This window comes from Chlorobiota bacterium (assembly GCA_016710285.1).
Classification (GTDB): Bacteria; Bacteroidota; Ignavibacteria; order OLB7; family OLB7; genus OLB7.
In genome coordinates this window covers 2943873-3001543 of record JADJXR010000001.1, presented here as the reverse complement: position 1 = coordinate 3001543, position 57671 = coordinate 2943873, and the positions used below count along the sequence as shown (strand labels likewise).

At 58.0% G+C, this 57671-nt stretch carries 41 protein-coding genes and 1 tRNA gene (2 of these 42 cut by a window edge); 18 read left to right on the top strand and 24 right to left on the bottom strand.

Annotated features, from left to right (window positions below; genetic code table 11):
* From IPM61_10955 to IPM61_10940, 4 genes are all read left to right on the top strand, one after another.
* A protein-coding gene (locus IPM61_10955; protein MBK8911834.1) for a T9SS type A sorting domain-containing protein crosses the window boundary here: on the top strand, nt 1-1213 show its 3' portion. 242 nt of this gene lie to the left of the window's left edge; the window shows 1213 of its 1455 coding nt (coding positions 243-1455); its start codon lies beyond the left edge, outside the window; its stop codon occupies nt 1211-1213.
* Between the two features lie 58 nt (nt 1214-1271).
* On the top strand, nt 1272-2009 hold the full coding sequence (locus IPM61_10950) for a DUF1573 domain-containing protein (GenBank protein MBK8911833.1): 738 nt from the start codon (nt 1272-1274) through the stop codon (nt 2007-2009).
* Nucleotides 2010-2416: 407 nt separating this feature from the next.
* Nucleotides 2417-2489 (top strand) — tRNA-Ile (locus IPM61_10945).
* A gap of 962 nt (nt 2490-3451) precedes the next feature.
* Nucleotides 3452-6229 (top strand): class I SAM-dependent DNA methyltransferase, encoded by a 2778-nt coding sequence (locus tag IPM61_10940; protein ID MBK8911832.1) that lies wholly within the window; start codon nt 3452-3454, stop codon nt 6227-6229.
* A gap of 59 nt (nt 6230-6288) precedes the next feature.
* Here the strand turns inward: IPM61_10940 and IPM61_10935 are convergent, their stop codons facing one another.
* From IPM61_10935 to IPM61_10915, 5 genes are all read right to left on the bottom strand, one after another.
* Nucleotides 6289-6717 (bottom strand): SRPBCC domain-containing protein, encoded by a 429-nt coding sequence (locus IPM61_10935; GenBank protein MBK8911831.1) that lies wholly within the window; start codon nt 6715-6717, stop codon nt 6289-6291.
* A 189-nt stretch (nt 6718-6906) separates the two neighbouring features.
* Nucleotides 6907-7284 (bottom strand): hypothetical protein, encoded by a 378-nt coding sequence (locus tag IPM61_10930; protein MBK8911830.1) that lies wholly within the window; start codon nt 7282-7284, stop codon nt 6907-6909.
* 431 nt (nt 7285-7715) lie between these two features.
* On the bottom strand, nt 7716-8204 hold the full coding sequence (locus IPM61_10925; protein ID MBK8911829.1) for a Uma2 family endonuclease: 489 nt from the start codon (nt 8202-8204) through the stop codon (nt 7716-7718).
* Between the two features lie 43 nt (nt 8205-8247).
* Nucleotides 8248-8811: a Uma2 family endonuclease gene (locus IPM61_10920; GenBank protein ID MBK8911828.1), complete on the bottom strand. Its 564-nt coding sequence runs from the start codon at nt 8809-8811 to the stop codon at nt 8248-8250.
* 126 nt (nt 8812-8937) lie between these two features.
* Nucleotides 8938-10770 (bottom strand): CTP synthase, encoded by a 1833-nt coding sequence (locus tag IPM61_10915; protein MBK8911827.1) that lies wholly within the window; start codon nt 10768-10770, stop codon nt 8938-8940.
* Nucleotides 10771-11207: 437 nt separating this feature from the next.
* Here IPM61_10915 and sbcD point away from each other — a divergent pair, with 437 nt between their 5' ends.
* Nucleotides 11208-12443, top strand: a complete 1236-nt coding sequence (sbcD, locus tag IPM61_10910) for an exonuclease subunit SbcD (GenBank protein ID MBK8911826.1) — start codon at nt 11208-11210, stop codon at nt 12441-12443.
* Between the two features lie 83 nt (nt 12444-12526).
* Here the strand turns inward: sbcD and IPM61_10905 are convergent, their stop codons facing one another.
* Nucleotides 12527-14950, bottom strand: a complete 2424-nt coding sequence (locus IPM61_10905) for a transketolase (protein MBK8911825.1) — start codon at nt 14948-14950, stop codon at nt 12527-12529.
* 780 nt (nt 14951-15730) lie between these two features.
* Here IPM61_10905 and IPM61_10900 point away from each other — a divergent pair.
* Nucleotides 15731-18001 (top strand): carbohydrate binding family 9 domain-containing protein, encoded by a 2271-nt coding sequence (locus IPM61_10900; GenBank protein MBK8911824.1) that lies wholly within the window; start codon nt 15731-15733, stop codon nt 17999-18001.
* A gap of 381 nt (nt 18002-18382) precedes the next feature.
* Here the strand turns inward: IPM61_10900 and IPM61_10895 are convergent, their stop codons facing one another.
* Together IPM61_10895 and IPM61_10890 are read right to left on the bottom strand one after the other, a co-directional pair.
* Nucleotides 18383-19663 (bottom strand): T9SS type A sorting domain-containing protein, encoded by a 1281-nt coding sequence (locus tag IPM61_10895; GenBank protein MBK8911823.1) that lies wholly within the window; start codon nt 19661-19663, stop codon nt 18383-18385.
* A gap of 182 nt (nt 19664-19845) precedes the next feature.
* Complete coding sequence (locus tag IPM61_10890) at nt 19846-20454, bottom strand: RNA polymerase sigma factor (GenBank protein MBK8911822.1); 609 nt, start codon at nt 20452-20454, stop codon at nt 19846-19848.
* Between the two features lie 439 nt (nt 20455-20893).
* Between IPM61_10890 and IPM61_10885 the strand changes: the two genes are divergently transcribed.
* Complete coding sequence (locus tag IPM61_10885) at nt 20894-21883, top strand: M20/M25/M40 family metallo-hydrolase (protein MBK8911821.1); 990 nt, start codon at nt 20894-20896, stop codon at nt 21881-21883.
* A gap of 61 nt (nt 21884-21944) precedes the next feature.
* On the opposite strand, the gene IPM61_10880 is transcribed toward IPM61_10885, so the two are convergent.
* Nucleotides 21945-22799 (bottom strand): diaminopimelate epimerase, encoded by an 855-nt coding sequence (locus IPM61_10880; GenBank protein MBK8911820.1) that lies wholly within the window; start codon nt 22797-22799, stop codon nt 21945-21947.
* Nucleotides 22800-22968: 169 nt separating this feature from the next.
* Between IPM61_10880 and IPM61_10875 the strand changes: the two genes are divergently transcribed.
* On the top strand, nt 22969-23754 hold the full coding sequence (locus IPM61_10875; protein MBK8911819.1) for a hypothetical protein: 786 nt from the start codon (nt 22969-22971) through the stop codon (nt 23752-23754).
* A gap of 60 nt (nt 23755-23814) precedes the next feature.
* Here IPM61_10875 and IPM61_10870 read toward each other — a convergent pair whose 3' ends face one another.
* Together IPM61_10870 and IPM61_10865 are read right to left on the bottom strand one after the other, a co-directional pair.
* Entirely contained in the window at nt 23815-24537 is a 723-nt protein-coding gene (locus IPM61_10870; protein ID MBK8911818.1) for a carboxypeptidase regulatory-like domain-containing protein, read from the bottom strand.
* An 81-nt stretch (nt 24538-24618) separates the two neighbouring features.
* Complete coding sequence (locus IPM61_10865; protein ID MBK8911817.1) at nt 24619-25527, bottom strand: DUF4835 family protein; 909 nt, start codon at nt 25525-25527, stop codon at nt 24619-24621.
* A 155-nt stretch (nt 25528-25682) separates the two neighbouring features.
* Between IPM61_10865 and IPM61_10860 the strand changes: the two genes are divergently transcribed.
* From IPM61_10860 to IPM61_10845, 4 genes are all read left to right on the top strand, one after another.
* A complete protein-coding gene (locus IPM61_10860) occupies nt 25683-26528 on the top strand; it encodes a hypothetical protein (GenBank protein MBK8911816.1) in 846 nt (281 codons plus the stop codon).
* Nucleotides 26522-28720 (top strand): hypothetical protein, encoded by a 2199-nt coding sequence (locus IPM61_10855; protein MBK8911815.1) that lies wholly within the window; start codon nt 26522-26524, stop codon nt 28718-28720. Before IPM61_10860 ends, IPM61_10855 begins: the two co-directional genes overlap by 7 nt.
* A gap of 358 nt (nt 28721-29078) precedes the next feature.
* A complete protein-coding gene (locus tag IPM61_10850; protein ID MBK8911814.1) occupies nt 29079-29732 on the top strand; it encodes an outer membrane lipoprotein carrier protein LolA in 654 nt (217 codons plus the stop codon).
* A 207-nt stretch (nt 29733-29939) separates the two neighbouring features.
* Nucleotides 29940-30947 (top strand): YihY/virulence factor BrkB family protein, encoded by a 1008-nt coding sequence (locus IPM61_10845; GenBank protein ID MBK8911813.1) that lies wholly within the window; start codon nt 29940-29942, stop codon nt 30945-30947.
* 59 nt (nt 30948-31006) lie between these two features.
* On the opposite strand, the gene IPM61_10840 is transcribed toward IPM61_10845, so the two are convergent.
* The 3 genes from IPM61_10840 to IPM61_10830 form a co-directional block, all read right to left on the bottom strand.
* Complete coding sequence (locus tag IPM61_10840; GenBank protein MBK8911812.1) at nt 31007-31858, bottom strand: 3-hydroxybutyryl-CoA dehydrogenase; 852 nt, start codon at nt 31856-31858, stop codon at nt 31007-31009.
* A gap of 178 nt (nt 31859-32036) precedes the next feature.
* Nucleotides 32037-33119: a Stp1/IreP family PP2C-type Ser/Thr phosphatase gene (locus IPM61_10835; protein ID MBK8911811.1), complete on the bottom strand. Its 1083-nt coding sequence runs from the start codon at nt 33117-33119 to the stop codon at nt 32037-32039.
* Nucleotide 33120: 1 nt separating this feature from the next.
* Nucleotides 33121-34779, bottom strand: coding sequence for a serine/threonine protein kinase (locus tag IPM61_10830; GenBank protein MBK8911810.1), 1659 nt, complete (start codon nt 34777-34779; stop codon nt 33121-33123).
* 231 nt (nt 34780-35010) lie between these two features.
* Here IPM61_10830 and IPM61_10825 point away from each other — a divergent pair, with 231 nt between their 5' ends.
* Nucleotides 35011-35661 (top strand): O-methyltransferase, encoded by a 651-nt coding sequence (locus IPM61_10825; GenBank protein MBK8911809.1) that lies wholly within the window; start codon nt 35011-35013, stop codon nt 35659-35661.
* A gap of 87 nt (nt 35662-35748) precedes the next feature.
* On the opposite strand, the gene IPM61_10820 is transcribed toward IPM61_10825, so the two are convergent.
* From IPM61_10820 to gcvP, 3 genes are all read right to left on the bottom strand, one after another.
* The gene (locus IPM61_10820) at nt 35749-36561 is read right to left on the bottom strand and encodes a DUF3037 domain-containing protein (protein ID MBK8911808.1); all 813 of its coding nucleotides are present in this window, start codon (nt 36559-36561) and stop codon (nt 35749-35751) included.
* A complete protein-coding gene (locus IPM61_10815; protein ID MBK8911807.1) occupies nt 36558-37400 on the bottom strand; it encodes a hypothetical protein in 843 nt (280 codons plus the stop codon). Before IPM61_10815 ends, IPM61_10820 begins: the two co-directional genes overlap by 4 nt.
* Nucleotides 37401-37644: 244 nt before the next feature.
* On the bottom strand, nt 37645-40536 hold the full coding sequence (gene gcvP / locus IPM61_10810; protein ID MBK8911806.1) for an aminomethyl-transferring glycine dehydrogenase: 2892 nt from the start codon (nt 40534-40536) through the stop codon (nt 37645-37647).
* 249 nt (nt 40537-40785) lie between these two features.
* Here gcvP and IPM61_10805 point away from each other — a divergent pair, with 249 nt between their 5' ends.
* Entirely contained in the window at nt 40786-41589 is an 804-nt protein-coding gene (locus IPM61_10805; GenBank protein ID MBK8911805.1) for a hypothetical protein, read from the top strand.
* A gap of 175 nt (nt 41590-41764) precedes the next feature.
* The gene (locus IPM61_10800) at nt 41765-43963 is read left to right on the top strand and encodes an OmpA family protein (GenBank protein ID MBK8911804.1); all 2199 of its coding nucleotides are present in this window, start codon (nt 41765-41767) and stop codon (nt 43961-43963) included.
* A 113-nt stretch (nt 43964-44076) separates the two neighbouring features.
* On the opposite strand, the gene IPM61_10795 is transcribed toward IPM61_10800, so the two are convergent.
* The 7 genes from IPM61_10795 to acs all read right to left on the bottom strand — a co-directional run bounded on the left by IPM61_10795 (nt 44077) and on the right by acs (nt 51567).
* Nucleotides 44077-44715: a VTT domain-containing protein gene (locus tag IPM61_10795; GenBank protein MBK8911803.1), complete on the bottom strand. Its 639-nt coding sequence runs from the start codon at nt 44713-44715 to the stop codon at nt 44077-44079.
* A gap of 10 nt (nt 44716-44725) precedes the next feature.
* On the bottom strand, nt 44726-46027 hold the full coding sequence (locus tag IPM61_10790; GenBank protein ID MBK8911802.1) for an amidohydrolase family protein: 1302 nt from the start codon (nt 46025-46027) through the stop codon (nt 44726-44728).
* Nucleotides 46028-46248: 221 nt separating this feature from the next.
* Nucleotides 46249-46788 (bottom strand): GNAT family N-acetyltransferase, encoded by a 540-nt coding sequence (locus IPM61_10785; protein ID MBK8911801.1) that lies wholly within the window; start codon nt 46786-46788, stop codon nt 46249-46251.
* An 87-nt stretch (nt 46789-46875) separates the two neighbouring features.
* Nucleotides 46876-47754 carry a serine/threonine protein kinase gene (locus tag IPM61_10780; GenBank protein ID MBK8911800.1) on the bottom strand — a complete coding sequence of 293 codons (879 nt, stop codon included), beginning with the start codon at nt 47752-47754 and terminating at the stop codon, nt 46876-46878.
* A 9-nt stretch (nt 47755-47763) separates the two neighbouring features.
* Nucleotides 47764-48582 (bottom strand): aminoglycoside 3-N-acetyltransferase, encoded by an 819-nt coding sequence (aac(3), locus tag IPM61_10775; protein ID MBK8911799.1) that lies wholly within the window; start codon nt 48580-48582, stop codon nt 47764-47766.
* 77 nt (nt 48583-48659) lie between these two features.
* A complete protein-coding gene (locus tag IPM61_10770) occupies nt 48660-49139 on the bottom strand; it encodes a molybdopterin-dependent oxidoreductase (GenBank protein ID MBK8911798.1) in 480 nt (159 codons plus the stop codon).
* A gap of 400 nt (nt 49140-49539) precedes the next feature.
* On the bottom strand, nt 49540-51567 hold the full coding sequence (acs, locus tag IPM61_10765) for an acetate--CoA ligase (GenBank protein MBK8911797.1): 2028 nt from the start codon (nt 51565-51567) through the stop codon (nt 49540-49542).
* 634 nt (nt 51568-52201) lie between these two features.
* Here acs and IPM61_10760 point away from each other — a divergent pair.
* The 3 genes from IPM61_10760 to IPM61_10750 form a co-directional block, all read left to right on the top strand.
* The gene (locus IPM61_10760; protein MBK8911796.1) at nt 52202-53770 is read left to right on the top strand and encodes a DUF1800 domain-containing protein; all 1569 of its coding nucleotides are present in this window, start codon (nt 52202-52204) and stop codon (nt 53768-53770) included.
* Between the two features lie 123 nt (nt 53771-53893).
* The gene (locus IPM61_10755) at nt 53894-55483 is read left to right on the top strand and encodes a DUF1501 domain-containing protein (protein ID MBK8911795.1); all 1590 of its coding nucleotides are present in this window, start codon (nt 53894-53896) and stop codon (nt 55481-55483) included.
* A 48-nt stretch (nt 55484-55531) separates the two neighbouring features.
* Nucleotides 55532-57671 carry the beginning of a choice-of-anchor D domain-containing protein gene (locus IPM61_10750; GenBank protein ID MBK8911794.1) on the top strand. Its footprint extends 2783 nt past the window's final position, so 2140 of the gene's 4923 nt are visible here — the first part of the coding sequence; its start codon is at nt 55532-55534; its stop codon lies beyond the right edge, outside the window.

The window sequence follows — 57671 nt, the reverse complement described above, 5'->3', positions numbered from 1 at the left end:
AACAGCCCCAGCAACGCAAATGCTGCCTACTCCAAACAGCACGCAAAATAAAAACGAGGCTTCGGCCCCGGCGCAGCTTGAAATTCCGCCGAAGCATTTTTCCGTTGCCCAGCAGAATTTCCCCAGCAAGAATCGCCACGCAAACCAGCCGCCAGCAAAAAGCAGTGCACCAGAAATTGCTGGCGCAGCGCAGAATTCAATTTCTGAAACTCAGCCTTCGCAGGTCGGGGGAAATTCCGGCAACCTGAGTGCCAACGATGACAACCGCCAGCCGGTAAATCAGGACAGCATTCAAGGCGTTCAAAAAATACAGCTGACCCCGGAAGAGTTGCAGAAAATTGGAATTCTATTTGATGGCCACACGCTTACGATTCAAACCGAAGACAAGCAGGATAATCGGTTTGCGGTGAAGAGCGTTTCCATTGACAGCAACGATTATTATGAGAAGGGAACCACGATAAACAACGCACAATCGCTGCCGGTTGCCCCCATCATCGTGGCATCGCATTGGAACCAAGGGGTTAAGGCCTCCAAAGCCTTCCTGCGGTTCGTGGATAATTCTCCATTTTTTGAATCCTTATCCATGTCGAGAAAAGAATTGGAGCGCGAGGCCATGAAATTCAACAACCTTGATGGCCCCAATCTTGAGAAGCCGGTTCCAACAACAACGAACGGATACCCCAAGCTAAGCCGATTAATTCCGATTTACGTGCGGCTTGGAAGCGGAACCATTGAAGGGACAAATAAAAAATATGGAGCCGATGTTTACCTGTGGTATTATCCAACTCCAGAATTTGTTTTGGCACTCCCTTCCCGCTACCGCATTCCGTTGCAGCAGGAGCTTGACGCAATCACCGACGTGGTGGAATGCCAAATGCCGGTGGGCCAAGCCTGCGAGCGATTAACCGGCGAAAAAACGTTCTTCGATTTTTGCCGGAAAAGCAGCGGGGCCATTGCTGCGGTGCAAGCCTATCCCAACCCAGCTTCGGGAAGCATCAACTGCCGCTACCAGCTGACGAACCAGCGCGCAATCACAATCACGCTCCATGACCTTTCCGGGAAATTCCTTCGGGAACTTGTGCCAACGCAAAGCGTCACAGCGGGTGTTCACCAGGCGCAATTATCGCTGGTGGGACTCACCCCCGGCGCATATCTGATTGCCGTGAAAACCGACACCGGCGATCAAGCAGTTCAACGAATTATTGTTCAGTAATAACGCGATCAACAAACAAACGATCAATCAACCAACAACACACAAACCAAAAAACGAGATGAACACGAAAAAAACAATCCTTGCGTTTGCCATTGGCATATTCATGGCCGGGGCAGTTGCGGCGCAAGCGCAATCGGCGGGGAAATTGGAGGTTATTGGCGGCAATACCTTTGACTGGGGAAACGTGAAGCCAGCAACGCTGACAACCACGCTAAAAGTGAAAAACATTGGAAGCGGCCCGCTGACGATTAAAGAAGTGAAAAAAAGCTGCGGTTGCACCACGCCAACCGTTGCCAAAAATATCCTTGAGCCAGGGGAGACAACGGACATCGGAATTTCGGTGACGGCATCCACCTCCACCGGGCATATTCAAAAAAATATCACCATCATCACCGATGGCCCCGAAACTCCATCGGTGGCGGTGACGCTGAAGGCGAATATTTTGCGCGATGTCACGGTGTTCCCGTCGTGGGTGCAGGTGCTGAACGGGAAAATCGGGGACGCATCCACCTCCACCGTAAAAGTGACGAACAGCGGGACCGCGCCGCTGACGCTGCAGGCCCCCACCAACGCCAACGCCAACGCCGACATCAGCTTCGATCTATCGTCGGAACTGACGCTGAAGCCAGGCGAATCGCGTGATATTGCGGTGACGGTGAAGCCAACCGAAGTGGGGAATTTGCGCGGGGCAATCACCATTAAAACCAGCAGCATGGAGCAGCCGGAAATCCGCCTGGAACTTGCCGGCAACGCAGTGGCCGCCGATGCCGCACCAGCAAACAAGAATATGCGCTAACCCGCAACCGAAAACTCCCGTTTACCACCGCAATGGGGAAGCAAGCCAACGCTTGCTTCCCCATTCGTTTTGCTGGAGAATCACAAACCCATAAACCGTATCTCCACGTGCGGAACATCAATGCTCCATCTCCCCGGTAGCCGCCCCGACCTTCGTCGGGATTGATAAAAAATCTTTAGCCTTCGGCCCCCCCCACTTAAGGGTAGCCGAAGGTCTTTAGCCTTCGGCGCTCCTCACTTAAGGGTAGCCGAAGGTCTTTAGCCTTCGGCGCCCGCTTCATCCTCGCCTCCAAAATCAAGTTGCCCCAAGCTGGCGGCCACCACCACACCTTTTTGCAATCCAGTTTGCCGCGAAGGCCGATTCTGCTTGGGAAAGGGTGCTATATTTGCACCCCGATTCAGAACGGAGGGCCCTTAGCTCAACGGTTAGAGCAGTGGACTCATAATCCATTGGTTGGGGGTTCAAATCCCTCAGGGCCCACACTCACTTTCCGGCTTCGACCGCGTAGCGCGGCAACGATTGCCGAACGTCCCGATGAATAGCCGGGCTGGAAGTATCCAACAAAGGGGAAGCGAAGGCTTCCCCTTTTTGCTTTGCCTCCACAACCTTTGCCGGCTCCGTGCAACACGAGCCCTGAAGGAGCGACCTCCATCTGGGTGGATATTTTGTTGAGGGTCTGGATTTCCAATGCGTGCCGTCGGTGCAAGGTTGATGGATCAATGAGGCTGCCCCTTCAGGGCGGTGGGATTTTTTTGTGGTGGTGTGGATGTTGGGGGGGACGATTCCCAGGGCGCTGCCCTGGGCTATGATAGTCTGCCCCTTCAGGGCGACCCATACCAACCCAAGAACCCACCCTGGAAAAAGAACCAAACCCCGTGCAACACCAGCCCTGAAGGGGCGACCCATACCAGCCCAGGGCATCGCCCTGGGAAAAACCACACCACGCAACACCAGCCCTGAAGGGGCGACCTCCATCTGGGTGGATATTTTGTTGAGGGTCTGGATTTCCATGCCGTCGGTGCAAGGTTGATGGATCAATGAGGCTGCCCCTTCAGGGCGGTGGGATTTTTTTGTGGTGGTGTGGATGTTGGGGGGGCGATTCCCAGGGCGCTGCCCTGGGCTATGATAGTCTGCCCCTTCAGGGCGACCCATACCAACCCAGGAACCCACCCTGGAAAAAGAACCAAGCCACGTGCAACACCAGCCCTGAAAGGGCGACCCATACCAGCCCAGGGCATCGCCTTGGGAAAAACCACACCACGCAACACCAGCCCTGAAGGGGCGACCTCCATTTGGGTGGATATTTTGTTGAGGGTCTGGATTTCCAATGCGTGCCGTCGGTGCAAGGTTGATGGATCAATAGGGCTACCCCTTCCCTTTACCACGTCCCCTCCCTTCCATATCTTCGGCCAAAACCGAAACGCTCATCATATCTGGAATTCATGACTCCCCAAGAATTCGTTCATAAGTGGAAGAAAAGCACCCTCACCGAACGCTCCGCCTCGCAACCTCACTTTATTGACATTTGCCAGATGATCGGGCACCCGACACCGGCAGACGTTGACGCGCACGGCGAATCCTTCACTTTCGAGAAAGGAATCGGCAAGCAGATTGGCGGCAAAGGATTTGCCGATGTCTGGAAACGCGGCTTCTTCGGCTGGGAATACAAGGGGAAGCATAAGGATCTTGATGCCGCCTACAACCAGCTCCTTAACTACCGCGAAGCCCTGCAGAACCCGCCGTTGCTCGTTGTCTCCGATATGAATCGGATCGTTATTCACACCAACTTTACCAACACGGTAAAGCGGGTGATTGAACTTGGGCCTGACGACCTTCTTACACCCGACGGGATGCGAACGCTGCGGCGAATCTTCGAGGAACCCGAATCCTTCAAAGCTGAACAGACCACCGAAGCGGTCACGGCGGAAGCGGCAAAACAGTTTGCTGTCTTGTCGGATATGCTGCGCAAGGCCGGAAGCGATCCACACACCGCAGCACACTTCCTTATCCGGCTCCTGTTCTCCCTCTTCGCTGAAGACGTTGGCTTGCTTCCGAACGAGACGCTGAAACGGAGTATCGAAGCCACAAAGCGCAACCCAGAAGAGTTCGCCCGCTTGCTGGGGCAACTCTTTGGCATCATGGCAACCGGCGGGTTCTTCGGGCTGGAAAAAATCCCCCATTTCAACGGAGCCTTGTTCGACGACGATTCGGTGCTCCCCCTTGACCGCGACGCGCTGGACATTATCGAAACCGTTAGCCGGATGGATTGGGGAAGCGTCGAACCCTCCATCTTCGGAACACTGTTTGAACGGAGCCTTGACCCCGCCAAGCGTTCGCAGCTTGGGGCCCACTACACAAGCCGGGAAGATATTCTGCTGATTGTTGAGCCGGTCCTGATGCGCCCGCTGCGCCGCCGCTGGGAGGAGGTCCGCGCGCAAGCGGAAGAACTTCTGCGGCGGCGCGAGGAAGACGACACCGACCGAAAAAAACAGAACCGCCAACAGGAGCTAAGCCGGTTGCTGGTATCGTTTGCCGGAGAGATTGGAAAGGTCCAGGTATTGGACCCGGCTTGCGGAAGCGGGAACTTCCTCTACATGGCGTTGCGGAACCTGCTGGATTTGGAAAAGGAGGTGATTCAATACGCCGGCAGTGTGGGGGTGGGAACCTTCTTCCCCTCGGTGAACCCGGCACAGTTGCACGGGATAGAGATCAACCCCTACGCCTACGAACTGGCAAGCGTGACGATCTGGATAGGGTACATCCAATGGCTGCGGGATAATGGGTTCGGATTCCCCGCCGAGCCGATCCTGCGCCGACTGGACAGCATCGAAAACCGCGATGCAATCCTTGCCTTCGACGAAGAAGGAAAACCCTACGAACCAGAATGGCCCGCCGTTGACGTGATTATTGGAAATCCACCGTTTTTGGGAAGTAGAAAAATGCGGGAAGTTTTAGGGGACAGTTATTGCGATTCGCTCATAAAGACCTATTCGGGACGAATTGAAGGGCTGCCAGACCTCGTTTGTTATTGGTTTGAGAAAGCTCGACAACAAATTGCTGATAAGAAAACTAGTTGTGCCGGATTGATTGCAACGCAGGCAATTCGTGCCGGTTCAAACTTAAAGGTGTTGGAGCGCATAATTCAGACAGGGGGAATCTTTTTGGCTTGGAGTGATAACGCTTGGAGTGTTGACGGTGCAAACGTTAGAGTTTCAATAGTTGGTTTCGACGACGGTTCCGAACAGGTTTTACAGCTTGACGGAAACCTTGTGAAGAATATCACCCCGAATTTAAGATCAGGCTTGAATTTGGGGGATGCAGTGTCATTAAAAGAGAACTTGCAAAGAGCTTTTCAAGGAGTAGTTCCAAGAGGCCAGTTTGCCTTGTCGGCTGAAGATGCTGAACGAATGTTACTGGCTGTTGGAAATCCAAACGGCAGACCTAATTCTGATGTTATCAAACCCTTTATCAGTGGTGTTGATATTGTTAGGCGACCACGCAACGAATTTATCATTGACTTCGGAGTTCGTGCATTGGAAGAAGATGCAAGTATGTACGCTGCGCCATTTGAATACCTCCGTGAGCACGTGTATCCTATGAGGCAAACAACCAATCAGAAAGCCTCACGTGAGATATGGTGGATTCATTGGAATTCCCGGGATGCAATGCGCAAAGCTCTTTCCTCATTGTCTCGCTATATAGCTACGCCTCGGGTTGCAAAACATAGAATCTTTATTTGGGTGCCTACAACCGTTTTACCGGACACAAGGGTTTATGCAATTGCGCGGGAAGATGACTATTTCTTCGGAGTCCTGCATTCTTCCATTCATGAAAAATGGGCTTTGGTTATGGCTTCTCGTCATGGAGTGGGCAATGATCCAACATATAATGCTGGAAGTTGCTTCGAAACCTTCCCCTTCCCCTACCCTCCCGGCAGTGAGCCAACCGGCGACCCGTGCGTTCTGGCGATTGGGGAAGCGGCAAAGGAACTGGTGGAGAAGCGGGACCGGTGGCTGAACCCGGAAGGGGCAACGGAAGCGGAGTTGAAGAATCGCACGCTCACGAACCTCTACAACCAGCGGCCAACATGGCTGGACCTTGCCCACAAGAAGCTGGACAACGCCGTGTTCGATGCCTACGGCTGGCCGCGTGACCTTACCGAAGAACAAATCCTTGAACGCTTGCTTGCGCTGAACTTGGAGCGTGCGGGGGCGGCATAACGCCCTTGCCACGGGTTGGATTAATCCAGCAGGGTGAAACTCTCTCCCCCCCCCCGCAGCTATTGCTTTGGCTGTTCGGCGTGCTGTTTCAGTGCGGCGGCAAATTCCTGGAACACCGGCTGCAGGTCGGGGATGGAGCGGGTGATCAGCGGGGCCATCAATCCGGTGAACTCCTCGCGCATGGCGAACTCGGTGCTGCCGTTCGGTTGCTCGGTCAGGGTGTAGGTTCGCTCCCCTTTGAACAGGCCCAGCGGCATCCCCCCGGTCCAGACCATTTTTTTGTTTGGGACGAACTGCGTCACCCGCACCGGGAACGCCCGTTTCGGATTCACCTTCACGAACACACTCACCTTTTGGCCCACGGCAATCTCCCCAACAATCTTCTCCACGGTGGTGTTCCATCTGGTCCAGTTTGGGGCATCGGTCAGGATATTCCAGATCTTCTCCGCCGAGGCGGCAATGATGGTGCTGACGCTGAATGCTTTCATGGCTGAAGCTGTTGTTGGTTAGCATTGAGTACGAGCAGCGTGCGGGCGCACGGCTGTGTTCCTCCACAAAGAACGAAAAAAAATACGCCCCGACAGGTCGGGGCGGCTGTTGCGGTTTTGATCTTTTCCCGAAAACGACCCGAAGCGTTCCCCCATTCTTGGAGGGGAAGGGGCGGGCTGGGGTGTTTTTTAATCTTGCATCACATCCATTCCTGCCACGTGGTCGTTGTCGTCGAATTTAATCGCCAGATAGTTGGGACCCGGAAGCAGGCCGCGGCCTTCGCCAAGCGTGTACATCATCTGGTAGCCGTAGGAAGTGAAATAGCTTTCTGGTTCGGCTGCGCCAAGCAGCTGCAGCACTTGGCGTTGGGACCGCCCGTTGAGCAAGCCTTGGTCCAATAGATCATTCACCATTGCAAGGCGTTCGTTGTTGGTTTTATCGCCAGCAACTTCTTTCCAGACCTCGCTACTGAACGGTTTGTCGGGGACGGAGGGACGGAAGGCAAGAACCCCGGCCACTGCGGCGGCCAGAATAATTCCAGAGATGGCAAAAGCGCGCTTGTTCATGCTGAGTTAGGGATAGTGTTGGATAATCAGGAGGGCTTCAGTAAGCAGCCAATGCGGGCGAACATAACCGTAGCAGGGAAAAAAGCAAGTGCAAAAATGGAGTAGGGTGGAAAATATTTTGCGGAAAATATTTCTACGAACCCCCACGAACAGTCCCCCTCCTTGGAGGGGTGCCCGATAGGGCGGGGTGGGTTCGGGGAAACGATTCACGGCACGGCTCTTTGCGTTGGCCCCAAAAGTTTCTGATCCTGAAATTCCCAAATCAATGCTCGGTTCGGCGGCTCCCCCGATCCCCGATCCCCGTCCCCCCCCAATCTACTTCCCTGAAAAAATCGCTCCCATCGTTACTCCAAACCCCGCCAGCACCAACGACTTCACGCGACCACGGCCACCCGATGCCGATGAATGCAAATCGTACTCCCCTTCCTCGTTCAACACCAACACCTCCACCGATTGGCTGGATGGATCACCAGCCAGTACTCCTTCACCCCATGCTTCCGGTACAGCTTCAGCTTGCTGTGACGGTCACGAGCCAGCGACCCGGGTGAGATGATCTCCACCACCAAGTCCGGCGCGCCAAACACCCCACGCTCCTGGCAGATGCTGCTCCGCTCATTGCTGATAAACACAAGGTCCGGCTGCACAACCACGGAGGGGCTTAGGATCACATCAATCGGCGCGTGAAATAGCTTGCCCAGTTGGTGGTGGCGTTTGGCATAGCCGAACATCCTGAAAAAGAGTGAAGAAGAGGCCAACTGGTGTCCGATGCTTGGTGCTGGTGCCATCACTAACTCTCCGGCGATGATCTCATAACGGCGGTCGTCGTCCAACTTCAGATACTCCGCGTAGGTCCAGCCATGCTCCGGCTGGCGGAGCGGCATCCGGGCTTTCTGCAAACGATGTTCTGCGGTTGTTGGCATGGCGTGTAGCTCCCCTTTGGCGATCGGTCTGGACGGTCTTGATCTACTTCCCTGAAAAAATCGCTCCCATCGTTACTCCAAACCCCGCCAGCACCAACGACTTCACGCGACCACGGCCACCCGATGCCGATGAATGCAAATCGTACTCCCCTTCCTCGTTCAACACCAACACCTCCACCGATTGGCTGGATGGATCCACCAGCCAGTACTCCTTCACCCCATGCTTCCGGTACAGCTTCAGCTTGCTGTGACGGTCACGAGCCAGCGACCCGGGTGAGATGATCTCCACCACCAAGTCCGGCGCGCCAAACACCCCACGTTCCTGGCAGATGCTGCTCCGCTCATTGCTGATAAACACAAGGTCCGGCTGCACAACCACGGAGGGGCTGAGGATCACATCAACGGGGGCATCAAGCACCTCCCCTGCTTTGTGCTTTGCCACGAAGCTGATTAGCCGATACCCAAGATCGCGCGAGACGCGCTGGTGTCCGATGCTTGGTGCTGGTGCCATCACTAACTCTCCGGCGATGATCTCATAACGGCGGTCGTCATCCAACTTCAGATACTCCGCGTAGGTCCAGCCATGCTCCGGCTGGCGGAGCGGCATCCGGGCTTTCTGCAAACGATGTTCTGCGGTTGTTGGCATGGCGTGTAGCTCCTTTCGGCAGTCGGATTCAGCAACGGATAGAGGGGCTGCGGATTGCAACCGCCCCGCACTCCCTTGTTAAGATTATCACACAGCGGCCGGCTCGGGCTGCGGGATGTCGCTGGCGGTTTTTGCTTTGCCGTCGCCGTTGATGCTGGGAAGATCGTCGCTTACCTGCGGCGGCGCGGCGGCTTTGCTTGCAGCAGGTTTTGCAGGCTTCTTTTTGGATGCCACAGCCGGCTTGCCAACGGTTTTCGTGGCTTTGCTTTGCTCCTTTTTCTTCCCCACTGTTGTGGCCTCATCACGGTGGGCCAGCGCAGCTTTAACGAAGGCTTTGAACAGCGGGTGAGGCTCCACCAACCGCGACTTCAACTCAGGGTGGAATTGGCAGCCAACAAACCACGGGTGGCCCGGGATTTCGATCATCTCCACCAGCTTTCCATCGGGGGAAACGCCGCTCAGGACCAGCCCGTTGGCCGTTAGCGCGTCGCGGAAATTGTTGTTGACTTCGTAGCGGTGCCGGTGGCGTTCGCTGATGAACTGTTCGCGGTAGGCCACCAGCGCGCGGGTCTTTTTCCCGAGGATGCAGGGATACGCCCCCAGGCGCATCGTCCCCCCTTTTTCTTTCACGTTTTTCTGGTCGGTCATCAGGTCAATCACGCTGTTGGGGCTTTTGGCGAACTCGCTGGAATTGGCATCGGCAATGCCGCAGACGTTCCGGGCGAACTCAATCACCGCGCATTGCATCCCCAAGCAGATTCCAAAAAATGGGATGTTCGATTCGCGCACGTGGCGGATGGCTTTGATCTTCCCTTCCACCCCGCGCGAGCCGAAGCCCGGCGCCACCAGCAATCCATCAATCCCTTTCAACGCGTTTTTCACGTCGGCGGGGGTGTGCAGATTTTCGCTGTCAACCCAATGCAGCTCCACATGGGCGTTGTTGGCGGCCCCGGCATGGACGAACGCCTCGATGATAGATTTATAGGCATCCTGATACTGGGTGTACTTTCCGCACAGCCCAATTTTCACGGTCCCGTTCCCCGGGTGCTTAATCCGCCGGACGTAGTTGGACCAGACTTTCAGGTCCGCCGGCGGAGCTTCGATTCCCAGCTTCCGAAGCACGATGTTGTCCAGCCCCTGCTGGGCGTAGATCAGCGGAACCTCGTAGATGGTGCTGGCATCGCGCCCCTCGATCACTGCGTCGCGGTCCACGTTGCAGAACAGGGCGATCTTCTCGCGAATCTCCTTCACCAACCGGTGCTCGGACCGGCACACCAGAATATCTGGCTGAATGCCGATCTCCAACAACGTTTTCACCGAGTGCTGCGTTGGCTTGGTTTTCAGCTCCCCCGCGGCCTTGATGAACGGGACGTAGGTGAGGTGGATATGGAGCACGTTTCCGCGCAGCTTCTGGTCCAGCTGGCGGGTGGCCTCAAGGAAAGGGAGCGATTCGATGTCGCCAACGGTTCCGCCGATTTCAATCAGGATGATGTCGTAGCGGTCGGCAAGCGCGGTCATCCGCCGGGCGATTTCATCGGTGATGTGGGGGATCACCTGGACGGTTTTCCCCAAATAATCGCCGCGCCGCTCCTTGCTGATAACCTCGAAATAGACCTGCCCCGTAGTGGTGTTGTTTTTCTGGGCCATGGACTGGTTCAGGAACCGTTCGTAGTGGCCCAGGTCCAAGTCCGTTTCGGCTCCGTCGTCGGTCACGTACACCTCGCCATGTTGGTAGGGCGACATGGTGCCGGGGTCAACATTCAGGTAGGGGTCGAACTTTTGGATCGTCACCCGAAGGCCACGCTGTTTCAGCAGCAACGCAAGCGATGCCGAGGTGATCCCCTTCCCCAGCGACGAGAGGACACCGCCGGTGATGAAGATGAATTTTGCCTTGTTCGTGTTGGTATTGGTGTTGCTCATCGGTAGAACGTGGCCACCGCGACGTGGCCAAAAAAGAGAGAGAGGTTGACCGGAAGAATAACAACAGCAATGCCCCGGCTTTCACCGAATTGTGATGGTTCGGAGATGGGGAGTTGTCAGTTGGTTGCTGTTGCGGGGGCGCAACTTAGCGAAAGTTCCAAAACAGCCGAACCCAGCGATGAAGCAAGGGGGAACGGCGTGGAGATGGAGCAGGGAGAATCGCCAAAATTCCAACAGAATCGGGCTTTTTGTTATCAAGACTTCAGATTGTGACGGGGTTTCCGGCTGCGCCACCGCCGGAAGCAGACGCGCCCGCAGAAATCGCGCAGAACGGATTGGCCGAATCTTCCCGGACGGTTATTTTGCCCCCCGTTCAGCGGCAACGCCCAATCATTCCTTTCCACTTCCAAAACCTTTTCCAAAACCTTTTTCCACCGATGCGAATTCTTCACACCGCCGATTGGCATTTGGGCCGCCGCCTTAAGGAGCACTACCGCCACGATGAGCAAGAAGCAGTTTTGGATGAGCTTTGCCAGATTGCCAACGAGGAGAAGATTGACGCAGTGGTGATTGCCGGCGATGTGTTCGACACCTACAACCCACCCACCGAATCCGAATCGCTTTTCTACCGGACGATGACCCGATTAAGCGACGGTGGGCGAAGGGCCGTGATCGTCATTGCCGGCAACCACGACAGCCCCGACCGCCTTTTGGCCTCGGACCCGTACGCCCGCGAGCTTGGCATCATCACCGTTGGCCACCCGAAGGAGGCGCCAGCAACGTTCGAGCGCGGGACCGAGCGGGTTAGCTGCATCCAAACCGCCCCTTCGTTCGTGCGGGTCCGGACCCCACGCAATGGCGAACTCCTTTCCATCCTTGCGCTCCCCTACCCTTCCGAATCCCGATTGCGCGAGGTGCTAACCCGCGACCTTTCCGACGAGGAAGCCGCGCTGACCGACTACAACCGAAGGATCAAAGAGTTCATGGAGGAAACCGCACGGCTGTTTACCGACGGCGGCGCGAACATTGTGGCAAGCCACCTGTTTGTTGGCGGCGGGATAGAGTCCGAATCGGAGCGGCCAATTCAGGTTGGAGGGGCGTATGCGGTGGACCGCCAGAGCTTCCCGGCATCGGCGGGATATGTGGCGTTGGGCCACCTGCACCGCCCGCAGGAACAGCATGGCCAGCAGGACCTTCCGGTGCGCTACTCCGGTTCGATCCTTCAATACAGCATGAGCGAGGCCGGGCAGCAGAAATCGGTGACGGTGGTGGAGTTCGCCAGCGACGGAAAGGCAACGTACCGCACAATCCCGCTGACCGCCGGGCGGCAACTGGTCCGCATCCATGTTGAAAGCATCGCCGAGTTGGAGGCAAAGATTGCCGAGATCGGCTCGCAATCTTGGATTGATATTTCCCTTCTGCTCCAGGAACCGTTGGAGCCGGAGTATGGCCGCCGGCTGCGCGCCGACTACCCGCGCATTGTGGACTTTAACCCGCGCTATCATCGTTCCGATGCTGAAGGTTCGGAGCTCAGCCTGGGGAGCCTTACGCCCGAGGAGCAGTTCCGCCGGTTCGTCCACAGCCTTCACCAGGAGCCAGTCAGCGATGCGGTGATGAAGCTGTTTTTGGAGCTGGTGGGCACAAGTTCTGACGAGGAGGGTTCGGAGGGATGACCAACAAAAAACGGGGCGTGCCGACCACAGCACACCCCGTTGAATTATTGCTCCACCACTATCTCAGTTGATAGCTCCGTTGGCTACCGGTACAGCCCTGGCCACCGTTTCGGATCGGCTTCGTTCATGATGGCGTACACCGCCTCGAACACCGTCTCCGGGTTTGGTTTGGACCAGTACGCGCCGTCCGAGCCGTACGCTGGGCGGTGGGGCGCGGCGGCAAGCGTGCGCGGCTGCGAATCCAGCCAGCGGTATCCTTCTTGGCCTTCTATCACCTGCTGCATCATGTAGGCCGACGCACCACCCGGGACATCTTCATCAAGGAAGAGGATGCGGTTGGTTTTCTTCAGCGACTGGACGATCATGCCGTTGCGGTCGAATGGAAGAAGCGATTGCACGTCAATCACCTCCGCCGAAATCTCCGCGCTTTGCAGAAGCTCGGCAGCGTCCAACGCCACGCGGCAGCAGGCCCCGTAGGTGACGATGGTGACATCGGTCCCTTCCCGCAAAATTTCCGGCACCCCCAGCGGCAGCGTGAACTCCCCGATGTTATCGGGCAGTTGCTCCTTCAAGCGATAGCCGTTCAGAACCTCCACCACCAACGCAGGCTCGTCCGATTGCAGCAAGGTGTTGTAGAATCCTGCGGCCTGGGTCATGTTCCGCGGCACCAGCAGATGGATGCCCCGAATCAGATGGAGTATCCCCGCCATTGGGGAACCCGCGTGCCACACCCCCTCCAGCCGATGCCCGCGCGTGCGAATAATCACCGGCGCTTTCTGGCCCCCTTTGGTCCGCCATTGCACGGTTGCAAGGTCGTCCGACATCAGTTGCAGGGCGTAGAGGATGTAATCCAGGTATTGGATTTCGGCGATTGGGCGCAGCCCGCGCATCGCCATTCCGATTGCTTGGCCAAGGATTGTGCACTCGCGAATGCCGGTGTCGGAAACGCGGAGCGCGCCATATTTGGCTTGCAATCCCGCAAACCCCTGGTTCACATCGCCAAGCTGGCCAAGGTCTTCCCCAAAGGCAATCACCCGTGGGTCGCGGGCAAGCGCGGCATCGAAGCAGGCGTTAAGAACTTCGGACCCGTTCTTCATCGGCGAGTCGGGACCGAACTGCGGCGCAACCGCCGGGATGTTCATGGCCGACTGGGCCGACTGGCTGTGCAAATGGGCTGCGAAGGAATCGTGCGCCGCCGCGTCCTGTTGGCGTTTCCATTCGGCAAGGGCGGTTCGGGCCGGGGTGGGGGCGTTGCGCGTCAGGATCAGCACACGCGCCGCTGCCGAAACAGCGTCCATGAAGAACGGCTCGCGCAGGCTTGTCAACTCATCGGCAATGCTCTTGATTGCCCCGGCTTCTGCTGCCCCTTCGGCAACGTTTCCAATCAACGCAACCACCGTTTGGATTGCAGCCTGGATTGGCGCGGTGTAGGCGTTCCAGGCGCGTTCTTTCATCTCCATCACTGCGGTCTTTTCTTCTTCCTCCATTGCGTCAATTTCTTCGGCGGTGGCGATGCCGCTGGCAATCATCCACTCCCGCATCTTCTTCACGCAATCGTGCTCACGCTCCCACTCCAACCGTTCCGGGGATTTATACCGTTCGTGGCTGCCCGAGGTGGAGTGGCCTTGCGGCTGGGTGACTTCCACAACGTGGATGATTGCGGGGACGTGGTCGCGGCGGGCGGTGTCGGCGGCCTTCAGGTAGGTTTCCACCAGTGCCGGATAATCCCAGGCGCGGACCACGTAGATGTCGTAGCCCTCATCGGTTTCGGGCTTCCGCTGGAACCCGCGAAGCAGTTCGCCAACGTCGGCTTTCGTCACCTGGAACTTGCTGGGGACAGAGATGCCGTAGCCGTCGTCCCAGATAGAAATCACTGCTGGGGATTTCAGCACGCCAATGGCGTTCACCGATTCCCAAAACATCCCTTCGGCGCAGCTTGCGTTGCCAATCGTCCCGAAGGCAACTTCATCGCCGTTGCGGGAGAATTGGGTAAGCGATTTCAGCTCCTCAAGCTCGCGATAGAGTTTGGAAGCATAGGCCAGCCCCACAAGGCGGGGCATTTGCGATCCGGTTGGGGAAACGTCTGCCGAGGAGTTCGGCATATCGGTAAGGGTTTTCCAGGAGCCATCGGGGTTAAGGCTGCGCGTGCCAAAGTGGCCGTTCATGGAGCGGCCCGCGCTGGCGGGTTCGGCCTCGGCATCGGTGTGGGCGTACAGCTGGGCAAAGAACTGTTGAACGTCCGACATCCCCGTGGCAAACATGAACGTTTGGTCGCGGTAATATCCGCTGCGGAAATCGCCGTTGCGGAAGGCGCGGGCCATTGCAAGCTGCGGCACCTCTTTGCCATCGCCGAAGATGCCGAACTTCGCCTTTCCGGTAAGCACTTCGCGGCGGCCAAGCAAGCTGGCTTGGCGGCTTTGGAACGCAACGCGGTAATCGCGGATGATCTCCGCACGGTCCAGGGTCCAGCTTGATTCCTTCTTCTTGTTTTTCGTGGTTGTTGCCAATGCAGTCCAGAGGTTAGCGGTTCATGGATACGAGAGAGGTGGGCCAGCGGTGAGAAGAAAAGAGTCCGAACTGACCCGCCAACAATCTACGCATCACCAACTGAATGAGGCACGGCGGCGTGTTGCGAAACGTTTTTGGAGGCACAGCGGGAAGCTCCGCCAACGCAGCAAGCCCCCTCCCCGCCTCCCCCAATTCTGGGGGAGGGGCCGGCAGAGGTGGTGTGAGGTCCAGAGAGAAAAAGATCAATAGTAGAAACCCATTTCCCCCCAGCATTGGGGGGACGCGCAGCCGCTTGCGGCGGTAGCCGAAGGTCTTTAGCCTTCGGCGTCTCATCACCAACCCGCCAACGCAGCAAGCCCCCCTCCCCGCTTCCCCCAATTCTGGGGGAGGGGCCGGCAGTGGTGGCGTGAGATCCAGAGAGGAAGTATTGAAAGAAGGAGGTAGCCGAAGGTCTTTAGCCTTCGGCGTCTCATCACCAACCCGCCAACGCAGCAAGCCCCCACCCCGCCTCCCCCAATTCTGGGGGAGGGGCCGGCAGTGGTGGTGTGAGGTCCAGAGAGAAAAAGATCAATAGCCAAACCCATTTCCCCCCAGCATTGGGGGGACGCGTAGCCGCTTGCGGCGAAGCAGGGGGGCGCGGCGGGAAATCGTGCGATGCCCCCCACCTCTCCGTTCTTGCTCATTTTTCCAAGCCTGTAACCTTGCAACTGGGTGGGGCGTTGTTTGCTGGCCAGAAGTCCTTTCCCTTCCTAAAACAACGCTTCACGGATAACGAACCCATGCGCTACCTCCTTGCCTTGTTGTGCCTCCTTTTCTGCTCCCGATTGCTGGTTGCTGGCGGGCGTTCCGCCGATGCGCCCCCCTTCTCCCCCAACGTCCTCCCTACTCTTGAAGTCCAGCGCACGGCAACCCCGCCAACGATTGATGGAAAGCTGGATGACCCCTGCTGGCGCGATGCCCACGTGGCGACGAACTTCTCCGAGTTCACCCCCGGCGACCGTGCGAAGCCGCCGGTGAACACCGAAGCAATGGTGGCCTACGACGACCATCATCTGTACGTCGCCTTCCGTTGCTACGATGACCCCACGGCAATCCGTGCTTCGTTCACCAACCGGGACTTAGCCTTCAACGATGACCAGGTTGGGCTGATTCTTGACACCTACGGCGATGCCGGGCGGGCCTACGAAATTTTCACGACCGCAAACGGTGTCCAGGGCGATTTGCTTTGGACCAACGACAACGAGGATGCCAGTTTCGACATGATCTTTGAGTCGGAAGCGCAGATCACCAACGACGGCTACCTTGTGGAAATGGCGATCCCGTTCAGCAGCATCCGATTCCCTGACCAGCCGGAACAGAAGTGGCGGGCAACCTTCTGGCGGATCCACCCCCGCGACAGCCGCCGCGAATACTCCTGGTCCGCCATCAGCAAGGATGATCCTTGCCAGTTCTGCCAGTATGGAACGCTGACGGGAATCAAGAACATCAAGCCCGGGGGGAAGTGGCAATTTCTTCCGGCGGTCATCGCTTCGCAATCGGCCACGATAGCCAACCCCAACGACCCCAACAGCGGGCTGAAGAATGAGCCGGTGAAAGGGGATGCAGGGCTTGGGATCCGCTACGACTTCACCCCAAGCATCACCGGCGAGCTGACGATCAATCCCGACTTCAGCCAGATTGAATCGGACAACACCCAGCTTGGGCTGAACACCACCTTCGCCCTGTTCTACCCCGAACGCCGCCCGTTCTTCCAGGAAGGGAGCGACCTGTTCGACACGTGGATCAACGCCGTTTATACCCGCTCGATCAACAACCCGCTGGTTGCCGCAAAACTGATTGGGAAATCGGACAAACTGAGCGTTGGGTACATCGGCGCGTATGATGAGAACACGGCATTGCTGCTGCCGTTCGAGGAGTTCACCGGGTTTGTGGCAGGCGCGGACGATGCGCCGTTGCGGAGCGTCTCGAACATCCTTCGCCTGCGCCGCGCTTTTGGGAACAACAACTACATCGGCGCAATGGTCACAGACCGGCGGTTGATTGGCGGCGGGTCCGGAACCACTGCCGGGCTGGATGGAATCGTGCGGTTTGCCGGGAACTGGCAGGTGGAAACGCAGTTCATGCTTAGCCACACCAAAGAACCGACCGACACCGTGCTAACCGAGGCATACCGAAACATCCGCTTTGACGAAGGCCGCCACACCGCCAAGTTCGATGGAGAGACGATTGAGGGAACCGCCGCCTACGTTAGCCTTGAACGGGGCGCGCTGAACTGGTCCATGGACTTTGATTACACCATGAGCAGCCCCGGATTCCGCGCCGCCGATGGCTTTATCTTCAACAACAGCCGCCACGAGGTCAACCTCTGGACCGGCTATGCTTTTTACCCAACGGAGAGTTTCATTTTTAGAATCCAGCCAAACGCGACGATAGGAAGGGTTTGGAACTGGGAGGGAACGCCGAAAGATTTCTGGCTACGGCCCGGGGTGAGCTTTGACTTGAAAGGGCAGACAAATTTTTCGCTGGCATATCTGATAAGCCATGAGCTTTTCCGGGGAGTTCAGTTCCCCGGGATACGCCGCATGGAGATCAACATCTCCACCAATCCGTGGAAGGAAGCCTCGGCAGGAACGTGGATGTCGTTTGGAAGGACGATTGCGCGCTCGATCCCAACGCCGGTTCTGGGGCGCGGCATGGATATCAGTCTGTGGGGAACGTTCAAGCCGTTCGAGCGGCTGACGATTGTCCCCGAGGCGATTTACTCCAATCTGGATTATCCCGATGAGCGTGGGAATATCTTCGAGGCAACCATCCTCCGTTTGCGTTTGGGGTATCAGTTCAACCGCGAATTGTCGGCGCGGCTTGTGTGCGAGTACGTCACCGAAGGGGAGCTGCTCCGGCTGGAGCCATTGCTGACCTACAAGCTCAACTCCTTCTCGGTCTTCTATCTTGGATCCTCGCACGCCATGGCCGATTATCCCGCCCCCACAGGCCTAACCCAAACCGACCGCCAGCTGTTTCTGAAATTCCAATACCTCTGGAAAGTGTAGCCCATGCGGCTCCGTGCGAGGCCTTGCGGGCGGCTCCCCCTCTTGGGAGGGAGCGGGGGGGTGGGTTGGGGACACATCCGAAACCGCGCCCACTTCCGAATCTCAGGATCACCAAGCCTCGGTGGACAACAGAAACCACCGCCTGTTCGGTGCTTCCCCCGAACCCACCCCGCCCTATCGGGCACCCCTCCGTGGGAGGGGGACGCTTCGGGAATTTTTGGTGAGGCTACTCGGCAGGCTAAAGACCTGTTATCAATCCCGACGGAGGTCGGGGCCGCTACCCCTCATCACCCTGATATCCGCTCCGGTAAATCAGGATGGATACAGAAAGGTGAGTTCGGAGACACCTCCGAACTCACCTCAGAAAGAAGCCTCACCTCTCTACTTCACCACCTGCATCGTCTTGGAGAAGACCTGCTCCCCGTTGCTTGTTTGGGTGGTGAGGTGGTACAGGTAGGTTCCATTTTTCCACGTACTCACATCCAGGGCGATGGTGTGATTTCCGGCGGGGCGGCTTCCTTGATCGGCGGTGGCCACCACATTGCCGGCGGCATCGAACACCCGCAGCACCGTGCGCTGGCTTGGCTCCGCCAAGGTGTAGCCAATCGCCACGTTCCCCGTTGCCGGGTTTGGGATGCTCTGCTTCAGCGTCTGGTTCTCCGATAACTTCAACCCCGCCACCGGCTCAGTGATCGCGCTAGAGATCAGGCCGTTGATGTCCGATCCATTGTAGAGCATCAGCACCGGCTCGAAGATAAGGCCGTAGATTGCGGTCAGCAGTTTCTGCTGGTTTTTAATCTCCCCAATCCCCTCGGTAATTTTTTCCCGAATCGTTGCCACTTTCTCCCGATCCTCCTTGCTGAGTTGGTCCTTGTTCTGGTCAACGAAGGTGCTGGCTTGGTTGGCCACAAGGTCAATGAACTCGGAGAAATCGCGCAGCACTTGGTCGCGAAGGTTATCCAGCCCCGGGCGATATCCTTCCGACAAGTCAATAGCCCCGGCAAGAATTTTTCCCGATTCGCTGGTGTCCTGAAGCATCATCTGGCGAATGAACGGGAGCATCATCATCGGGTCCATTCCCTCCATCTCCTCCTTCATGTTCTTCTCTTTTTCCGGCGTGGTTTCCGTTGATGGTTTGCTGCTGACACCAAGATGGAAACTGAGGAAGTTCTCGCCTGCGCTGGCATGAAGCATTGTGCTAAGCCCGCCATCGGTCAGGCTCCAGCGGATCCGCATGCGGTTCAGCCGGGCAAGGTCGTCGGGGCTGAGCATGGCATCAATCTGCCGTTTGTAGCCGTTGATTTTGTTCAGCCAGTATTGGCTGAACACCCCACCGATCTGCTCCGTGAACTTGTTGGCCAGTGCGTCCCGTTGCTTGTCCGTTTGCGTGGGGAGCGTGTCGCGGCCTTGCACGCTTTGGTTGCCATTTGGGGTGTTGCCCCGGTAGCGGGGCATTGACTGCGCCGCTGGTGCCGATTGCTGCGTGGCTGCTGGCGCAACTGCCAGCGGCATGGCCATCGGCTTCTGCGCTGTGGCCGGAAGCGATGGAGCCGCAATGGTTTGAAGTTCGGACTTTTGAAGTTCGGGTGCTGATTCCGTTGGCCCAAAGTAGAGGGTGCCGATGCCAAGCAGACCGGCCAGCCCAAGAATCGTGAGTGTCATGGTTGTTGCTCGTTTGGTTGTACTGCGTGAAGTTGGCGTTTGGAGTCGCCGGCCGGACGTTCCACTGCCATTATTGATACTGCCATTATTGATAATCGTGCGGATGCGACCCTCCGACGGCAGCAAAGGGACTTGCTTCGCCTGTGCGAACAGATCATCAAGCTGGTTGCTTTGGTTCTTGTTCATCGGTGAATCGCTGTTGGTATTGTGATCGTTGCTGTTCCGTTTTCTGGAGCAATTCCGTTGCTTGCGGGTGTCCGTTCCGGGTTGGTTGCGGGCCGTTCTGTCATCAATTCCGCAAGCCGCTCGCGCCCCCGCACCACGCGTGACTTCACCCCCGAAAGCGTCCCTCCTTGGATCTGTTGGATTTCCTCCAGCGGCAGGTCCGCGACCTCGAACAACACCACGGCTTCGCGCTGGCGTTCGGGAAGCCGGGACAAGGCTTCGTACAGGATTCGGATTTCGGCAGCGACATCGGGCGCGGTGCTGGTGTCGCGAAGTTGCTCGGCGTGTTCTTGGCTGAACATCCCCCAAAATTTCCGGCGGCGGCGTGTCCTGCGGTGAATCCGAACGGCAATCCGAAGCAGCCACCCCGGAAATGCGGATTCATCGCGCAGCTGGCCAAACCCTTCCCATGCTGCGGCGATTGTTTCGGCAGCAAGATCCTCGGCTTCGTCGCGGTCCCGCGTCATGGCCCAGGCAAACCGCGACAATCGCGGGCGCATCGGGTCCAGCAACCGCAGAAACCGTTGTTGCCGTTCTGTTGTATGTTGTTCGTGCTGGGAAGACATCAGGCCTGATGATGATTACCGTCAGCGTGTGTGCGTACTATCCATGTGCCGCAAACCGGATGGAAAGTTGCAGCAGGTGTGTTGCGCCGCACGATGCGGGGTGAATTTTCGGAGGACTTGATGAGAAACTCCAACGGCTCCGTGCGCGGCCTTGCGGGCGGCTCCCCCTCTTGGGAGGGGGCGGGGGGGTGGGTTGGGGACATATCCGGAACCGCGCCCACTCCCGAATCTCAGGATCAGAGCCTTCCGGAACCAACGCAAAACCCCGCTCGTTCGCTCGTTCCCCCGAACCCACCCCGCCCTATCGGGCACCCCTCCGTTGGAGGGGGACGCTTCGGGAATTTTTGGTGAGGATCACCCAGAAAGTGAGCAAGAAAAATTTTGGCACTTTGGAGCGTGCCTCTTGGTGCAAGCACTCTATCAAATCCTTCAACCATTCATGGCCCGTCCTCGTTGGCTTCTTGCTCTTTCTATCCCTATCGCGTTGCTGCTGGGCGCGTTGCTGGTGGCGTATTTCACCATTGTGGCCATGCCGCTGCAAACCTTCCACGGCCCGCTGCCAACACTGACCCCAAAGGAGCAAGCACTGAGCACGGAGATGCGCCGGTACGTGTACGATTTGGCGGAAGAAATCGGCGAACGGAACGTTGAGCATTTCCCACAACTGCAAGGCGCGGCAAGCTACATCACCGCAACGTTGGAATCGTTCGGATACCATGTTGGGAAGGAGCCGTTTGTGGCCAACGGAAAAACCTGCTGGAACCTTGTGGCCGAAATTCCGGGCGGCGCGGCGAAGGACATCGTGATTGTTGGCGCACACTACGACACCGCCCCCGGCGCGCCCGGCGCAAACGATAACGGGTCGGGGGTGGCAGCAACGCTGGCGTTGGCGCGGGCCTACGCCGGGAAACAGCTTTCGCGCACCATCCGGTTTGTGTTTTTTGCGAACGAGGAGCCGCCACACTTCCTGCAAGGAAGCCGCATCTATGCCGCCAGATGCCGCGCCCGCAACGAGGCGGTCCGCGCCATGTACAGCATCGAAACGATCGGCTGGTACTCCGATTCAGTCGGAAGCCAAGCCTACCCCTTCCCGTTCAATCTCTGCTATCCTTCCACCGGAAATTTCATTGCCTTTGTGGGGAACATGGACTCGCGTGCGTTGGTTACGGAAGCAATCTCGGCATTCCGGCAAACCACGGCGTTCCCTTCGGAGGGAGCAAGCGCGCCAGGGTGGATTACTGGCATCGGCTGGAGCGATCACGCTGCCTTTTGGGAGCAAGGCTACCAGGCGATTATGATTACTGACACCGCCCCCTTCCGCTACCCCTTCTATCACACCGCATCAGACACCCCCGACCGCTTGGATTACGACCGCATGGCCCGCGTGGTTGGCGGCCTACGGGCCCACTTGAACGCGCTGACGTATTGAGCTTCCCCCCACTGCGCCGCCAAGCATTCGTCCGGCCACCGCAGCGGCAGCGTTGTGCTTTTCACCGAAGCTCCATCTCTCCGGCCAGCATCACCGTGGCATCCCCTTCTAAAAAAACGTTCTGGATCCCCCCCTCTTCCACGGTGAAGCCAACGTACAGCGTTGCGCCGCTGGTGGTTGTAACGGCCACCGGCGCAGCCAACCCAAACAGGAGCGCGGCAACGATTGCCGAGGCGATTGCTCCGGTCCCGCACGCCCCCGTTTCGGCCTCCACACCACGCTCAAACGTCCGCAGCTGAATGCCCGCCCCCCCTTCCCTCACCTGCAAGAAGTTTGCGTTTGCCCCCTCCGGCCGGAACGCCTCGTGGTTCCGAACCGCCGCGCCCCAGCTGGCCACATCAAGCTCCGAAATGTTGTTGGGATTGCTGGCAAGGGTTTCCAGAAGAAGGATTGCGTGGGGCGTTCCAACATCAACAAAATGGTAGGATTGCGCCGTGCCGAACAGGCTGAACGATTGGTGAAGCGCAACCCTTCGTGGATTGGGAAACCGCACCAGCACCCCCCGCTCGGTAAGCCTTGCCCGATACTCCACCCCAGCGTTGGCAAAAGTCACAGCATCGGGGTTGGCAATAAATCCGTGGTCGGCAGCGAACCGCACGGCGCAGCGACCACCGTTGCCACACATCATTCCGGTGGATCCGTCGCGGTTATAGTAAAGCATGGTGAAATCGTGGCTGCCGGGTTGGGAATCGCCCGGGCGTATCGCCATGAAGCCATCGGCCCCGCCGTGCGGTTGTTCTTGGGAGCAAAGCAGCGGAGCCAGCGAAGCAAGGTCCAGATTGGAAGGGACGTGGCGGCTGTCGGCCACGATAAAGGTGTTCCCCGCGCCGGACATTTTTTGGAATGGAAGGATCATGCCGCAAAATAGCAGGATTGCAAGGCTTGCGGACCTCCGTGGGTGGTGGGCTGGTTGTCGTGTCCTTTTTGCCGTATCTTTTTGCCGTGATGATTAGCCGGAAGAACCCGTTCTTTCCATGAATAGGCCATCGCCCTTTTCCATTGCCTCAATCCGTTCCCGATCGCTCATGCGTTTGTTGGTTGCCATCTCTCTTTTCTTGGCCCTGCTGGCCTGCTCCGCCGTGGCGCAGCCCGCCGCCGTGCCCCCCGTTCCCCCCAGCGATCCGTTCGACACCATCCTTGTTGATGCCACCTACGTCCCTTGCAACGACACCACCGAGTCCATGCTGATTTTCACCAGCGGGCGGGGGATTTACGCACGTGGGAAGGAAGGGGTGGTTTTCTCGATCACCACCGGGCTGGTGGACGACATGAAAACGGCGGTGATGGCAGCGGAATCGGCAACCGACACCGCGTCGCTGGACAGTTGCACCACGGTTGGGGTGATCCTTGCCGGCCCCCGATTTCTTCTGATTAACAACACCGCTCCAACCAAACAAACCAAGCCGATTCAAGTCCGGCTAGAACGCCTGCGGAAGTTTGCACGGAAGAAGTTGGAAAGCGCGATGGAGCGATTATCGGAGGTAAGCTCGGAAGAACCAGACACCGCCATTGTGACGTTGCCGGAAATGCCGATGGACCTGCTGCAGCAGAACATGAACAACTCGCCAATCACCACGGAATGGAGGTGCAAAGGGAGGGTGACGGTGCGGGCGTATGTTGGCCGGCAAGGGGATGCACGGCGGGCGTTCGTAAGCGATGTGGACGTAAAAGGAAAATGCGGCGCGCTGCTGGTGACATCGGCATTGCGCGGGGTGCTGCGGACCCGCTTCAAACCCGCCACCAAACGGAACGGCTGGCCCACCTCCGCCTGGGTAGATGTTCCGGTGCAATTCCAGTACAAGCGGCGGTGAAGGATACTTCAATTGCACTCGTTAAAAATCTACAGCCGAGGCAAAGAATAATGGCCTTCATCACTCTGGATAAATATGAAAAGTTATCCGATAAATTCCACACTCCGTTATCGTGAAGTCATCGTCTCCTAATCGGAACCCTGGCTTCGTTATCTCAATTCTAAATGCTCCTACTGGAAGCGAGGTGAATTCCACGCAGCTTGAATCAAGTATTGCTTTTGAACGCAATTTCCCTTCGCTGAATAATCGAATTTCTGCACCGGTTGCAACGTAATAGATATTCCCCCTTTCCTTCTGGTACACGACTTCTACGGGGATATTGACACAACGCCCTTCAGCAGGCTCAAGGCGAAGACGAAGGCTCTGCGGGTTTGCGGCAGCGTTGATTGCAACGGCTAAATTCTGAGAAAACGGCCTGAAATCTGGATGCTGTGCGCGGATAATCAATTTCTCTGGGTGGGCAAAATCTCCTGCGAAGGAGACTTCCCCATCGCTGTTTGTGGTGTCCGACACGACAACTCCCTCGTTTACTCTCACAATTTCCACCGCCGCGCCTGGGACAGGCAAACCCATGCTGTCTTCCACTATTCCAGAAATTATGGTAGTGTCGGTTTTGGGGACCACGCCGGTATCGGTTTTCGAGATGGCAACGCTGTCAGGCGGCCCGGAAACTGAAAGTTTACACCCGACCAATCCACCAGAAACCATCGCAAAAAAAATAGCCATGATGCAGGATAGAGAGCCTGCAACGATTATTCCGCTTTTCCTTTTGGAGGTTTTCATCTTCGTTGTAATTGTGGAATAATTCGTGTTGGTATTCCGGTGCAGCGGTGGATGCCCCGATTCATCAAGGCCACCACTCCCCTACTTATTTTTTGCTTCCTCGTAAATCGCTTGGTGGATCGGGTCAATGAACATCAGTTTGCGCCAGACCATTGCATCGTGCGAGCCGGCGAACAGCTCGGCATATTCCCGATATTTCGTGTCGTTCAGCACCCGGACGATGGTGCTGGATTCCACCAGCTTATCAATGGCAAACACAAGGCTGGTAAGGTGGTTGTTGATGGAGTCAATCCCAGCGGCGCGGTTGCTGGCCAGAAGGTCAAGCCCGTTTTTGTGGTAGTTGAAAATGTAGGCTCGCAGCGGCGCAAACCGCGCGTTGGTAAGCTCGCGGATAAATCCAACCCGGGAGTAGCTTCCGGTGACGGCTTGCGTGGTCCAGCCTTTGCTATCGGAGCGAAGCTGAGCGCGTTGTGCAAGCTCGCTTGCACGCTCGTACATGGCGTTGCCGCCATACAGGGTGCGGCTGTCAAGCTCAAGGCCAAGCGCAACGTAGGCGTAGAAATCAATCGGGCCGCTTAAGTAGTCGTAGCTGGTGGGGTCGTGCTGGAACGGTTGGTTGCGGGAGTATCGGAACTCCCAATATTCATCCAGCACTTTCATCATCGGCGTAAGGTTCCCCGAGCCTTCCACTTTGCGTTGGCTTCCCACCAAAAATTTTGCGGTGTAGTAGCCGTTGCCCCCCCCCGTCACCACCACGCTGACGTTCATCGCCACTTTCTCGCCGCTCCAATCTTCCCCTGTCCATTTCATCTCATCAATGTAGCGTTTCATCTCGTCGGCAAATCCGGAAAGTTCCTCCTGGTCGGCGGAAGGGATTTGATCCACGTTGATGCTTACCGATGATTCAATTTCTTGAGCCGTAGCCTGGGGCCAACCCCAAACGAGTGTTGCCAAGAAAAAACCGATCAAAACTGCTGTGCGTTGCGTCATTGCCAGATTGAAGTTTGTAGATTAGTCCGTAGTTCGTTGAACGGAGATAGCCAACGGTGGCTGGCTGGTTGGAGGAATCACAATTCCCCCTTTCTGCGGCTGACGTTTGGCCCCACCACTCTCCGGCTCCTATCAACCGATCTTGAAGATTCCGTATGCCCTGTCCTCAATGCCCGAATCTACTGAAGCCGCTCCACCGGAAAAAGGGGTGGATTGTTGCCGCATTGTTTCTGGTTGGCAAGATAGCGTTTGCCCAACTACCCGTTGCGCCAAGCTCCACCGAAATTGCGCTGGCCGGATCGGGGGCTGCGCGCGCGGGTGAGCTTCCGTTTGCCCGCGTGAACCCGGCATTGGCCGGAACCGTCGGGCGGCGGCTTCATGCCAGCGCCTCCCCTTCTTCGCTTGGCATTGCCGGTTATGTTGACGGCAGCCTTCTTGCCACATTGCCGTTGGATTCCACCTTCAACGTTGGGGTGAACCTTGAGGGATTGAGCGCGGCAACCTACCGGCAGGTTCGCGGCGGCGGGATGGTCGCATTTTCTCCCGATCGGTTTATCACGCTTGGCGCGGCAATCGCCTTGAACTCGGTGAATATTGAGAGCTACGGATCCGCCGTTGCCCCAACGCTCGACGTTGGGTTGCTGGTGCGCCCGGCAGCGGGAATCCGCATTGGTGGCGCAGCAACCAACCTTACCCGCGCCACCGTTGCCAACGAACCACTGCCGCAAACCCTTGCCGTCGGTTTTGCCTTCGACCTATCGCCCGCTACCTCGCTCTCGATTGACATGAGCAACCAGATTGGCCATGCCATCACCACCTCGCTCGGATTCTCCACATGGCTCCTTCCGGAATTGATGATGCGCGGCGGGGTTGGGCACTATCCCACAAACCTTTCGCTTGGGTTCGGCTATCGCTTCGGCGAGTACCTGATTGAGTATGGCGGCGCATGGGTGAACCCCGTTGGCTTGCGGCATTCCGTTGGGGTGGGGGTTGCATGGTAGCCCGCCGCTTGATTCTTGCGGGATTGGTGATCCTTCTCTCTCCATCGCCATCCCTTTTTGCCCAGGCCGATGAAGGCGTTCCCGATGGGCTGGAAATTGAGCTTGAACGAACCGTGGAAGATGCCGGCGAGCAAGGCGACCAGGACCCCGAGTTCTTGGATGAGCTGGAACGCTACCGCACCGCCCCGATGAACCTTTACACCACCACTGCCGATGAGCTGTCGCGGCTTCCTGGCATTACCTTGCACGACGCGGTGGCAATCCTGACCGCTGTTGATAGCCTGAACCCGGTGGAGTTTGAACAGCTTGAGGAGATACCAACGCTGTCGGAGCCGCAACGCGCAATCCTGCGAACCTACACCACCCTTGCCCGGCCCATGAGCCAGATTGATCACCCCTCGATTCCGCTGCGGGCCACGCTTCGTTCGCGGTGGATCCGCGACCTTCAGCCACGGCGGGGATATGGCGATAACCTTCTGCGCCGCGTTCTCCGCCGCGACCCCGCCACGGGCGACTCGCTGGGGGTTGATACCATCTCCATCGGCCCCTCCTATCTTGGCTTGCGCGATGCGTTGATGACCCGCCTAACCTTACGCTACGGCGACCACGAACTGAACCTCACATTTGAAAAAGATGCCGGCGAGCCGCTCACCTTCAACGACACACTGGCGCGCAGCTACGCCAGCCATGAGCTTGTGGACCCGTCGCAGCCGGTGGGGACCGTCCAGCAGCGGCTGGGGGCGTTCGTCAGCGGAAGCGGCGCGGCAACGGTTGGCCCTGTTCGATTGATTGTGGGAGATTTCACCGCAGAATATGGCCAGGGGCTGGCACTCTGGAGCAGCTTCGGCGGGACCAAAGGGGGCGACGCGGTTGATGCCCCCTACAAAGCCGGGCGCGGGATTGTCCCGTATCGGTCCTCGGGGGAGGTGGCGTTTTTCCGGGGTGGCGCGGTGACGTTCAACGAAACCGGGCGGAAGCGGCGCGGGCTTAGCGGAAGCGTCTTCGGCTCCTACCGTTCGTTCGATGCCTCGTTCGATCGCGTGGTGGATGCCGTTGGCGATACGCTGTCGCAAGTAAGCTCCATCGGCACCGATGGCTACCGCCGTACCCGCACCGAGCTGCGCCGAAGCGGTGGGCTGGAGGAACGGGTTCTTGGCGCGGCGGCCCGATACGGTTTCGGCGACGGCCACGTTGGAATTACGGGCTACGACTCCCGCTACAGCGTGGCAATCCAACCCGATTTCTCGCACGATTTTTCCGGCCAACACCTTCAGCTGTTCAGCGTTGATGCCCGCTATCTGATTGGGGGATTCTACCTGTTCGGGGAAGCGGCACGCGGCAGCAACGGAAAGATTGGCGCGATTGCCGGAATCGGCGGGACTGTGGACAACGCGGAATTTGCAATCGCCGGGCGGAACGTTGATGCCGGTTTCTACACGCCCCACGGCGTTGGGTTTGGGGAGTCGCCCACGGCGCAACAGAACGAGCGCGGGGTGTATGTTGGCGTGAAAGTTCCGGTGGTTCCGCGTGGCGTTCTTTCGGGATACTTTGACATCTACCGATTCCCGCAGCAAACCTACTCCGTCCCCTTCCCCATCAACGGAGCCGACGGGATGGTGCAATTCGACTGGTCGCTTTCCCCACGCTTCAGCCTCTCCTGCCGGTTGAAGCAGGAGGTCAAAGGGGACGCGCTGACGTTGGAAGATGGCTCGGGCCAAGAACGCCGCGCCCTGTTCGACAAAACCACCGCATCGGGAAGGATCGAAGCTGGCTACGCATCGGTGGGCGATCGCCTGCGGCTGCGTGCGCGGTTCGAGCGGCGATATGTTGAGTATGGCTCCTTGCGCCCAGCGGCCAACGGAACGCTCACGTTTTTGGACCTTCGCTGGAATCCAATCGCCACGATTTCCCTTGCCGGGCGGGTCACGCTGTTCAACGGCGATAATTTCGACGCAGCGGTCTATCAGTACGAATCGGACGTTCCCGGAAGGTTCACGAACCTTGCGTTCTACGACCAGGGCCAACGGCTCTATCTGCTGGTTCAGTGGGAGCCGGCCGAGTGGGCAACGATCTCGGCCAAATACAGCGAGACCTGGTACCGCAACCGCGCAATCATCAGCCAGGGTGACCTGCAAGAAATCCGCGGCCCGCTGAACAACTCCCTAACCCTGCAAGTGGATGTTCGGCTGTAAGCGTCGGCACATGGCTTGGGGTGATATTGGAAACGGAGGAGCCTACTGAACCGCCAACGCAGCAGCCCCCTCCCCGCCTCCCCCAATTCTGGGGGAGGGGCTGGCATCCGATAACCTGGCCAACAGTAAGCAACGCAATCTTTCTATAAACCATTTCCTCCCAGCATTGGGGGGACGCGAAGCCGCTTGCGGCCAAGCAGGGGGACGCGGCAATAGCCGTTGACGGAGGGGGGGAAGAAGGAGCCGAAGCAACTGGGCAAGATGACTTGTTAAACAACTCCTTTCCGAAATAGTCATGGGCCACGGGATAGATTCCAACTGGGGCTTCCCAGAACTTCACCAAACTCACTGCACCAAAATGAATAGCGTAATAAACAGATCGCTCCTTCCCATTGTTGCGTTCCTCCTCTTGGCCGGAAGCATCGGTTGGGGGAAACCGCAGGGGGAAAGCGTTCAAGAGATCGTCCGCAAAAGCAAGGCGTTGTATGCCACAACGAAAGGGGCAAAGATCACGTTCCAGCAGACCGGCGCGGGTGCCGGGACCATCAACGGAACGCTGGTGTATGGGGAAGGGAACAGATATACCATTGAGTTCTTGAAGCAGACGCTGGTAAGCAACGGCACAACCACCTGGACCTGGAACCGCTCGGCAAACCAAGTGGTGATCTCCAAAACCGCATCCGGCGGCGGACGCCTTACCCCGAACGACATCCTTCGCTCCTTCCCGGGCGATTACGCCACCGAACTGAAAGGGAGCGACAAAGTGAACAAGCGGGATGTGTGGGTTGTTCGGTGCACGCCACGCGGCAGCAACACCATCGGCGACGTAACCGAGGCGATCCTGTACATTGATAAAAAGACCTACCGATTCCAGCAAGTGGCCGTCACAAGCCCTTCGCTGGGGAAGGCAACCATCCGCATCGTCTCGGCCAACTACAACCTGCGTCCGCCAGCCTCCACGTTCACCTTCCAGCCACCGAAAGGGGCGCAGGTGATTGATCTGTCGCGGTAATTGCCGAACTTTGGGAAACCGAACGCTGGAGGGAAGAAATAATCGGAATGATTCCCGGGGCGAGCCTGCCGCTTCCGCCCCGGGCTTTTCTCTCTCTCTCTTTCTCTTTCGGCAGCAATCTGGTTCTGCCCGCTCCATCGGAGTATATCCATCGTTTCTTGCTATCAGGCTTCTTCCTCTCTCCCTCTCCCAACCAACTTTCCATCCATGCCTTCGCAACCGACATCAGCCCAGCAAGCAGCAGAGCAACCGCCGGCACCCATGCCCGCAGCCGCGCCGGTGCAGCTTGCTTCGTTGCCGGAAACGCGGGGCGTTCAAGGGTGGCTAACGTGGGTGTGGAAGCAGGTTTATGCCATTGGGCTGCGGACCGATGAGGACCACGTCTTCATGCTGGCGGCGGGGATTGCGTTTAACATCATCACGTCGCTGGTTCCGTTGCTGTTGCTGCTGCTGTTCGCGCTGGGGTACTTTTTGGATTCCGAATCGGTGATGCGGGAGATCACCCGCTACGTCACCCAGTACATCGTCACCGGCGACAGCCGATTGGAGGTGCTGGACACCTTGAAAACGCAGGTGAACGTTCTGGTTGAGAACCGTGGGATTGCTGGATTGGTGGGCTTTATCGGTTTGCTTTGGACCGCGTCGGCACTGGCCGCCTCAATGCGGCTTGGGCTGAATCGGGTGCTTCGCTGCCGCGAGGAACGGCACTTCTTGATTTACAAGCTCTATGATGTTTTCGCAATCATGCTGGTGGGCTTATTGATCTTCATCAGCATCCTGTTCGGTCCCATCATGCAGCTGGTGATGGCCACCGGCGACCGAATCGAAAACACCCTAAACATCACCGGGCTGGATGGATTTCTGTCGGGGGTTATCAGCGTGGCAACTTCGCTTCTGCTGTTCTATGTCATCTTCCGGTTTATGCCGTACCAGCGGCAGCAGCGGCATATCATTCTTGTTGGGGCAATCACCAGCACGGTGCTGTGGGAAGTGGCGCGCCAGGTGTTTGGGTTTTATTTAACTGAGTTCCGAACCTTCGGCAAAATCTACGGGACGTACGCCTTCCTTGCCGCCGCGGCCATTTGGATTTACTACAGCGCGCTGGTCTTCCTGATCGGCGCCGAAGTTGCTTACCACATCAAGCAAAGCCGCTGGAACGCACGCCGGCAGTTCAACACCCTGGCCGGAATAACCACCCGCACAACGCAGAAGTAGCGACCCCGATTGAATCGCGGCCGCTACTTTGCGCCAACATCACCCTCTGTTTTGGGGGATCAATACTGATAAAATCCTTTCCCACTCTTCCGCCCCAAATGGCCGGCGGCCACCATTTTCCGCAGCAGCGGGCAGGGGCGATATTTGTCGTCGCCAAGCCCTTTGTGCAGGACCTCCATGATGGCAAGGCAAACATCCAAGCCGATGAAATCGGCCAGCGTTAGCGGACCCATTGGGTGGGCCATGCCAAGTTTCATCACCGTGTCCACCGACTCCACCGTTGCCACCCCTTCCATCACGCAGTAGATGGCCTCGTTAATCATCGGCATCAACACGCGGTTGCTGACGAAGCCTGGGTAATCGTGGACCTCCACCGGGACTTTCCCAAGTTTTTCGCTCAGCAGTTTTATCGCCGTGTAGGTTTCGTCGCTGGTGGCAAGCCCACGGATGATCTCCACCAACTTCATCACCGGAACGGGGTTGAAGAAGTGCATTCCAATCACCTTCTCGGGGCGTTGCGTCCCGCCGGCAATCTGGGTGATGGAGATGGAGGAAGTGTTCGTGGCCAGTATCGCCGACTCCTTCGCGTTGGCATCCAACGTGCGGAAAATCTCCGCTTTGATTGTTGGATTCTCGGTGGCCGCCTCGATAATTAAATCCGCCCCCGCAGCCGATCCCACCAAATCGGTGGAAGGGGTGATGCGGCCTAACGTTGCCTCCTTTTCCGCTTCGGTGATCGCTTCTTTCTTCACTTGCCGGTCAAGGTTTTTGGCAATGGTGCCAATCCCCCCCTGCAAGCGTTGCGCGTCCACGTCAACCAGCGTGACGTTGTGGCCGGTTTGCGCAAACACGTGGGCAATGCCGTTCCCCATGGTTCCGGCACCGATAACAAGGATGTTCTGGATTTCCATCTGGATGGTTCTGTATCGTTGAAAGTTGATGAAGAAGACTTGATGAAGGTCGGTTGCCCGCCCGCTTGGAAAGCTGCCGAAAATACAACGCCGAACCCCTCCCGCCGGAGAATTCTCCCGTTCCCAATTGTATTGGCTCCCGCAGAACATGGGGTTGCGGCGCGCCAATGCCAACTGCTTATGGAACCTCGTACAACCCCTCGCCCGGGGTGCGTTGCGCCGGTGCCGAGTCAACCGGTTGCGCGGGGTTGATGGCCGGTTGCGCGCTGCCGGAATCGCTGGGACCCATTGCTGCCGGAGCGGAACAGGGCGCGGGGCAAAGAAGCACAAGCCAGGCCGCAATCATCGCCACGGCGGCAACGGTGCTTACCAGCATTGCCCGCAGCCACGCACTTTTTTTCGGGTCCGATTTTTCTTTCACAGCGGTGGAGGCAAGCTCCAGGGTGTTGGCGGCGGTTGCAGCGTCCACCGCAGCCCCTTCCTCCATCCGTGCAAGGATCACGGTGATGTTATCGCGCCCGCCGGCGGCCAGCGCAGCAACCACCAGCGCGTCGCACGCGGTTTCTAATTGGGGATTGCTTCGCAAGATTTCCGCGATTCGTTCATCGCTGATTTCCGAGTGAAGCCCGTCGCTGCAAAGCAGGAGAAGATCACCCCGCTGCAGCGGAAGCTGGAACAGATCGGGCCGCACCGAAGGCTCCGAACCAAGTGCCCGGGTGACAACGTTCCGCCCGGGAAAATTGGCCGCTTGTGCCGGGGTGATTGCCCCAATGGAAAGAAGGTGCGCCACATGGGAATGATCCTTGGTGATCTGCTGCAACCGCTGGTCCCTGAACAGATACGCCCGGCTATCCCCCACGTTCACCACCGATAGTGTCAGCGAAGTTTCCCCTGCCCCCGTGCCGCGCGCCGCGATTATCCCCCCCACCAACGTGGTCCCCATCACCACCCCCTCCCCACGCTTGCGCGCAGCTTGGAAAATTTCCTGGTTGGCAATCTTCACCCCTTGCTCCATTGCTGCGGCATCGGCCACGGACGGAGCTGCGTTGCTCAGTTCCGACAGGAAGGCCGTGACGGCAATGTTGCTTGCTTCGGCCCCACCTTCGTGACCCCCCATTCCATCGCACACCACCAGCGCGTGGCCGTTGGGAAGGGGAAGCGTTCCCAGCGAATCCTCGTTCTGCATCCGGCGCAGCCCGACATCGGTCCGCGTGGCAATGCGGACCGGGGCGTTGGTGTTGGGTGGGTTGGGCAGGCTCATGCTACGGCTGGCGACGGACTTGTGATTGGGGCGACGACGGATTGTTTGGCGACGACGCGGTATCGGGAACCGTTGGCGGCGCGCTCGTCACGGTGTCGGCGGGGGGATGGATGATGTCCTTCACTTCGGGCGTGTCGGCGGGGGGAGCAACGTCATCCCGCTTTATCCACTTTTGCGATTGGCGAACGATCAGCCACTCCCCGCCGTTCCGCTGGATTGTCAGCAGGTTGCTGGTTTGCCCGCGCAGCAAGGTTTGGTCGTCGCGCTGCCGTTCGTAGGCAATCCACCACTCGGTGGCGATGGTGCTGTCGTTCTGGGCTTTGGCGTTTTTCACCGTGATGTCGAACCGTGGCGTGGCAACAATCCGGCTGAAAAAATCATCCATATCGTTCTCGATAACCTTGCGTGAGGCTCGCTTCAGGCGGAAGTACTCCACCCCCTGCTCGGCATAGAGCGAGGCAAGCGCGCCGGCGTTTTGGTTGCGGGAGAACATCTGGTAATCAACGGCGATTTTTTTTGAGAGGTCCAACGCCCCCGCATCGGTAAGCCCAACGGAAACCGGCAGAAGATTCTGGCTCTCCTTATACCACCGCATCCCGAAATACCCACCCACCCCCAGAATAATGGCTGCCAGAATAATCCAAAGCGGAGCATTGCTGGGCATCCGCTCCTGAACCGGCTGCGCTGCCGGAGGCACAGGGTTCGGCTGTGGTGATGGGGCTTGCGGCGGCGGCGAGGATGGAGATAACGATGGAGTTTGCGGCATCGCGCCGGCCACCACTGTTGGCGCGGGATCGTGGAATGGAGCTCCAGCGGCGGCCTCCGGGGCGGCCTCCACCATCTCCAACGCGCTTGCAAACTCCCCTGCGGTTTGGAACCGTTCGGCAGGGTCCTTTGCGGTTGCGCGATTCAGCAGCCGGACAACGGTGGGGGGCAGCGTTGGTTGGAACGTTCGCGGGTCGGGAAGCTGGGCGGTCAGCACCCCCTGGATCACTTCAGCATAGCCGATGGGGGTTTCCTGGCCACGCGCAAACGGCTTGCGTGCGGTCAGCATTTCGAAGAAGGTGATGCCCAGCGAATAGAGGTCGGTGCGGTGGTCAATCTGCGCCCCGCGGACTTGCTCGGGCGACATATACTCGGGGGTTCCCAACCCTTTTTGGGTGCGGGTTTCCCCCTGCTGCCAGGCAAATTTCGCGATGCCGAAATCGGCAAGTTTCACCGTGTCGTCCCACCCCACTATCAGGTTGGAAGGTTTGATGTCACGGTGGATAATCCCCAGGGAGTGAAGATGCGCCAGCCCCGCCAACGCCTGGCGCAGATACCCACGCGCACGCTCGAACGGAAGCGGTCCCGATTCCTTGTAGATCACCTGCGCAAGGGAACGCCCGGCCACATACTCCATCACCAGATAGAACGTGTCGTGCTCGCGGAACCAATCGTGCATCTTCACGATGTTGGCGTGCCCCGCCCCTTGCTGGACCTCGGGTTCGCGGCGCAGGCGGCGTTCGTGTTCGGCCTCCACATCCTCCATCCGAATTGCCTTCAGGGCAACCACCTCCCCGTCGTCAATCCGGCGGGCGCGATAGACCTGGCTCATCCCTCCGGAGCCAAGCAGTTCCAACAGTTCATAGCCGCCAACACGGCGTGGGGAATCGTTCATGGTTGGGTTTGGTTATCAAGAATCGGTAATTCGATTGGTTCAATAGAATGGAGCATGGGATTGCGTTTGGTGATCCTTTGGCTCCATCGCCTTCTCCACACGTCGTCAACGTCCATCCCCTTCACCCTTCATCTGTTCCCACGTTACCGGGTGCTGAATATCGTATATTCGCCGCGTTCAAAATCGCACAAAACTGCAATCCATCAACCAATCCTCTATCAACCGATTTCCATGAAAGGAACACCATTAACTGACCAGATTGTTGACTACATGATCCAGCTGTTTCCGGCGGAGGACACCATTTTGGGTGAGCTTCGGGCGGCAGCAATCCAGGCGGGGATACCGGCGATTCAGATCAGCCCGGAACAAGCGGCATTCATGCAGGTTTTTCTGCGGGCGATTGGGGCAAAGCGGGTGCTGGAAGTTGGGACGCTTGCCGGATACAGTGCCATCACCATGGCACGCGCGCTGCCGGAGGATGGAACCGTCACCACCATTGAGCGGGACCCGTTCCATGCCGAGTTTGCGCAAAGCTGGGCCGAGCGCGCCGGACTGGGATCCAAGATCGAGGTTCGTGTTGGCGCGGGGGTTGATGTTTTGGAGCGCGACCTTGCCGGAAGCGGCCCTTATGACTTCGCGTTTATTGATGCCGACAAACCGAACTACGTCCGCTACCTTGAACTGATCCTGCCGATGATGCGGCGCGGCGGGGTGATTGCCGGGGACAACGCGTTGGCCTGGGGCCAAATCGCCGACCCCGATGCCCAGGACCCAAGCGTGCAAGGGATGCAAGCCTTCAACCGCGCAATGGCCGCCCGCCCGGAACTGCAAAGCTCGCTGGTACCGATTGGGGATGGGATGTGCATTGGGGTGGTGTTGTAAGAATAACAGGCGAGAGATCAGAAATAACAGAGCGGGGCGGCTATTGTAGTCGCCCCGCTCTGTTGATTTTTGCGTAAAGTGCGCTACTCAATGAGCGAATTTTTTAATCTCTAGTACAAATTCCTCAATGCGGTCCACTGTATGGACTGGGATATCCATTGACGCAAAGATATTTGGGACGTGATCATCTTCAACAGCATCATATTTTGCCAGCACGTTCAATTTCACATTAATATCAGCAAGAGCCTTCCCCTCCATAGCAACTACGCAAGCCTGATTGGTATTTTTCTGGTCATTGCTTCGGATGGCAAAAGTTTTAATCACATTTTGCTGTCCATTTTGAAAGCTGAAGGGGAACACCTCAGCTCGTTTAAGAAGTGGAAGTTCCAGAAGAACATTCTTTTTAATTAACTGCGCGATCCCTTGCTTGCTTATTTCCGATTCGAATTGCTTATCAATCTCTTTTATTAGATGCTTCGTGTCATCATTCTGTTTTCTATGAGAATTACTGCCAACAAGACGATTGAATAGCTGATTCAATTCTTCTTCGGGATTAAGGACTTTAATTGGCCGTGGTTCTGTCAGAAGCAAATGATTGCCACGTGAAGCACCAAATAATCGGAAATCTTCTTGGGTTTTAATGCGCTCTTTCTCGAAGACCATACGCTCTTGAAACGCCATTTTCAGCGTCTTGATTCTTGTTCCATCAAGATTGCTATCTGGCTTAGAGCCAAAGAACCGATTGACGCGATTGTTATTAGGTGATAGCTTTGCTTGCAGAAAATGTTTATCAGGACAAAAGAGTACGATACCGATGTTGGCCCCCTCAGTACGCTCAACGTCAGGCACGTACTGAACGATGGAGTAATAACCTTTTGCCGGTTGCATATCTGTGTTCATGGTTGCGTTTGATTTGCGTCAAAATCTATTTTTCCGGGGTGCAGTTCGTTGTAAGCAATTTCACGAAGATTGTTTGACAAAAACTGTGCGCGATCAATCAAAAAAGAATTAATCGCTGCTCGGATTTCATCTGTAATATGCCATGCATCTGGTAAATCATGGAGCAAGTCTTCCCACAACGTTGGCCGAATATCGGCAAGCTCATCTACGATTGCATGAAGGCTCTCAATTGTGACATACTTGCGGAATTCCGGAAATAATCCATAGAGCTTTCGTTCTTGCACATTTGAGATATTCGACAATTTCGGTGTTAATTGCTTGCCACAGGAAAAAATGTGGCCATGATCAATTGGCTTCAAAATAAATTTGCCCTGTGTTGCCCCCTCCACCGAAAGAAAAACATTATCTACGTTGATTCGCGGCTTGCCGTTGGGCGTGTCAGTTGGGCAATACCGATCGCAGTTGCGCACCCACGTATCAAAAACAACAATTCGGGGAATATCGTCCAGATTCTCAACATACTCTAATGTACCACTACCTCCCATCGTTGCCCCTTGTTCAGCACGGCTAACGAATGCTGGCTCTGGTGAGGCAATTATTCCCTTGCCAATTGGAATTTCATCAAGGCTCGTTAATGGCAGTATCGCTACTTCTAACGTCGGAAGATGAAATTTCTGCGCTAAGCGCGTCCCGAACCAATCACAGGCAAGGATATGCGGCCCTTCTGGATTATTCGCCGCTTTTAAGTATGCTGGCCCCGCATCAGTGTCAATATATGCTGGGCGTGAGCTTGATTCAATTGTGCGAACATAACGCCTGAACGTTGTTGGCGACCACATAGACGACTCTACTTTGAAAAATTGCCAAATACTTTAACGGCAAGCAATGCTTCCTATCAACCCGCCACCTCAAGGTGAACAAAGGAACCCAAAACTGCGACAAAGGAGGCGTTCCGCAAAGCACTTCTGCAAAATTGGAACGCCTCCTTCGGTATTCTCGTCACGAAGTTCAGAATGAGCGAAGGCCGTTATTCAGTGAACCGCACAACGGAACTCATCTTCAACCTTCTCCCCCCTCCCTCTTTCACGCCTCCATATACTCCTCAATCGGCGGGCAGGCACAGATAAGCGTGCGGTCCCCGGCGGCGTTGTTGACGCGACCGACCGAGGGCCAGAACTTGCTGTGGCGCACCCACTGCGCCGGATACGCCGCACGCTGGCGGGTGTACGGGCGGTTCCAGTCGTCGGCCATTACCACTTCGGCGGTGTGGGGCGCGTTCTTCAGCAGGTTGTCGGCTTTGTCGGCGGCTCCCTCCTCAATCTCACGAATCTCCTGGCGAATGGCGATCATCGCCTCGCAGAACCGGTCCAACTCGTCCAACGTCTCGCTTTCGGTTGGCTCCACCATCAGCGTTCCGGCAACGGGGAAGCTGACGGTTGGGGCGTGGAACCCGTAATCCATCAATCGCTTCGCCACATCCTCAACTTCCACACCGCTGGAAGCCTTCAAGTGGCGCAGGTCCAGAATGCACTCGTGGGCAACCGTGCCGTTGGTTCCTTTGTAGAGAACGGGGTAGTGTTCTTCCAGCCGCTTGGCCACGTAGTTGGCGTTCAGGATTGCGATTTTGGTGGCGTGGGTAAGCCCCGCACCCCCCATCATAAAAATGTACATCCAGCTGATTGGAAGGATGCTGGCACTTCCCCACGGCGCAGCCGACACCGGACCGATTGCTTGGTCCCCCCCAATCTTCACCACCGGATGCCCGGGCAAAAACGGAGCAAGGTGCGCCGCAACGCCAATCGGCCCCATCCCCGGCCCGCCGCCACCGTGCGGAATGCAGAATGTTTTATGGAGGTTCAGGTGGCACACGTCCGCGCCGATTGTCGCCGGGCTGGTTAGCCCAACTTGTGCGTTCATGTTCGCGCCGTCCATGTACACCTGGCCGCCGTGGGTGTGGATGGTTTCGCAAATCTCCCGAATCCCTTCCTCGAACACCCCGTGTGTGCTGGGGTAGGTCACCATCAACGCAGCAAGGTTATCCTTGTGCTCCTCGGCTTTTTTCTTCAGGTCGGCAATGTCAATGTTGCCGTTGGGGGCGGTGGCAACCACCACCACTTTCATGCCGGCCATCACCGCGCTGGCGGGGTTGGTCCCGTGTGCCGACTGCGGGATGATGCAGACGTTCCGGTGCGATTCGCCACGGGCGCGATGATACGCCATAATCACCAGCAACCCGGCGTACTCACCCTGCGAGCCTGCGTTCGGCTGCAAGGAGACTTTCGCGAATCCGGTGATATTCTCCAACGCTTCCTCCAGCGTGCTGAACAGGGTGTGGTATCCCTCCGTCTGCTCGCTTGGGGCAAACGGGTGGATCTTCCCGAACTCCGCCCACGTCACCGGGAACATCTCGCTGGTGGCGTTCAGCTTCATCGTGCAGGAGCCAAGGGGGATCATGGAGTGGGTCAGCGAAAGGTCCCGCGACTCCAGCATCCGCATGTAGCGGAGCATCTCATGCTCGCTGTGATGTTTGTTGAAGACCGGGTGAGTAAGGTACGGGCTGGTGCGTGCGAACTCCGCCCCGTAGCCAACTGATGCCTCGCCGGCAAGGTCATCCATTCCGAACGTTACCGGAAGGCCGTTGTTGAACACCGCCAACAGGTCCAGCAGGTCCTTGATCTGGACGGTCTCATCAAGGGCAATGCCGATTGAGCAGGCATCCAGTTTCCGCAGGTTGATCTTCCGCTCGCGTGCAAGCAGCAGAATTTGGTTTGCCTTCCCCTCCGGGACGTTCACCCTGATCGTGTCGAAGTAGATGTTGTGTTGGATGCTGAACCCTAACCGCCCTAGGCCCGCGGCCAGCACCGCCGCCAACTTGTGGACCCGGTGGGCAATGCGGCGGATTCCATGGGGGCCGTGATAGACGGCGTACATCCCGGCAATCACCGCCAGCAGCACTTGGGCCGTGCAGATGTTGCTGGTTGCTTTCTCGCGGCGGATATGCTGCTCGCGGGTTTGCAACGCCATCCGCAACGCGGGTTTCCCCTGGGCATCCACCGAAACGCCGATGATGCGGCCCGGGATAATCCGTTTGAACTCATCGCGGGTGGCAAAAAACGCGGCGTGCGGTCCGCCAAATCCAAGCGGCACACCAAACCGCTGCGTGGTCCCGATTGCGATGTCGGCCCCCAGCTCACCCGGGGGTGTCAGCAGTGCAAGGGAAAGAAGGTCGGCAGCCATTGCCACGGTTGCGCCATGCTGGTGGGCGCGGGCGATGAAGTCGCGATAATCATGCACGGCCCCATCGGCAGCGGGATATTGGACCAGCACGCCAAACACCGGGGTGCTGAAGTCGAAGGTGCGGTGGTCCCCAACAACCACGTCAATCCCCTGCATCAGCGCGCGGGTGCGGATTACCTCAATCGTCTGCGGGAAGCATTCTTCGCTGACAAAAAAGGCGTTGGCTTCGGGATTTTTATGGGCTGCGTAGCTAAGGTGCATTGCCTCGGCAGCGGCGGTGGCTTCGTCCAGCAGCGAAGCGTTGGCAATCGGCAGTCCGGTAAGGTCAATCACCATTGTTTGGAAATTGAGCAACGCCTCCAAACGGCCCTGCGCAATCTCCGCTTGGTAGGGGGTGTACTGGGTGTACCACCCTGGGTTTTCCAGGATGTTCCGCTGGATCACCCCCGGGGTGATGGTGTCGTAGTACCCCATGCCGAGGTAGGAGCGATAGACCTGGTTTTTTTTGGAGATAGCGCGAAGCTCGGCCAGCATCTCGTACTCACTTTTTCCATCTTGGATCGGAAGCGGCTGGCGCAACCGGATGTCGGCAGGGATGGTGGCTTCAATCAGTTCATCAAGCGTTGAGTGGCCTAATGCGGCAAGCATCAGCGCGGTTTCGTCGTCGTTTGGGCCGATATGGCGGGGGATGAAGTCGTCGGTGTAGCGAAGATCAAGGTCGTTGACGGTCGTTGACATGAGCCGTAGATTGGACTGAGTTGTTAGTGAAATTCCATGCAGAAAACCGCACAAAATTACTCACCCAACCGCGAAGGGAGTAGTCACGAGAGGAAACAGCGGGGGGAAGTTGTGCGGCAAGAAACTCTCACCTTTTCCCCATCTCTGTTTCAACACTCCAAGCCCCCGCTTCCATCACACCAATTCTTCGCAATTTCATCCTTGCCAGTTTGGCTGCAGAGTGCTGAAATCACACAACTCTATTTCTCCATGAAAACCTTCCTTGCCTGCCTGATGCTTTCGCTTCTCATCGCTTGCTCGTCCCAACCGCAGACCGAGGAGGCAGGGAAACAGCCGCCGGCGGAACAGACCGCAACCACACCAAAACCGAACGTGCCCAAACCGTTGGATGTTGATACGCTGAAGCCATCGGAGCTTCCGGCGGAAATTGCGGTGCGGGGGCGGGCGCAGTTGGGGTTGCGGTGGGAGGACGCGAACGGCCAGAACCTGCTGGTGGAGTCGCTGGTTCCACCCTACGATGAGAAACTTCCCGACCGCGATGGGATGCTGGGCCAAAGCAGCCAGCTGATTGCCAAACAGTACGTTCGCCGCGACACCGGCTGGGCGGTGCTGTGGGACATTGCCGACGCGATCCGCCATTGCGAGTTCGACATCACCCTGCAGTTTCTGGGCCGCCCAACCGTTACCGATCTGGACAACAATGGCATCACCGAGACCACGATCCTCTACAAACTTGCCTGCCGCAGCGATGTCTCGCCGGCCAGCATGAAGCTGCTGATGCACGAAAACAACCGGAAGTTCGCGCTGCGGGGAATCATGTTTATTGATTACTCCGGCCTAAGCGACGAAGCCACGAACAACCGCCCGCTCCCCACCGAATCCGACATCTGCTGCCTTGATGACCTTGACCAAACCGCCATTGAAACCAACGGAGAGTATTGGAAGATGGATGGCAAATACGCGAACGCTCGCGACTTCCAGAACGCGCCGGACCAGTTCCTTCAGCACGCCCGGAAGCTGTGGCTGCAACACGTGATTGAGCGGTTCCAGTAGGCGCGGGTCGCCCGCTGGGTCCCTTTCGATTTCCGTTGCAGGACGTTCTTTCCCCTTTTTCGGCGGGGATGTGGTGCTATCTTTAAGGCGTTGTTTTCTGGTGATCGGAACTAACTCTGGCCGAAGCCTTCCCGTTGTTGCGATACCAAGAATCATTCACAGAAGTACTGTTCTGATGCTGAATCGCTTTTCAACTCAAATCCTTGTTGCCCACGCCAATCCGATGCGCGCCATCCGATTCCTGTTTCCTCCATTGCTTTTCCTTTGCTGCTGGCTGCTGCTGCCGCCGCACGCGGCATGGGCGCAAGAGCAATCGGAGCAGGACAGCGCGGAACGTTGGCTTGTCCCCGATTTTTACGTTGGCGCGTACGGCAGCCTTGCCGGGGTGACGCAAAGCGGGCTGATCCAACCCGACTATTTCGCCGCCAGCCGGCGCACCGCCCCAACCTCCAGCATCTTCACCGAAGGCTACGGGATTGGGGGGGCAATCGGGCTGTTGTTCGAGGTTCCCCTGGATCGCGTTTTCGCGCTTGGACTTCGCGCCGGATACGAGTCGCGCGGGGCGGATTTGGTGAAAAACTACCGCAACGAAACGGAGGTGAAAGGACCAACCGGCGCAACCATCCCTGCCGACGTTGAAGGAACCGTGGTGAACTCCTACGGGGTGCTGAACGCCACCCCGTATCTCTATTTTGGCCCGGTTGGATTCCCCTTGTATTTCGAGGTTGGCCCAACGATTCTTCTTCCGCTGAATGGGTCCTACAACTACACCGAAAAAATCACTGACCCCGCCAACGCCCAGTTCCGCCTGAACAGCCAAACGGCCCGCACGCTGGATGATGGCGAAATCACCGGGCAGCAATCGGTGTTTGGGGTGACGGTGGCGACGGGGATCAACATCCCGTTATCGGAGCAATTCAAATTCTTCCTTGAGGTCCAATACTCCCCGGTGTTCGATAACATCACGAACAACCTCCGTTCGGGGGAGGAGTGGAAGGCGACGAACTTCAGCGGGACGATTGGTTTCCGCTACGCGATCGGGGGGGATTGGTACCAGGTGATCCCTCCTTCCCCGCCAATCGCACGGAAGCCAGACACCAGCAAGAAAGGAGGAACCGACCCCGCTGCCATTCCCGACACGTTGTTCGAGGCCGGAGCCGTCACGCCGGAGGGGTTGAAGGATACCGTCATCCTCAGCAAACGGAAAATTCAATCAACCGAATTCCACGCGCTGCTCCCCTACGTTTTCTTCGAACGCGACAGCGCGGTGATACCGGCACGCTACAAGCAACTGGATAAAAAGTCGGTGAAAAATTTTGAGATTGAGCGGCTGCCACGTGGCAACACCATCGGGGTCTATCATCAACTGCTCAACATTATTGGCCAGCGGTTGCGCCGCAACAGCAGGGCGACCATCACCGTGACGGGATGCCTAAGCCAATTCGAGACCGACACCACGCTTGCCCGCCGCCGTGCCGAAGCGGTGCGCGATTACATCATCAACACGTGGCGCATCCGCGCAAACCGGGTGGAGCTTGCGGTGCGGGGGCTTCCGGCCAACCCGTCGCTCAGCGAAGTTGACACCGCCGAGGGCGCGCGCGAAAACCAACGGGTGGAGATTTACGCAAAGGACCTTTCGCTCCTTGCCCCGGTTCGCTTGCCCGACACCGCAACGCTGGGAACCGCCGGGCTGATCCGGTTCCTTCCAACCACCGGCGGCGAGCCAGACTCGACCAAGGAATTGAACGCTTGGTCCTTGGATGTCACCGTTGGGGATTCGGTGATTACCGATGCTAAGTCCGGCTACGGAACGCCCCCGAAGCAGATTGACTTCGAGGTTGAACGCCGCCCGGGGCTGAACCTTACCGACACGGTGAAAATCTCCAGCAAGCTCACCATCCGCGACTCGATGGACAACGTGATGGAGCGCGAGCAGAGCAAGCGGGTGGTGATTGTTCAGGAGGAGGAATACGAGGAGGAGCGGGAGGTGATTGATGGGAAGTATGTTGACACCTACACCCTGCTGTTGTTCGGGTTCGACCAGCAGGACATCCAAGATTTCAGCCGCCAAGCAACGGCGATCATGCAGGATCGGATAACGCCGCAATCGGTGGTGCGGGTGATTGGCCACACGGACCGGATTGGGCTTCCGCCGTACAACAAAGCCCTTTCGCAACGCCGCGCCGACGCTGCCGCGGAGGCGTTGGGGATTCCGGTGAAGGAAACGATTGGGCGGGGGGAAAAGGACCTTCTGTACGACAACGAGTTGCCCGAAGGCCGCTACTACTGCCGGACCGTCACGGTAATCGTGGAAACGCCAGTGAACCCCACCGCCAGCACAACCGCGAAGGACCGGGGGATTGGGGTGAATTAACAAGGCGGTGTGGTTTTGCCGTCAAGATTACGGAAGAAGGGGGTGGCAGTTGTGCCACCCCCTTCTTCCATTTTTGCGCTCCGGTTGGTATCCCCGCAGGCATCAATCAAACTCTATTTCTCCCCCCTCACTCTTCTCACATACATCATCCCCACCCCGGGCAGCAGGACCGATGCTCCAAACGCCCACAGGAACGATTCTGCGCTGGCAGCGAACGCCCCGGTTGCGGCATAGACGGCGGAGATTCCCAGGTTGGCAAGCCCCGTTAGAAGCAAGTAGCTGCTGGGATTCATCCCGCTTATTCCGGCAGCAAAGGCGGAGACCTCGGCCAGCACCGGAATTGGCCGCGCCACCACAACGCCCCAAGCCCCCCAACGCTCCGTTAGCAACCGGAACCGCTCAAGTTCCTCCTTCCCCACAATCCGAACGGCGGCCCCCCGGCCCGCACGTTTCCCCAACCAATACCCCAACAAGCTCCCCAAACTCATTCCAAAAAACGAGGCAGTCAGCCCGCCCCAAAACCCCAACAGATACCCCGCCGCCGTGCTGACCACACTGCTTGGCACCGGCAGCAGAATATCCGACACCAGCAACAACGCCAACACCAAACCCGTGACGACCGGCTGCTGGTGGGTTGCGGCGATAAACCTGCCAACCCACTTCTCCACCGCTTCGCCAAACAACCCAAACGGCAGCAGCACAACCAGCAGCAACAGCAGCGCAAACAGCAACCAACGCGCCCAACGTGGCATTCCCTTCCAACTACTCCTTCAGCCCGGGCTGGCGATGCAGAAATTCTTGATGAAGATCGGTGTGCCTGCTGGTCATCGGTATCCGGTAGCCATCAATGAACAGGTGGCGGATGTTGGTGGCGGGTTCAAACGGGTCCCCGTCGGCGGCAAACAGCGTGGCTTGCTTGCCAACCTCGAGCGAGCCAAGCTGGTTGCTCACGCCAAAAATTTCCGCTGCGGTAATCGTCACCGCTCGCAAGGCTTCTTCGCGCCCCATTCCGTAAGCAGCGGCATATCCGGCTTGGAACGGCAGGTTACGGACGTTGGCTTCCTCGTTGGTTCGCAAGGCAACTTTCACCCCCGCAGCATGAAGCAATCCGGCGTTCCCGTACGCACGGTCGTAACGGTCGCTGGGGCGGTTGGGGATGCTTAGCACCGGACCAACAATGCAGGGAATCTTTGCCGCCGCAAGCTTATCGGCCACGCGCCACCCTTCCTCAACGCCGGTAAAAATTGCCCGCACGTTGTTTTGCTTTGCCCACACAATCGCCGAATCAATGTCCCGCGCCACGTTCACCTCAATCAACAACGGTGCGCGCCCGGTGACGGCGGGGAGGAGCGCGTCCATTTCTGGAAGATATTCCGGCAACCGTTTTGGGTCAGGGTTGGCGCGGCGTGCCGAATCAATTGCGGCGTACAGCCGTGCCTTCCGCCACACGTCGTCCAATCGTTCGCGGGCCTTGGTGGCTTCTTTCTCCACCTCCTCTTCGGGGCGGTCATCCCACCAGCCGCGCCGCCCGGTTGAAGGGAAGTTCATCGCCACCGCCTGCCAGCCGGCAACGCTCATCTGCTCCGGCGTGTATCCGTTCAGGTTAATCAGCGCGGCGGTTCCCGGGAACAAGCCTCCGTTCGGCACCGTCAGCACCGTTGTCACGCCACTGACGCGGGTGACGGGAATGCTGACGGAGTTCGGATTGACGGCGGTAAGCGCACGCATCTGCGGGGCAATCTGCCCAAGCTCCCTGTTGTCGCGGGTTTCCGGAAGCGAGCCAACTTCAACAAGGCCAAGCTGGGTTCCGCCATCAATCATTCCTGGGTACAGCGTCAGGCCGCTGCAGTCAATAACGGTGGCATCTGCTGGGACCGGAACGTCGGGGCCAAGCGCGGCGATTGTTCCATCGCGGATCACCAGCACGCCCCGCTCCACCACTCCATTCGTCACGGTTTGGATACGGGCATTGGTAAGGGCAAAGGTCCCTTTTTGCGATTGCGCCGCCGCACCGCCACACACAACAGCAATCAGAACAAGGCAAAGCAGACATCGTGAGATCATTGGCGTACCGTTGGGAAACAGAGGTTGGAGATTGATGTTGAAGATTGAAGGAGACTTCTGGATGCGGTTGCTTGGAACCACCAACAACATCCAAAATTTGGAAGGCGAAAGTAGAGAAGTGCCGCCGCGTGTGCAACCGTGCGGGATTGAGTTTTTTTTGAACAAGGCGTTCTTCGCGATTGAAACCGCAAGCGGCGATAGCCTGCAGCCATGCCACGTCATCAATCTTGACTTGCTTGATCCATTTCCCCAACAAGCCGTTTGGAAAGGATAACGCTGCGGTAGTTGGTAACGTCCCACTGGGCATACTCGATAAACCGGAAGCCAAGCCGCTGATACCACTGGCAAAGATGCTCGGCCGGCTGGGCGGTGTCCAGCGCAAGCTCGGTTGCGCCAAGTGCCCGCGCCTCTGCTTCGGCCAGCTCAATCATCCGCAACCCGATGCCGTTGCGCTGAAGCCGGGGCTGCACGGCAAATTGCCCAAAGTGGAAGACCGTCGGCTGGCGATACCAGGGGGTGGAGGATTCGGGGTAGGGTCCATACAGCGTCAGCGTTCCAACAATCGCGCCCCCCTGCTCGGCCACAAACGTGCGAACCCCGCTGGCGATACGGTCCAGCGTGGTGGCCTGGTCCTGGTGGGTTGCCAAGTAGCGCAACCCCATCCGCGCAAGCTGGCCGTAGGCCTCGTGAAGCAACGTGGTGATCTGGCCGATGGAGTCATCGGGGTGATATGGGCGGATGATGATTTCTTCTTCGTTCATGGAGCCGGCTTGATGCATGATTCGGATGAAGAGATCGTTGCGGAACGAACCTCGATTGAGTCTATTGGGTCTTGTGGATATTGCCTTTCATGCTTTTCTCTCTTCTGTAGCCTTGCACCATGCTTCCCAAAAACTCCTCACCGTCTGGAATCTCAACTCAGGGTTTGGTTCGGTGGCTTGTTTCAGCACCTGAAGCATTCCCTCTGTTCCGCGAAATGCTTGTGGGTTCAGGGTTCCATCGCCAAGCATCCACAAGGCAATTCGCGCAAGGGTGAAAAGCGTTGTCCGCTGGTCAATCATTTCTCCCCGCTGAAATTCTTCGGGAGCCATAAACCGCGCCGAGCCGAACATCCTCCCCATCTGGTTGCAAAACGGGCCGGGGTGATAATGGTCCAGATCAACAACATGAAGTTGTTCGGTGGCGAAGTTATACAGCAGTGAGCCATCGTACAGATCAACAGCAACCCAGCCCGACTGGGCCAGCACGTGGTGAAGCTGGAACAGCGAATGGAGCGCGGCAAGAATTGTAGCGGCTGGCAAACTGCGGAACCGCTGATAGGCCGAAGCAGGATCATCGCGAAACTGACGCGGCACGCCAAGCAGATCGCCACTGCACCACTGGTAGATCAACAACGGCCCGGCGGAAGATTCAATCACATGATGGAGCTTGGGAAGTGCCGGATGTGCCACCGAGCGATGCAGCCGCACCGCATTCCGAAGAAGCGCAACCCGTTGGCCGTGGGGAAGCAATGGGGCTGGGTCATCTGCCACGCCTGCGGTCTTCACAAACCAGCGCGCATCGCCAACTTGCACCACGTAGGAGATGTTCCCAGAGTCTTGCGTGGCTGCGTCGAATTGCGCAACGATCGTGCCGATGCTGCAAAGAAATTGCTCCGGCGATTGCTCAATCCATGAGTGCCCAATCCACCAGTGTTCAAGCCGCCGCTGCCCAATCGGTGGGTTCATCGGTTCACCTTACTCCACCTTCCCGAAGTGCCGTTCCATCCAGTCAATCCCAAAGGCGGCAAGGTCCGCCGCGTTGTACAGACGCGCCGCTGCCGAGCCAACTTTCCCGGTTGTCCCCCGGCCGGAGGTAAGATATTCGCGGGCAATCGCCTCGAAGTAATTTTCGGGCCAGTCAACAATCCCGCGCGAGGTGTCGAACTCCTCAATCTCCACCCAGATACGCCGCCCCCGTTGCAGCAGCGGCATGGAGTAGCGGACCACCCGCTTGTTCGGAACCCGCGCCATCGTCTCGGCATGGTGCAGCAGGGTGATATCCCCCAACGGAGAGCCAAGCTGCAGGACCCGCCCGCCAAATCCGCAGAGCTTGGCCAGCGGGGAGCCAACGCCGTCGCGGTAGTTCAGGGGTTGCTTCTCGGTGATCTTTTGGGCAAGCGACCCAACCGCCACGTAGGAGAACGGGTGGCCACTGCGCGAGGCCCCAGGCCAAAGCCGCAGATACTCGGCAAGGATGCTCATCCCGCGCCAGTCGGCATGGGAGGTTAGGGGGTCGTAGGAAGGGAGTTCCTGGTAGTACGTTTGCCGGTGTTCGGCGGGAAGCTCGCTAAGGCTGTAGGCGGTTTCGGCGCTGTCCCAGCTGGCCACCATCATCAAAGTTCCGCCAGGCATCAGCACGTCGAACAAGGCTTGCAGCACCACTTCCGGGCCGCCAACCACCCACCCTAACGATTTCACCGAAGCATGAAGCATCACCAGCTCCCCAGGCCGCAGGCCCATCGCCCGTAAATCGTGGACAAGCTGACTTTTGGTGACAAGTGAAAGTTCGGACATGGTTGGAGATTGGTTGTTGGAAGACACATGGAACAGGAAGATCGGAGGGCCGCAAGGCCATTCGCTTTTTGCGGAGTTCACTCCACCCGCACGATCCGGATTTCTGTGAGTTGGCGGATCATTCGCGCGCCACGTTTTTCGCCGGAGATGACCAGGCGGAGCGGGCCATCTTTTTCCGAAAGGGCACCATCCCCCATCCGGTAGGCCACAATCGCCGTGCGGTTGGTGAAGTCGGGTTCCAGTTCGGAAAGGGAAAGGGTGATGCGATAGCCATCGGCTGCTGAAAGGCGCATCACCAGGTTCATGGCATCGCCGCGCAGCGAACGCCCGGTGGGAACCCCGGCACGCCGCAGAAGCTCGTTCAACCGAACGCCGTGGAACCAGTGCGAGGCTCCATCATGGACCACCTCAACGGAATCGGAGGGCATTGATTGAAGCTCCGTCAGGGAAAGCACCAGCGAGTCCTTCACGGTTTCCCCAACAATTTTAAGGCTCTGCGCTTCGGCAATCGAAGCTCCAAGCAATACCAACAGGGCGATGCAAGGGATCAATTTCATGGTTGTTTTTTTAAGGTGTGTGTGTTCTCTCAGTTTCTATTTCAATTTCAATCTCAACCTCACTCCTCCTGCGAACCGGTAGCCGTCTCGACTTTCGTCGGGATTGATAAAAGGTCTTTAGCCTTTGGCGACTCCAATCGGTAGCCGAAGGTCTTTAGCCTTCGGCGGCTATCTCTCAAAAAAGACTGGGCCCCGACGAAGGTCGGAGCCGCTACCCCGCAATCTCAACCTCACTCCTCCAACCGGTAGCCGTCCCGACTTTCGTCGGGATTGATAAAAGGTCTTTAGCCTTCGGCGACTATCTCTCAAAAAAGACTCGGCAGGCTAAAGACCTGCCGCTACCCCGCTCCGCCGACTCGGCCCCGACGAAGGTCGGGGCCGCTACCCCGCAATCTCAACCTCACTCCTCCTCCGTGCGGAGGCGTTCCAGGGTGGTGAAATCCTCCAGCGTTGTCACGTCGCCGCTGACGCTTCCGGTGCTGGCAATCTCGCGGAGCAACCGGCGCATGATTTTGCCAGATCGGGTTTTGGGGAGCGCGTCGGTAAATCGGATTTCATCCGGCTTGGCGATGTGGCCAATCTCCTCCCCAACGTGATTCCGCAGCGTTTCCTTCAGCTGGTCGCTTGGTGCTTTGCTGCTTTTCAGGGTGACGAACGCCACCAGGGCGTTCCCCTTCAACTCGTCGGGCCGGGCAACCACGGCGGCCTCGGCAACGTCGCGGTGGCTTACCAGCGACGACTCAATTTCGGCAGTTCCCAACCGGTGGCCCGATACGTTCACCACGTCGTCCACCCGGCCCATAATCCAGAAATATCCGTCGCGGTCGCGGCGTGCGCCGTCGCCGGTGAAGTACCATCCTTTGTAGTTGCTCCAGTAGGTTTTGCGGTAGCGTTCGTCGTCGCCAAAAATTGTGCGGAGCATTGCCGGCCACGGGCTTTTCACCACAAGGAATCCCCCTTCGTCGGGGTTGCAGCGTGTGCCATCTTTGCGGACAACCTCGGCGTTGATTCCCGGAAGCGGAAGCGTGGCGGATCCCGGCTTTGTTGGCGTTGCGCCCGGAAGCGGCGAGATCATAATCCCCCCGGTTTCGGTCTGCCACCATGTGTCCACCACCGGGCAATGTCCGCCGCCGATTGTTTGCTGGTACCAGATCCATGCCTCGGGGTTGATCGGTTCGCCAACCGAGCCAAGCAGCCGCAGCGAGCGGAGATCATGCTTGCGCGGGAAGCCTTCCCCCCACCGCATGAAGGCGCGGATTGCCGTTGGCGCGGTGTAGAAAATGGTGACCCGGTGGCGTTCGATGATGTCCCAGAAACGGTCGGCTTCTGGCCAGTTTGGCGCGCCTTCGTACATCAGCGTGGTGATGCCGTTCAGCAGCGGACCATAGACCACGTAGCTGTGCCCCGTCACCCAGCCGATGTCGGCGGTGCACCAGTAGATGTCGTCGTCGCGAACGTCGAACACCATTCGGGTGGTGTAGTGAAGCCAGACCATGCTTCCCCCAAGCGTGTGGAAAATCCCTTTCGGTTTTCCGGTGGAGCCGCTGGTGTACAGGAAGTAGAGCGGGTGCTCGCTATCGAGCGGAACAGCCGGGCAAACGGCGGAAGCGGATTGCATCATCTCATGCCACCAATGGTCCCGCCCGGCGTGCATCCCCACGTGGGTTCCGGTGCGGCGAAGCACCACAACGTGCTGGACCGTTGGGCATTCCGGCAGCGCGCGGTCCACGGCCTCCTTCAATTTCACTTCGGTTCCGCGCCGCCACGCTGCGTCCTGGGTGACGATCAGTTTGGCGTTGCTGTCGTTCATGCGGTCGCGAAGAGCCTCGGCACTGAACCCGCCGAACACCACGTTGTGGGCCGCGCCAATCCGCGTGCAAGCCAGCATGGCGATTGCGGCTTCAGGGACCATCCCCATGTAGATTCCAACGGTATCGCCCTGCTTCACCCCAAGCGAAAGCAGAACGTTCGCGAACTTTTGGACCTCGTGGTGCAGCTGCCCGTAAGTCAGCGTCCGCTGCTCGCCAGGCTCCCCTTCCCAGATAATCGCGGCCTTTGTTTTCCGCCAGCCGTCAAGATGCCGGTCCAGGCAGTTGTGGCTCATGTTCGTTTTGCCACCAACGAACCACTTGGCGAACGGGGCCTTCCATTGCAGCAGCTTCCGCCACGGTTTGTGCCAGTGGAGTTGGTTGGCAATCTCACCCCAAAATTTTTCCGGGTCTTCTTCGGCGCGTTTCACCAGTTTCTTGTACTCCCGCAGCGACTTCACCCTTGCCTGGCTGCTGAACCCCTCCGCCGGCGGGAACAACCGCGACTCGTGCAACACGCTGGTGATAGATTGCTCGGCGGATTCCGAAGGTGCAGCCGTGGCGGCGCGGGAAGATTTCTTCAGGGGAGAGCGTTTCGGGGAAGATTGTTTTTTCTTCATTGGCTGTTGGGAAGATCGGTGTTGCGCGATGCAGAAGCGGAATGCTGTTTGCCGGAAAGATAACGGGAGCGAAGCAACGGAGGCAAGCAAAGAAAAAAAGAACTGAGTTCAACTGCCGAACGGTGCAGAGTGGAACCGCGCCACTAGGCTGAAGCAAACACACTGAACCTGAGGGGACTTCGCACGGCTTGCGCCGCGCCCCCCTGCTTCGCCGCAAGCGGCTTCGCGTCCCCCCAATGCTGGGGGGAACTGGTTTGGCTATTGACCCCGTTCTCTCTGAATCCCGAACCATTGCTGCCAGCCCCTCCCCCAGAATTGGGGGAGGCGGGGTGGGGGCTGCTACGTTGGCGGATTCTGAAGGAAGATTGAGTTCGATGAAGTAAGGGCCGTAACTTCATCAAAAAGGTTGTGTCAACTTGGCCAGCGCACACAAGCGTGACGCAAAAGGCCGCGCCGGCATCGCTACTATCAACGGGGTGCTGGCCGCTTCTTCCGAAGGTTCTTTGCGTGCGTTGCCCTATCTTCCTCCCCAAGTTCCCATTCCACTCAAAAAGCAGCCGTGTGGTATGCTTGCTGGCGGCGTTCAAGCCAACGGCGTTGCACCCTGGCTGGCCGTCTGTACCCGGAGTTGTTTATGGACCGTCGTTCCTTCCTTACCACGTGGGCGCACAACCGCATCGCGCGCCCCGAAACTGCCACCGCTGTTCGCCCGCTTTCTGGGCTTGAGCCGTTCGTCCCAAGCACCGCACAACCGTGGGATGCGATTCGTGTGGGCCATTTGCTGCGGCGCATCACCTTCCTTCCACGCTGGAGTGATATTGACGCGCTGATGAAGCTCACCCCGGGCGAAGCAGTGGACAAACTGCTGGACACCCCCAACGAACCGACCCCACCCGCTATGGTTGACCACGCCACCGAAAGTTTGGAGGGATTAACCCCTGACTTGGAAAGCCAAATCCGTGGCCAGTGGATTGCCGATGCCGGCGCGCTGCGGAACTGGTCCATTGGGGTGATGCGCGATGCCGGATTGACCGCTGCCGAAAAAATGGCAGCGTTCTGGAGCGGCCATTTCACCAGTGAGTTTGAGGTTGATCTGGAGTTCGTGATTGGGCCGCTTCTGTACCGCCAAAACAAATTATTCCGCGACACCGGCTTGGGGGATTTTAAGGCGTTGACCTTCAACATCACGTTGGACGGGGCAATGCTGGTCTATCTTGGCGGGGACCTTAACCGCGCCGGAGCACCGAACGAGAATTACGGGCGCGAACTGTTGGAGCTGTTCACCACCGGAATCGGCCACTACACCGAGGGGGATGTGAAGGAGGCGGCGCGGATACTGACGGGGTGGCGTGTTTCGCAGTTCACCGACCAGTTCATCCCGCCAAGCGGGTTGTTCAGCAGCTACTTCGAGGCCAAGAACCACGACACCAACGCCAAGCAGTTCATGGGGACCTCGTTCCCCGCGCGCGACAGCACCACCAACACCGAGCATATTGTCCGGCAGGAAGAGATTGCCAAGCTGATTGACACCATCTTCCAGAAACGCCCGCGCGAGGTTGCGCGGTTCATCTGCCGGAAACTCTACACCTTCTTCGTGTACAGCAACCCAGCAAAATCGGACGCAGCGGTGATTGAGGCGATGGCCGACATCTTTGTTGCCAACAACTTCAACATCAAGCCGGTGATGGCCGCGCTGCTGAAAAGCGCGCACTTCTACGACAACGCCAACATCGGCGCGCAGATTAAAACGCCGATGGAGTTCGAAGTTGGGCTGGCGCGGCAGCTTGGCGCAACCGGAAACCTGTACGGCGAGATGCGGGCAATGGGCCAGGACCTGTTCGATCCCCCAAACGTCAGCGGCTGGCCCGGCTACCGCGACTGGGTGACAACCACCACCTACCCGGTTCGCGCCGACGCAGCACGCCGAGTGATTTCGGCAATGGGCGAAGCGGCGGTGCTAACGTTCATCAAGCAATTCCCGCAGTACGACGACGTGAACGAGCTGGTGAAATCGCTTGGCGCGTTGCTGCTGCCACGCCCGCTTTCGGCAGGGCGCAAAGGCATTTTTGTGAAGAAGCTGGTTGGCGGCGCGCCCGATTACGAATGGGCAGGGATTGTGGAAAACAGCCCCTCGACCGCAGCCCGAAACATGAAAGACCTGCTGCAAACAATCGCCGAACTGCCCGACTTCCAGCTGTGCTAGTGAAACCCACGAAGTGGTAGCCGCCCCGACTCCGTCGGGGTTGATAAAAGGTCTTTAGCCTTCGACATCTTCTGGCCGACGCACAACGCTATTTCCCGACAACCGCATTTCCGATAACCAACTATGAGACGCCGTTCATTCCTGAAGACTGCTGCCGCCGCAACCGCCGCCGCACCGTTCATGGTGGGGGGATTGCCGGCGCGGGCGAACACCTCGCTTGCCGCACTTGCACAGATGCCACCCGACAACGACCGCATCCTGGTGGTGATCCAACTGTTCGGCGGCAACGACGGGCTGAACACCATGCCCCCCTGCCACGACGACGAGTACTACCGCATCCGCCCTGCGCTGGCAATCGCAAAGGACAAGGCCTGGAACAACATTGGCGACATCTACCTGCACCCCGCGTTGGCCACCGGCTCGCGCGGGGGGATGGGGCGGATGTTGGAAATTGGGACGCTGGCGATTGTGCAAGGCGTTGGCTATCCCAACCCGAACTTGTCGCACTTCCGCTCCACCGATATTTGGCTAAGCGGCATCAACAATTCCAACCCCGACACCCGATTGGACACCGGATGGGTTGGCCGTTATCTGGAGCAACGCTATCCCGACTTCCCCGCCTCCCTTCCTCCGGACCCGTTGGCCATTCAGTTCGGCGGTTTCTCGCTGGCGTTGATAAGCTCCAAAGGGCGGATGGGGATCGAGGTGATTGACCCCACGCAACTGCAAGGCGTTGCCTCGCAACTTGACGAGCTGGACCCCGACAGCGCGAACACCAGCTACAGCCTGGAATATCAGTTCGTTGCCGACATCGCCAACCGCTCCAACAAGTACGCGCAATCGGTGCGGGATGCCTACAACAACGGCAAAAGCAAGCTGGACGCCACCTACGGCGACGACAGCCTTTCGCAGCAGATGGCCTCGGTGGCCGCGCTGATTGCTGGGGGGTTGAACACCAAAGTCTATGTGGTCTCGATGGGGGGATTCGATACGCACGTCTCGCAGCAGATTGCCGTTGGCGATGAGTACGTGGGGCTTCACCCCACGCTTCTTAGCCGGATTGGCGACTCGGTGGCGCAATTCATGCACGACATGACGCGGCTGGGATTGGCCGACCGGGTGATTGGGATGACGATCAGCGAGTTCGGGCGGCGGCCATACGAGAACGGAAGCCGCGGGACCGACCACGGCGCGGCCTCGGTGCAGTTCGTGTTCGGAACCCAAGTCAACAGCGGAGTGTTTGGGGATCCGCCAGATCTAAAAAACCTGAATGCCAACGGCGACCTTCAGTACCAGATTGACTACCGCGCAGTCTATGCCGAAATCTTAACCGATTGGTTTGGGATGACCATGCCGGAGATGCGCACCGTGCTGCAAGATGAGACGGTGATCCCGCTGGACATTCTGCAAGCGCAAAAAAGCGGAACCGACCGCCGTGCTGAGTATGCCGACGGGAGCTTCAGCATTGCCGGGGCGTACCCAAACCCGTTCCGGACAACCACCACGTTGCAGATCAGCATTGACCGTGCGACCCACGTGCAATTGGACCTATCCACCATGGCCGGGCAACGGGTGGCGACCCTGCTGGACCGCCGCGTAAGCCCGGGCAAGTACCAAATCCCACTTACCGCAGAACTGCCAGCGGGGACCTATCTTTGCACCCTTCGCGACGGGCAACGGATAGCCACGCAAGTGGTGCGATGCGTGCGGTGATGATTTCCGCAGAACCGACGTAATTGGCAAGCTCTTCCCTACCATTGTATGCGCCCATTCCTGTATCAACTGCTCCTTCTTTCCGCGCTGATTGTGGCAACCAGCACGGGGGCGAACGCACAGTTCCCCGCCCCTTGCGATGCCAACAAAGCGTGCATCGGCAACGCGCTGCTGACGCAAGTCACCAGCGGGCGCAATGCGCAGTATGTTGACGTTGACACCAGCTACCGCCTGGCCGCGCTCAACACCGCGCTGACGTTCGAGGCATGGATAAAACCGCAGGAGCAGCCAGGGATGCGGCAGTTCGTTGGTGGACTGTGGGGGCCGAACAAAGATGACAACGACCAGTGGGTGGTCTATATCGAAGGGACGCGCATCTACTTTGAGCTGAGTGCCGACGGAACCAAGCTGGAAAGTGCCGACAACACCATTGCCAGCGTTGACGTTCCGGACCTGTACACACGCGGATGGGTCCACGTTGCGGCGGTGTGGGAAAGCAGCGGAACGGCGCAGCTGTTCGTCAACGGGTTCCAGGCTGCCACGGGGACCAACCCGGCGTATCCCGTCACACGGCTTCACCCGGTTGCCAACCGGAACCTGCAAACGCAGATTGGAAGCTGCAATGGCTTGTACGACGATGCCAACCGCTACCGCACCTTCTTGGGCCAGATTGATGAAGTCCGAATCTGGAGCCGCGCGCTTACCGCCAACGAAATCCGCTGCCAAAAGGACCTTTCGCTGAATGGAAACGAGAACGGATTGGTGCTGTACTACCGGTTCAACGAAGCCCCCACCGGGCAAGCCTTGTGCGATGCCACCGGCCACGGAATCGTTGGGCGGATGCGAAGCGGAGCACGGTGCGAGGCCAGCAACCGCACCGTCCCATTCACCTTTAGCGTCGCGCCAACAAGTTTCAGCGGAACCATCATCTGCACCGGCGACACCACGTTCACCGTCACCGTCACCGACACGTCGTTCTGTGCGGGGCAAGTGGTGCTGCAGGTTGCCGGGCGCGATGCGGGGCTGTTCACCGTCACCCCAAACCGGCTGACGTTGCAGCAGAACGCGCCGCAATCGGCCACCGTCAGGATGCGCGCAACCATCACCGGGCAGTTGCAGGCGGAGCTTCGGGTGTTCAACAACAACCGCTGCAACAACATCGCCCGCATCCCCATCAACTTTATTCGGAAAACAGATTTTGAGTACAGCGAAGGGCAGATTGACCTTGACACCCTGTACGTTGGCTGCGTGGAGAAACCGTTTGCCGAGAAACCGCTGACCCTTACCAACATCACCAACCGCCCGCTAAACATTGATAGCATCCGGCTGAGCGATACCGTCTTCAAATGGTCCCCGGCAATCGCAGGCCAGAACCTTCCGCTGACGGTCCCGCCTGGGGGAAGCTGGACGATGCTGATACGGATGAACGCCGGCGACACCACCCGCACCAACTACGACACCTTGCGCCTGTTCAGCGACGACCGCTGCCCAGGAAGCGGCATTATCCCGCTGGTGGGCCATACGCAGGAGGTCCTGCTGCTGCTGAAAGAGGATGGCAGCAAAATTGATTCCATGAGCTTCGGCCCGGTATGCCCGGGGCAGATCAGCGACGTGCGGACGTATCAATACCGCAGCGGTGTTAGCGATCCCATCGGCATTGACACCATCGAGTTCGACGACGGCTTTTTTGGCCGCCGGTTCCGCTTCCCGATTATGCTGCAACCGCAGGAGGCGTACAACGCAACGTTCGTCCGGTTCCGCCCAACCCGCGCCGGAACTTACACCGGCGAGATGCGGGTGAAGACCCGCTACAGGGGGTGCACCATCGTCAAAAAAGTCTTCCTGAAAGCATATGGGATTGATGTGAACTTCGTGTTCAATCAAAGCATCATCGGCTTTGGGAATGTGACGATTGGGAAGACCGCCACACAAGCAGTGACGGTGGAGAATCGGGGCGACCCACGGCGGCTTTCGGCCTATCTGAAAATTGGCGATGTCTTCCGCATCGCCGGCGGGCGTTCGCTGAACCTTGCAAAAGGGCGCAGCGGGAACGTCACCGTGGAGTTCCGCCCGCGCGAGGCCATCACCTACTACGACACCCTCTGCATTTTTGATGAAGAGTGCTACGGCGTGGTCTGCATTCCAATCAGCGGAACCGGAGTGTTCGATGCGTTGTCGTTCCAGCCGT

Excerpts from the sequence above, each read along its gene's own strand:
- IPM61_10950 (MBK8911833.1), top strand. The coding sequence starts at position 1,272 with ATGAACACGAAAAAAACAATCCTTGCGTTTGCCATTGGCATATTCATG.
- IPM61_10940 (MBK8911832.1), top strand. The coding sequence starts at position 3,452 with ATGACTCCCCAAGAATTCGTTCATAAGTGGAAGAAAAGCACCCTCACC.
- IPM61_10935 (MBK8911831.1), bottom strand. The coding sequence starts at position 6,717 with ATGAAAGCATTCAGCGTCAGCACCATCATTGCCGCCTCGGCGGAGAAG.
- IPM61_10930 (MBK8911830.1), bottom strand. The coding sequence starts at position 7,284 with ATGAACAAGCGCGCTTTTGCCATCTCTGGAATTATTCTGGCCGCCGCA.
- IPM61_10925 (MBK8911829.1), bottom strand. The coding sequence starts at position 8,204 with ATGCCAACAACCGCAGAACATCGTTTGCAGAAAGCCCGGATGCCGCTC.
- IPM61_10920 (MBK8911828.1), bottom strand. The coding sequence starts at position 8,811 with ATGCCGCTCCGCCAGCCGGAGCATGGCTGGACCTACGCGGAGTATCTG.
- IPM61_10915 (MBK8911827.1), bottom strand. The coding sequence starts at position 10,770 with ATGAGCAACACCAATACCAACACGAACAAGGCAAAATTCATCTTCATC.
- sbcD (MBK8911826.1), top strand. The coding sequence starts at position 11,208 with ATGCGAATTCTTCACACCGCCGATTGGCATTTGGGCCGCCGCCTTAAG.
- IPM61_10900 (MBK8911824.1), top strand. The coding sequence starts at position 15,731 with ATGCGCTACCTCCTTGCCTTGTTGTGCCTCCTTTTCTGCTCCCGATTG.
- IPM61_10895 (MBK8911823.1), bottom strand. The coding sequence starts at position 19,663 with ATGACACTCACGATTCTTGGGCTGGCCGGTCTGCTTGGCATCGGCACC.
- IPM61_10890 (MBK8911822.1), bottom strand. The coding sequence starts at position 20,454 with ATGTCTTCCCAGCACGAACAACATACAACAGAACGGCAACAACGGTTT.
- IPM61_10885 (MBK8911821.1), top strand. The coding sequence starts at position 20,894 with ATGGCCCGTCCTCGTTGGCTTCTTGCTCTTTCTATCCCTATCGCGTTG.
- IPM61_10880 (MBK8911820.1), bottom strand. The coding sequence starts at position 22,799 with ATGATCCTTCCATTCCAAAAAATGTCCGGCGCGGGGAACACCTTTATC.
- IPM61_10875 (MBK8911819.1), top strand. The coding sequence starts at position 22,969 with ATGCGTTTGTTGGTTGCCATCTCTCTTTTCTTGGCCCTGCTGGCCTGC.
- IPM61_10870 (MBK8911818.1), bottom strand. The coding sequence starts at position 24,537 with ATGAAAACCTCCAAAAGGAAAAGCGGAATAATCGTTGCAGGCTCTCTA.
- IPM61_10865 (MBK8911817.1), bottom strand. The coding sequence starts at position 25,527 with ATGACGCAACGCACAGCAGTTTTGATCGGTTTTTTCTTGGCAACACTC.
- IPM61_10860 (MBK8911816.1), top strand. The coding sequence starts at position 25,683 with ATGCCCTGTCCTCAATGCCCGAATCTACTGAAGCCGCTCCACCGGAAA.
- IPM61_10855 (MBK8911815.1), top strand. The coding sequence starts at position 26,522 with ATGGTAGCCCGCCGCTTGATTCTTGCGGGATTGGTGATCCTTCTCTCT.
- IPM61_10850 (MBK8911814.1), top strand. The coding sequence starts at position 29,079 with ATGAATAGCGTAATAAACAGATCGCTCCTTCCCATTGTTGCGTTCCTC.
- IPM61_10845 (MBK8911813.1), top strand. The coding sequence starts at position 29,940 with ATGCCTTCGCAACCGACATCAGCCCAGCAAGCAGCAGAGCAACCGCCG.
- IPM61_10840 (MBK8911812.1), bottom strand. The coding sequence starts at position 31,858 with ATGGAAATCCAGAACATCCTTGTTATCGGTGCCGGAACCATGGGGAAC.
- IPM61_10835 (MBK8911811.1), bottom strand. The coding sequence starts at position 33,119 with ATGAGCCTGCCCAACCCACCCAACACCAACGCCCCGGTCCGCATTGCC.
- IPM61_10830 (MBK8911810.1), bottom strand. The coding sequence starts at position 34,779 with ATGAACGATTCCCCACGCCGTGTTGGCGGCTATGAACTGTTGGAACTG.
- IPM61_10825 (MBK8911809.1), top strand. The coding sequence starts at position 35,011 with ATGAAAGGAACACCATTAACTGACCAGATTGTTGACTACATGATCCAG.
- IPM61_10820 (MBK8911808.1), bottom strand. The coding sequence starts at position 36,561 with ATGAACACAGATATGCAACCGGCAAAAGGTTATTACTCCATCGTTCAG.
- IPM61_10815 (MBK8911807.1), bottom strand. The coding sequence starts at position 37,400 with ATGTGGTCGCCAACAACGTTCAGGCGTTATGTTCGCACAATTGAATCA.
- gcvP (MBK8911806.1), bottom strand. The coding sequence starts at position 40,536 with ATGTCAACGACCGTCAACGACCTTGATCTTCGCTACACCGACGACTTC.
- IPM61_10805 (MBK8911805.1), top strand. The coding sequence starts at position 40,786 with ATGAAAACCTTCCTTGCCTGCCTGATGCTTTCGCTTCTCATCGCTTGC.
- IPM61_10800 (MBK8911804.1), top strand. The coding sequence starts at position 41,765 with ATGCTGAATCGCTTTTCAACTCAAATCCTTGTTGCCCACGCCAATCCG.
- IPM61_10795 (MBK8911803.1), bottom strand. The coding sequence starts at position 44,715 with ATGCCACGTTGGGCGCGTTGGTTGCTGTTTGCGCTGCTGTTGCTGCTG.
- IPM61_10790 (MBK8911802.1), bottom strand. The coding sequence starts at position 46,027 with ATGATCTCACGATGTCTGCTTTGCCTTGTTCTGATTGCTGTTGTGTGT.
- IPM61_10785 (MBK8911801.1), bottom strand. The coding sequence starts at position 46,788 with ATGAACGAAGAAGAAATCATCATCCGCCCATATCACCCCGATGACTCC.
- IPM61_10780 (MBK8911800.1), bottom strand. The coding sequence starts at position 47,754 with ATGAACCCACCGATTGGGCAGCGGCGGCTTGAACACTGGTGGATTGGG.
- IPM61_10770 (MBK8911798.1), bottom strand. The coding sequence starts at position 49,139 with ATGAAATTGATCCCTTGCATCGCCCTGTTGGTATTGCTTGGAGCTTCG.
- acs (MBK8911797.1), bottom strand. The coding sequence starts at position 51,567 with ATGAAGAAAAAACAATCTTCCCCGAAACGCTCTCCCCTGAAGAAATCT.
- IPM61_10760 (MBK8911796.1), top strand. The coding sequence starts at position 52,202 with ATGGACCGTCGTTCCTTCCTTACCACGTGGGCGCACAACCGCATCGCG.
- IPM61_10755 (MBK8911795.1), top strand. The coding sequence starts at position 53,894 with ATGAGACGCCGTTCATTCCTGAAGACTGCTGCCGCCGCAACCGCCGCC.